Genomic DNA, 56306 nt, shown 5'->3' on the forward strand with positions numbered 1-56306 from the left:
AAACCGCGAGTGGTCACAGCCGGAGTACCGAAGCGCAGGCCGGAGGTGACGAACGGCGAGCGTGGATCGTTAGGCACGGAGTTCTTGTTCACGGTGATGAACGCTTTGCCCAGAGCGGCGTCGGCGTCTTTACCGGAGATGTCCTGCTTGATCAGCGACAGCAGGAACAGGTGGTTTTCAGTACCGCCCGAAACCACGTCGAAACCGCGCGCGATGAACACTTCGGCCATGGCCTTGGCGTTCTTCACCACTTGTTGCTGGTAAGCCTTGAACTCAGGCTGCAGCGCTTCCTTGAAGCAGATCGCCTTGGCCGCGATCACGTGCTCCAGCGGGCCACCCTGGGCGCCCGGGAACACTGCGGAGTTGAGCTTCTTCTCGATCTCGGCGTTCGCTTTGGCCAGGATCAGACCGCCACGTGGACCGCGCAGGGTCTTGTGCGTGGTGGTGGTCACGACGTCGGCGAACGGCACCGGGTTCGGGTAGACACCAGCGGCAACCAGACCGGCGACGTGAGCCATGTCGACGAACAGGTAGGCGCCAACCTTGTCAGCGATCTCGCGGAAGCGCGGGAAGTCGAGGATCTGCGAGTAGGCCGAGAAACCGGCAACGATCATTTTCGGCTTGTGCTCGACCGCCAGGCGCTCGACTTCGTCGTAGTCGATCAGGCCGTTGGCATCGATACCGTATTGAACGGCGTTGTACAGCTTGCCCGAGGAGGAAACGCTGGCGCCGTGGGTCAGGTGACCGCCATGGGCCAGGCTCATGCCCAGAATGGTGTCGCCACCTTGCAGCAGAGCCAGGTAAACAGCGGCGTTGGCTTGGGAACCGGCGTGCGGCTGAACGTTGGCGTAATCAGCACCGAACAGTTCCTTGGCACGGTCGATGGCCAGTTGTTCAACCACGTCCACGTATTCGCAACCACCGTAGTAACGCTTGCCCGGATAGCCTTCGGCGTACTTGTTGGTCAGGACCGAGCCTTGAGCTTCCATCACCGCTGGGCTGGTGTAGTTTTCCGAAGCGATCAGCTCAATGTGTTCTTCCTGACGCTGAGCTTCTTGCTCCATGGCGGCAAAAAGGTCGGCGTCGTACTTGGCAATAGTCAAATCACGGCTGAACATGGCGGTCCTCAAGGATCGGGGGCAGAAAAGGGGGCATTCTAACCCAACCGCTTTTGGATGACATATGAAACGACGTCATGTCGCAGACAAGTGGCGTTCATGACAGATGTGCGGTGCTTTTGCCGGCCCCTTCGCGAGCAGGCTCGCTCCCACATTTGAGATGCATTCCCCTGCTGCAATGCATTCCCCTGTGGGAGCGAGCCTGCTCGCGAAGGGCGCGCCGCAGATGTTCAGTCGAACATGAACAGCGCATCGTTACAGAACTGCGCTTCAAACCGTCCCGCCGGCATCGGCCGGCCGAACAGATAGCCCTGCACCTCATCGCAACCATGCTCACGCAGGAAGTCCAGTTGCTCGTGAGTTTCCACACCCTCGGCAATCACCGCGAGATTCAGGCTGTGGGCCATGGCAATGATCGCCCGGGCGATCTGCGCGTCCTGTTCCCCGGACGGCAGGCCGTCGACGAAAGTACGGTCGATCTTCAGCACGTCGATCGGGAATTGCTTGAGGTAGTTGAGCGATGAATAACCGGTGCCGAAGTCATCGACTGCGATGCTCAGGCCGAGGTTCTTCAGCCCGGCAAGAATCTGCATCGCCTCGCTGACTTCGCGCATCAGGATGCTTTCGGTCAGTTCCAGCTCCAGACACGCCGGTGGCAGGCCGGTTTCGCGCAGGATCGTCGCGATTCGGGTGCCCAACTGGCCGTCGGAGAACTGCCGTGCGGAAATGTTCACCGACACCTTCGGCACCCGCACCCGTTGCTGGTGCCAGGTTTTCAGCTGTCGACAGGCCTCGCTGATAACCCAGTCGCCAACGTCCACCACCAGGCCGAGCTCTTCCAGCACCGGAATGAAATCACCCGGCGGCACCAGCCCGCGACGCGGATGGCGCCAGCGCAGCAGCGCTTCGGCGCCGGTCAGGCGCTTGCCGTCGCCACTGAACTGCGGCTGGTAATACAGGACGAATTCGTTCTGCTCCAGTGCATGGCGCAGATCGCTTTCCAGTTCCAGACGCTCCAGCGCACTGGCGTTCATGTCGGCCTGATAGAACTGGAAGTTGTTCTTGCCGCGTTCCTTGGCGTGGTACATCGCCGTGTCGGCGTTCTTCATCAACTGGCTGAGTTCGTTGCCGTCCTGCGGACTCAGGGCGATGCCGATACTGGCGGTGACGAAGAACTCGCGGCCCTCGAGCACGAACGGCCGCACCAGGCTGGCGAGAATCTGCTCGGCGACATGAATTGCCCGGTTCAGCGCCAGTTCGCGGTTGGAGCGATGCTGCAGCAGCAAGGTGAATTCGTCGCCGCCCATGCGCGCCACGGTGTCATCGTCATCGACGCAGGCCAGCAGGCGCGTGGCCATGTCCTTGAGCATGCGGTCGCCGGCGGCGTGGCCCAAGGAGTCGTTGATCGGTTTGAAACGGTCGAGGTCGAGGAACATCAGCACCACCCACGACTTCTGCCGTTCGGCCGCTTGCAGTGCGGTGTGCAGACGGTCCTGGAACAGCGTGCGGTTCGGCAGGTGGGTGAGGGCGTCGTAATAGGCGAGGCGGTGAATGCGCTGCTCGCTGGCCTTGCGCTCGCTGATGTCGCTGAAGAAACACACGTAACTGGCCAGATCGCCCTCGTCGTCGAGCACGGCAGTGATGCCGACCCACGCCGGGTAATGTTCGCCGTTACGGCGCTTCATCCACACTTCGCCTTCCCAGGTGCTGTGCTCGTGCAACTGCTTGAGCACGTAGCGCAGGTGCGCATCCTGCTGCTCGTCGACGGTGAGCATGTTCGGCAACTGGTCAAGCACTTCGCCGACGCTGTAGCCGCTGACCCGACTGAACGCTTCGTTGGCCTGAACGATATAACCGGCCGGGTCGGTGATCAGGATCGCCGAGGTAGAGTGCTCGAATACCGTGGCGGCCATGCGCAAATCTTTTTCGGCACGGCGCTGCTGGCTGATATCGCGGCCAACGCCGAGCACGCCTTCGAACGCGCCGTGTTCGTCCCACACCAGCACCAGGCGCAGTTCGATCGGAATCTTGCGGCCATCGGCACGCAGGCAATCGAAGAGGAACAGTTGCGTTTGCACCTGACTGCGCAGCAATGCCAGTTGCTCGGGCTTGTCCAGCGCCTTGCTGACGCGGTCCATCAGCACATGAATGCCGTTCAGTTGCCCGGGATTGGCGATGATCGATTGCCAGCCGTTCTGGAAGATCCATTCGGCGTTGTAGCCAAGCACGGCCTGCACCGACGGGCTGACGTAGTTCAGCGAGAGCTTGCTGTCGGTGGAGAAAATCACGTCGCTGATGCTTTCGGCGAGCATGCGGTAGCGCTGCTCGCTGTCACGCAGCGATTCGCTCGCCTCAATCTGTTCGGTGATGTCCTTGGCGACGCCGATGATCCGCGTGACCTGATCATGCTTGTCCCGCGCCAGCGCCTGTTCACGGATGTCGAAGCGCCGCCACTTGCCGTCGCGATGGCGGAAGCGCAATTGGCATTGCAACAACTGGCTGTAACCGGCGTGACGCTGCAACTGCCGCGAGCGATGGTAATAGTCGGCGTCTTCCGGATGCAGAAGGATTTCCCAGAAGTATTCGCCCATCTGATGCAGTTCAGTGCGGTTGTAGCCGAGGGTCTGGCCGAGGTGGTGGTTGCTGAAAATCATCCGCTGGCTGATCACGTCCTGCACATACAGATGATCCGGCACGGTGCGCACCACGTCCGACCAGAAGCCTTCGCGCTCCAGCAACGACAGCTCGATCAGCTTGCGGCTGGTGATGTCGTTGATGCTGAGGATCACCGCTTTATAGTCGTGCTGCTCGCTCGGCAGGCGCAGGACCATCCACAGGTGCTGGTCGCGACCATTGCTGTTGGGCAGTTTGATTTCCAGTTCCAGCTGCTTCTGCTGTTGCAGGACGGCGTCGAGGATCTGCTGACCGATCGCGCACTGCGGATGGCGCTGGCCATCGATCAGCAGTTGCCAGGCATCGTCGCAGGAATGCACATCGAGCAGTTGCAGGGCGACCTGGTTGACTTCGGTGACGCGCATTTCCGCGAGCAACTGCTGGCGCTGCTGGGGTTGGTCGAGCCAGGCCTTGAGCTGGTCGCTGGTCTGGATCTGCGCCTTGTCGAACATCTGCTTGAGGCCGGACAGGTCAAGCACGCACAAGGCCACGCCGGTGCCTTCGAAAATATCCTGATAACGCCGCCGGCCTTCATGCACCTGGCGCTGGCGCCGACGCATGTTCAGCAGTGCAATCACCGGCAACATCGAGAACGCCAGGCCGAGCAGGCATTTGCCGATGAACGCCGGCAGCAATTCTTCGAGTACGCGCTGGCGGTCGAACAGCCCGCGCAGTTGCCAGTCGCTGCTGCTCAGCGGCACGGTCAGCACGGTGTTGGCGACATCGTCAGGCGTCAGCCCGCCAGCCTTGGCCGAGGGCAGCCCTGCTTCGCGGCTGATGATCTGATGATTGAGGCGGTTTTCCACCAGCCACAGCGGGCGCAGAGCGGTGGCGTCCTGTTTGGTCAGCGAGTCGAAGAAGGTTGGCGTCAGGCGCAAGGCCCAGTAACCGCGACTGCTGCCGCTGGCCTGATGCAACAGCAGGTGCACCACCGAGCCGTCATCGGCATTGCTGAAATAATGCGCCTGAGCGCGACTGCGACGCACCAGTTCGGTCAGGTAATCGGCGTCGGAACTGTCGGTGGCGCTGTCGCTGATGATGCGGCCGGAGGGCGAGAGCAGGGCCATGCTGCGCAGATCGGGCAGCGAACGTTGCAACTTGCGCAGGAGCATCTGCTGTTCGTCGGCGGTTTGCGGTTGTTCGACGATCGGTAGCAGATTGAGGGCGATTTGCGCATTCAGCGCCATGTTCAGGCTGACCTGAGCGGCGAGATCGGCGGTGTAGTCGATGGTGTACTGGCGCTGATTCTTCTGGGTTTCACGCAATTGATCGAGCAGTTGCCAGAATAGCAACGCGAGCAATAACAGCACGAGGGTGGCCAGCGCACCCTTCAATGTCCCGCGCAGGGGCGAGCCGGGCGCCGGTGGGGTGCTGCTCACAGAGGCTGGCGGAGTGACATTGGTCAAGCTGTGATCCTGCGATTTGGCTGGACTGGCGCGACGTGCACTATAAGCCGGACGCCCGAAGGGCGGCTAGCATGCCTTGAGTTGTGGCGAAGTGCCAGCCCCTCTCGGCTGGACTGCCTTCCGGCATTAAGGTAGCTTTGCCGGTTAGACCGGGGGCGTTCCAGCCCCTACAATCAGACTTTTTCCAGCGCGCACGCATTGATTGCGATCAAGTGAACGACGCGCACAGTCTGGCCAGGCATCGCCTGCGCTCCAATCATTCATCTGTCACTGACCCAAGGTTCTCCATGGCTCAATACGTCTTCACCATGCATCGGCTGGGCAAAGTTGTTCCGCCGAAGCGGGAAATCCTCAAGAACATTTCGCTGTCCTTCTTCCCCGGCGCCAAGATCGGCGTGCTCGGCCTCAACGGTTCGGGTAAATCCACGCTGCTGAAAATCATGGCCGGCGTCGACACCGAGTTCGAAGGCGAAGCCCGTCCGATGCCGGACCTGAACATCGGTTACCTGCCGCAAGAGCCGCAGCTCGACCCAGCCAAGACCGTACGTGAAGTGGTCGAGGAAGCGGTCAGCGTGATCAAGGATGCGCAAGCGCGTCTGGACGAGGTCTACGCGGCTTACGCTGACCCGGATGCCGACTTCGACAAGCTTGCTGCTGAACAGGCCAAGCTCGAAGCGATCCTGCAGGCCAGCGACGGCCACAACCTCGAGCGCCAGCTGGAAGTTGCTGCCGATGCACTGCGTCTGCCGGCCTGGGACGCGAAAGTCGAACACCTGTCCGGTGGTGAAAAGCGCCGTGTCGCCCTGTGCCGTCTGCTGCTGTCCGCGCCGGACATGCTGCTGCTCGACGAACCGACCAACCACTTGGACGCCGATTCGGTGGCGTGGCTGGAGCATTTCCTCCACGACTTCCCGGGCACCGTGGTCGCGATCACGCACGACCGTTACTTCCTCGACAACGTCGCCGGCTGGATTCTGGAACTCGACCGCGGCGCGGGCATTCCTTACGAGGGCAACTATTCGGGCTGGCTCGAAGCCAAGTCCGATCGTCTGGCCCAGGAATCAAAGCAGCAGTCGGCTCACGAAAAAGCCATGAAAGAAGAACTGGAGTGGGTGCGCAAAGGCGCCAAGGCCCGCCAGTCGAAGTCCAAGGCACGCCTGCAACGCTTCGAAGAAATGCAATCGCAGGAATTCCAGAAGCGCAGCGAGACCAACGAGATCTACATCCCGGCCGGTCCACGCCTGGGCGACAAGGTCATCGAGTTCAAGAACGTCACCAAGGGCTACGGCGATCGCGTGCTGATCGACAACCTGTCGTTCTCCATGCCGAAAGGCGCCATTGTCGGCGTGATCGGTGGTAACGGTGCCGGTAAGTCGACGCTGTTCCGCATGCTGATGGGCAAGGAAACCCCGGATTCGGGCAGCATCGAAATCGGCGAAACCGTGCAATTGGCCTGCGTCGACCAGAGCCGCGAAGACCTCGACGGCAGCAAGACCGTGTTCCAGCAGATTTCCGACGGTTCCGACCAGATCCGCATCGGCAACTACGAGATCCCGTCGCGCACTTACGTCGGCCGCTTCAACTTCAAGGGCGGCGATCAGCAAAAGTTCGTCAAGGATCTGTCCGGCGGTGAGCGCGGTCGTCTGCACCTGGCGCTGACCCTGAAGGAGGGCGGCAACGTCCTGCTGCTCGACGAACCGTCCAACGACCTCGACGTGGAAACCCTGCGTTCGCTGGAAGAAGCCCTGCTGGACTTCCCGGGCGCCGCCATTGTGATCTCCCACGATCGGTGGTTCCTTGACCGTGTCGCCACGCACATCCTGGCGTACGAAGACGACTCGCAAGCGGTGTTCTTCGAAGGCAACTACACCGAATACGAAGCCGACCGCAAAAAACGCCTCGGCGAAGCAGCGGCCCAGCCTCACCGGGTACGTCACAAGAAACTGGCCTGATATCGGAGGGATGCTTGAAACGTGCCTCTGGGGTCTGACCGGTTTACGGTAAACCGGGGTTTGAAATATGTATCGCCGGGTCTTTACGACCCGGGCGATCACTGATGTCGGGATATATCCCGGCTTCGGTGACAGCACTTCTGGCCAGCAATTGGCCGCGTGAAACCTGGACTGGTTCCTTGTCTTCAACAGGTTTTCGCCCATTCCAACACCTGCTCAATGAGCATCTGCGGTCGATCGACGATTCGATGACATACGCCGCGTCCCATAGCGACACTTCCTACATCAATCTCAGTTTTGCCTGACTTCTTTCCCTTTCTCGTCCGTGCAAAGTCTCGCGTTCCGATCTCCTGTCACGCGAGGCTTCGCGAATGTTCGCCAATGAAAAACCTCTGGCCCTTGGCAACTCCCTGCCTGTGGATAATTCATTGGCAACCAAGTTGTTCCTGCCGTCGGTGCTGCCTCTGGGTATTACGGCTTTCTACACGGTGCCAGCCCTGATTTCGCTCCTCAAAGGTAACGATCCTAAAGCCTCCGTTGTTCTCTCGCTTTCGCTGGTATGCACAATCCTTTACTTGTTCTTCTGGGTATCAAGGCTCGATGTGCTGATGCTTGATTTTATTTACTCCTGCAAAAAGAAATACGTCGGAATGCGCAAGTTGGCATTGTGGGTTTCCGGCAGTTATTTCGTACTAATGGCGTACGTGTCATACACGGCATCTTCTATCCCCCTTTTTGACTCAGTCAAGGGCCTTGATATACAGACCGTTGCCGAGGGCAGGGAAACTTTTTTACGCACGAGAGTCGGGTTTGAAGTTGTATTGAATTACTTGTATTCCATGTTTCGCTCGTTCCTGATGCCATTCGCTGTGTGCATTTTGTATCAGGGTAATAGCAGGTTAAGACATGCCGTTCTCCTAATGTTTCTGTTCTCATTGATGCTCACGCTGGAGAAAAGTTTGAGTGTTTTGGCCCTGCTGCCGCTTTTTTATTTTTTTACGCAAAAACGCAATTACAGAATGGCCGCGCTTGTACTCCTGCTGACAATAGCAGCAATTGGGATCACCTCCTTTCTGGCTCGCGGGGGCTTGGCAGATGATCCGTGCACAGCCGGGGGCGCTGCGCAAATCGGTTCGGGGGATAACTCCAGTAAAGATAGAAGACTGAGACAGCCGGCTCTTTCAGTTCCCGAGAAATATAATATGTTCAGAGGGGACAGCCAGGTTGAATACGTCCTCAATAGGATTTTTTACATTCCTTATATAACAGCGCATGAGTGGCTAAGATATCAGCATGAAATCATGAATGGCGAGTTTACGTTCGGGCGTAGTATTTCGGTAGTGGCCGCTATCTTGGGGGAGGAAAAAATAAATCTTGAAAAAGAAGTTTTCAGTTTTCAGTGGGGGCAAAATGAAACGGCGACAGGTTCGGCGAATACAGCGTACTTTATTGATGCCTACCTGAACTTTGGGTTTGTAGGGTGCTTTCTGTACACGCTTGCCATCGTATGTATTCTTAGACTAACGCTAATATCTGATGTCGTCATACTTCAAGCTTGTGTTTTTGTGCCTCTGATATTTCTATTGTTCAACTCGCTTACCGCAATGATATTCAGTGGCGGGCTGTTTTTTCTTGTGTTCCTGGCGCTGTTTGTCTCCGAGAAGAATTATCCGTCCGACCTCGCAACGTCATAAATGCCGGCATCCTGCCTTGCGCTTTGTCGGGAGGTCGGAAAGGTGTTCAAACGGTCGCGCAATTCTGCAGAGCCAGCACTTCGATCAGGCAATCACCAGCAGGTCGCTTCCACAACACTTCATCTCCAACCCTGGCACCAAGCAATGCCTGGCCCAGCGGCGAGCCCCAATTGATCAGGCCCTGCGTTGCATCCGCCTGGTCCTCGCCAACCAATTGCACTCGTTGCTGCTGGTCATGCTCATTGGCAAAGGTAACCCATGTGCCAATCTGCACTTTGTCCGCCGATGCGGACAAAGGCACCACTTGAGCGCTTTGCAGGCGTTGATTGAAATACCGCCAGTCCCGCTCAAGGTCGGCCTGGCGCTGCTTGTCCGCCAGTTCACCTTTGGTGCTCTGTTCATTGAGCTGGCTCTGCAATTCGGTGACCTTCGCCTGCAACTGCGCCAGACCTTGCGGGGTGACGTAGTTGGGCTGCGTGCTGACCTGACGTTCGACCGGCTGATCGGCCTGGGCGGCGGCGTTGTCTTCGTTGACGAATGCGCGACTCATGAAGTCCTCCTGTTAAAGGATTTGGGCCATGGTTGCCGGCATTTGGTTTCAACGGATGTCTGCAAGCGACCTATTGCGAGCGATAAGCCCGCCCGACGTCCTGGTCCTTCTGCTGCTGCCAGGCACGTTCGCGTTCATCCCAATGTTCGTTGCGATATTGCTCGCGATCCCTGTTTTCCAGCATCGCCTGGCATTGGCGGAAGCCGTCGACCCAGCCGTCGGCGTATTGCTGGTCCTTGAGATAGCGCGGCACGTTCTTGCGAAACTCGCCGCTGATCGAGCCGGCAGCCTGACGACCGCTGACGCAACCGTCATCGAAACCGTCGGCGAAGGCCGGTGGATAGCCTTTGGCGATCAAGTCTTCATGGGTGGTCTGGCAACCGCCCAGCGCCAATACAACGCCCAACAATCCCACGCACCGCCACATCGCACTCTCCCGCGCCGATACTCGGCTCATAAGGAAAGTCTAGAAGGGGATTCATGAGGCGGCTGTCGAAGGCCTGTGAAAAATCCATTGCACACCACAAGGCCCCTGTGGGAGCGAGCCTGCTCGCGAAGGCGTCTTGTCAGGCAACACTGCTATTGACTGACCCACCGCTTTCGCGAGCAGGCTCGCTCCCACAGGGAGATTTACACAGGCTCGGGATCAGTAGTGATACCACTTCACTTCAAGCATGACTTCCGTTTCCGGGCTGGCGAGCTGGCTGAATTCACGCTGCGCGCTCAGGCGCAAACCGAGGTTGCGCGACAGCTCCCACTGCTGATTCAGGCTCAGGCTGCGGCGCACTTCTCCATTGAAGAAGTAGTCGCCCTTGGCCTCCAGGCTCAGATTGCCCAGCGGGTTTTTCCACAGCACGCCGGTATTGAAGCCACCAGCCGGGGAAACAAACTCGGCGAAGTCATTGTTGTGTTCCACGCGTACCGTGCCCAGCGCGAAGCCGAGCACGTCTTCGCCCAACTGCCACGTGCCGCCGCCGCCACCGTTGACATGGCTGACCAGCGTCTCGTCATCATGCTTGCCCGGCACCCGCTCAAGGCCACCGGTGACTTGCCACGACAGCGGTTGCAGCAGTTCGTTGCGCGGTGTCAGCGAACGAATGGTGGCCAGATCCAGTTGCTGCAACTGCCAGTCATTGCCTTCGTACTGGCGCAGCTTCAGTTGCAGAATTTCGATCTGCGCGCCGAGGGGGAAGCTTTCGGCGTTGTCATTGAGGTCGTGATAAGCCATGCGCAGGCCATATTCGCCAAAGGCGCGATCGCCTCGCGTACCTAGGCCGGCCTGCCAGGTGCGGGACTCGTGGCCATCTTCGGGCAGACCGGGTTGCGGAATTTCCAACTCCGGCGCCGGGTTCTTGTTGATCGCCCGCAGCAGTTCAAAACTGCGCTGCGCTCGTTGCGGGTCGCGCTCCTGACCGTTGGCGCGGTAGCGCTCCAGACGATAGGCGGCGTCGACGATCAACGCCTGACGTGCGCGCGGCAGGGCTTTGAACGTTGGCTCTTGCAGGACTTTTTGATCGGCGCTGACTTTCAGCACCCATTGCTGTTCTTCATCGCTCAACGGTTCGGCGCGGCTGAGCAGTTCACGTTCGCGGGACGGGCGATATTCGATGTGTTCGACCAGCCCGGCCTCTTTCACCGCTTTGACAGTGTCGGTCGGGATCGCGGTCAGCGGGAATTGTTCGGTCAGGCGCAGGCTCGGTCGCGCCACTTGCAGCAGTTCCAGCAAACGATACGAGCAGTTTTCGTCGAAGAAGAAGTAGTCGAACTGGATCTGCTTGAGCTCCCACACATGTTCGACCATGCGTGCGGTTTCTTCCTGAGTCAGGTTGAGGCGGTATTCCCACAGGTCGCGGTTTTCCAGGCTGCGGTATTCCGAGAGTTTTTCCTGATACGGCACCAGCGCAAACAGCCCCGGGTAGCCGCCCATCAAGCCTTTCCAGGCATACAGAATGCTGTTGTCCGAGCCTTCGATGTAGGCACCGAAGTTGATCGCGTAGCTGAGCAGTGAAGTCTTGTCGGCCTGCACATCCGCCTGATCGATGCGCAGCAGGGTGTGGCCGAACATCGACGAAGGGCTGTTGAGATACGCCGCCGGGAAGATCATCACCGCGCTGTGCGGCGAGACGTCCTTGAACCATTGCTTGTATTCGGCGCATTCGGGCGCTGGCAGGTCGGCGAGATTGAGCTGCGCTTTCAGCCAGCGTGTACGCGCCGGGTAGACGCATTGTGCGTGTTGCTCGCCGAGGCTGGCCGGGGCGTACAGCGCCTGCACGGTGGCGGCCAGTTCGCGGTCCGGATGCTCGTTGCCGTCGGGCGCGAGAAAGAACTTCTTGTCGCTGACATAGCTGCGCCAGCCGCCGAGTTTGGCGGTTTCGTAATGACCGAGGGAAATCCAGAAGCGGTCGTTGGCCAGTTGCTGCAAACGTTGAGGATCGATGTGAGGCGCGGCGGACAGCGGGGCGCAGACACAGAGCGCCAGCCAGGCAAGGCGTTTGAGCATAGTCGGCAACTTGAACAGGAAAAGAAATAAAAGACCCAAAGAGGGGCGGGCCAAAAAACAAAACCCGCTTCCCGAAGGAAGCGGGCGGGGTCGAGCTTAAGCCTGAGTTGCGTACTTGGCCAGACGTGGGTCCGATTTCAGTACCGCCAGGGTGTTGGTATGCACGTCTTCAGCGGTCACGTCAGCTTTGCTGAAGATCTGCTGGAAGTGCTCGTGGGTCACTTGCGCGAAGTGCGCGCGATCTTCCGGTGCTACGCCCAGGACCACGGCATAAGTGGTCAGCGCTTCGCCATTGCCTTTGGCCATGTCTTCGGATAGCTCGTTCATCATGCCATTCATGGCGAACCAGGATTTGCCGCCGTAGGTCAGCGATGCGTTGGTCGAGCAACCGTTGGTGCCGGAAGTCATACCGAACGTGGCGTTACCGGAAGTGCCGTTGGTGGTGGAAGCAAGGAAGTGCGCCGGGGTGCCACGCTGACCTTCGAACAGCATGTTGCCCCAACCGCAATCCGGGCCGCCCGGGGCTTGCGCCATTGCGTTGATGGATACAGCGGTGAAGAGAGTACCGAGAAGAATCCGTTTCATAGCTTTGTTCTCTTTATGTGCATACCAATGGACAGGGTTCTGGCCCTTCGCGCTCTGCCCGAGGACAGAACCGAAAGTGTCAGTGGGCCGGTATTAGTTCCAGCCGCGCAGTTTGGAGTTTAGGCACGTTCCAGCGGTTCCGTGACTTTTTGCAAAATATTTGGAATAAACCTCTGATTTATCGGGATGCGTCGGCCGGCCGCGCGCTTGTCTATGCTTTGTCATGTGGCGCGCCTTGCCAGTGGGGCACGGGCAGCGCCAGAATGCCGCTACCTGCCCCGCCTGATTGTTAAGGAAGCCCGATGCCTGATCCTGTTGCTGCCAGCCTGCGTCTTGCGCCCGAAGCGCTGACTCGTCCGTTTTCCGCTGAACAGTTCAGCTTCACTAGCACCAATGATCTGGAGCCCTTTCGCGGTGTGCTCGGCCAGGAACGCGCGGTCGAAGCCTTGCAGTTCGGTGTGGCGATGCCACGCCCCGGTTACAACGTATTCGTCATGGGCGAGCCCGGCACCGGCCGTTTCTCGTTCGTCAAACGCTACCTGAAAGCCGAAGGCAAGCGCCTGCAGACCCCGGCGGACTGGGTCTACGTCAACAACTTCGATGAACCGCGCGAACCGCGTGCACTGGAGCTGCCATCGGGCACGGCGGCCTCGTTCATCGGCGACATCAACGGCCTGATCGACAACCTGCTGGCGACTTTTCCGGCGGTTTTCGAACACCCGTCCTACCAGCAGAAAAAAGCGCCATCGACCGCGCCTTCAACCAGCGCTACGACAAGGCGCTGGACATCATCGAGCGCCTGGCCCTGGAAAAAGACGTCGCCCTGTACCGCGACAGCAGCAATATCGCCTTCACGCCGATGCTCGACGGGAAGGCCCTGGACGAAGCCGAATTCGCGCAGTTGCCGGAAGCCGAGCGCGAGCGTTTTCACGATGACATTTCCGGCCTCGAAGAGCGCCTGAACGAAGAACTCGCCAGCCTGCCGCAGTGGAAGCGCGAGTCGAACAATCAACTGCGCCACCTCAATGAAGAAACCATCACCCTGGCCTTGCAGCCGTTGCTGGCGCCGCTGTCGGAGAAGTACGCGGAGAACGCCGGGGTCTGCGGTTACCTGCAAGCGATGCAGGTCTACCTGCTGAAAACCGTGGTCGAACAACTGGTCGACGACAGCAAGACCGACGCCGTCGCGCGCAAGTTGCTGGAAGAACAATACGCACCGAGCCTGGTGGTCGGGCATCCGGCCAGCGGCGGTGCACCGGTGGTATTCGAGCCACATCCGACCTACGAAAACCTGTTCGGCCGCATCGAGTACACCACCGATCAGGGTGCGCTCTACACCACTTACCGGCAGTTGCGTCCGGGGGCGCTGCACCGCGCCAACGGCGGTTTCCTGATTCTTGAAGCGGAAAAAATGCTCAGCGAGCCGTTCGTGTGGGATGCGCTCAAACGCGCCCTGCAATCGCGCAAACTGAAAATGGAATCGCCGCTGGGCGAGATGGGCCGCTTCGCCACCATGACCCTGAATCCGCAGCACATTCCGCTGCAGGTCAAAGTCATCATCATTGGTGCGCGGCAACTGTATTACACGCTGCAGGATCTCGATCCGGACTTTCAGGAGATGTTCCGCGTTCTGGTCGACTTCGACGAAGACATCCCGATGGTCGACGAAAGCCTCGAGCAGTTCGCCCAGCTCCTGAAAACCCGCACTTCGGAAGAAGGCATGGCGCCGCTGACCGCCGATGCGGTGGCGCGGCTGGCGACCTACAGCGCGCGGCTGGCCGAGCATCAGGGGCGCTTGTCGGCGCGCATTGGTGATCTGTTCCAACTGGTCAGCGAGGCGGATTTCATTCGCCATCTGGCCGGCGATGAAATGACCGACGCCGGCCATATCGAACGCGCCCTCAAAGCCAAGGCCACCCGCACCGGGCGGGTCTCGGCGCGGATTCTCGACGACATGCTCGCCGGAATCATCCTCATCGACACTGACGGTGCAGCAGTCGGCAAGTGCAACGGGCTGACGGTGCTGGAGGTCGGTGATTCGGCGTTCGGCGTGCCGGCGCGGATTTCCGCCACGGTCTATCCGGGCGGCAGCGGTATCGTCGACATCGAACGTGAGGTCAACCTCGGCCAGCCGATTCACTCCAAAGGCGTGATGATCCTCACCGGTTATCTGGGCAGCCGTTACGCCCAGGAATTCCCGCTGGCGATCTCGGCGAGCATTGCGCTGGAGCAGTCGTATGGTTACGTCGACGGCGACAGTGCCTCGCTGGGCGAGGCGTGCACGCTGATTTCGGCGCTGTCGAAAACCCCGCTCAAGCAATGTTTTGCCATCACCGGTTCGATCAACCAGTTCGGCGAAGTGCAGGCGGTCGGCGGAGTCAACGAGAAGATCGAAGGCTTCTTCCGCCTCTGCGAAGCACGCGGCCTGACCGGCGAGCAGGGCGCGATCATTCCCCAGGCCAACGTCGCCACGCTGATGCTCGATGAGAAGGTCCTCGCCGCCGTGCGCGCCGGCCAGTTCCACGTGTATGCGGTGCGTCAGGCCGATGAGGCGCTGAGCCTGCTGGTGGGCGAGCCGGCCGGTGAACCGAACGCCGATGGCGAATTCCCCGAAGGCAGCATCAATGCGCGAGTGGTCGAGCGCCTGCGCGATATCGCCGAGATGATCAGCGAAGAAGACCTGAAGGAGGCCGAGAAGGAACTGGCGCAGGAGGCTCTCGCCGAAGCCAAACCGGCCTGACAGGCTTGCAATAAACCCTGTGGGAGCGAGCCTGCTCGCGAAAGCGCTGTTTCAGTTGACGAATGAGTTGGCTGATCCATCGTCTTCGCGAGCAGGCTCGCTCCCACAGTGCTTTTCCAGATTGATCTCTGCGGGGATCTTCGGGGAATGTGTCACGAGTCTGGCGCCAATATTCACACAATGACCATTCGGCGCCTTCTGGTTCCATTTGGCTTGCGCTGGACACTTTTCTTCTATTCTCAGGTCAAGGATATCGACAGGATCACTGGATCGAGCCAGTCCTCCCATGGGGGCTGAATACCGGCTTTACCGAGGGTCGCCGCCATGTCGCGCAACCTCTGTCTCACCCGTCAATGCCTGGGTCTGGTGACCCGGATCGAATGCGCCGTCAAGCCGCTGGCCGGCGACAATGGCATGTGGACGCTGCTCTTCGCGGCCGGCATGGCCGGCGAACAACCTTCCGCGATCAAAGCCCAAGGCCCGTTCCATGGCCCGGTGGCGGCCGAGTCGATTCTCGACACCATCGTTGAAAGCCTGACCTTGCATGGTTACGAACTGGCCGATGATCCGCAGATCTGGAGCCTGCATCTGCAAGCGCAGTTGCGGCAGATCAACGGCGGCCGTGGACGCAGCCTCAACGGTTAAGGTGCTGACTGGTCGACCTGCGCCTTGTCGAGCTTGACCTCAAAACCGTATTGCACGGTGGCGAGGTCGGTGCGCTGGTAGGTTTCCACGCGAGTCGGGCGACCGTAAAAATAGTGCACGCCGAGTAGCGCCGGGCCTTCTGCACTGGCATCGTGGCTGACCGAAAGAATCTGCTTGAGGTAGTGGCCACTGTCGTCCTTGACGAAGAAACGCCATTCGTTGGCCGGGAAGGTTTTCAGGTCGACCACCAGCGTGTTGTCCTTGATCGCCAGGCCTTTGGGCAATGACTGCGCGTCGTAGGATTGCTTGGCCACCGTGGCCAGAAATAACGGCATCGAGCCCACGGCAATCGCCGGGGTTTCCGGAAACAGGTTCAGATCATATGTAATCGTCGCTTGCAGCGGATCGACCTGATACGCCTCGGGCGGCAGTTCGATCGGCTCGTCGAGTTTGCCGCCGCGCTTTTCCGTGAAGAAAGTCACCGGGCTGACGCCGGGATTGAGTTGGTCGCCAAGCAATTCGTCATTGAAGGTGCGGCGGTGGGAAAACTCGATACGCGCCGCGCTCGGCTCTTCCACCGATTGATGAATGCGCACGCCAGCCTTCAATTGTTCCTCGGTCAGGTCCGCGCCTTTGAGCCAGTTGGCGGCGAGATCGTCATACACCACAACTGGCAGGTCCAGCGGCTGCACGGCTTTGGCCGTGGTGTGCGGATTGAAGGTGCGCACCGGCAGGTCCAGGGATTTGCGCGTCACTGTTGCCGAGGAGAAGTCGAGCACACTGACTTCCAGTGTGTCGATCGGGCCGTGGAAATAGACTTTGTTGTAGCGGCGCGGGTGGTCTTTCTCGAAGGCTTGCTGGTCGTCGCTGAGCTGTTTTTCCAGGGTGTCGCTCCAGCTCTTCTGCTTCTGTAACTGGGTCAGTTGCTTCTGGTAAAACTCGACCTGCTCCGGGCTTTCGTTGATCGAACCGGCGCGCACCAGGTATTGGCCACTGGCGTCGCGAGCCTGGACGATCAGCGGATTGATCCGGGTTTCGGCGACTTCTGCCGCGAGCGGCAGGCTGTTGCTGACTTCGACCTCGGCGTAGTTTTTTTCCAGCTTGAGCAGTTTGACGCTGAGATTGTCGTTGCTGCGGGTCTGGCCGACGTCTTTCTGCGTCAGGTCGAAACTGTACAAGCGACGCGGCGCGATGACCTCGACCTGGGCTTGCAGGCTGACCGGTTGTGGCAGGTTTTTTTGTCGACGTTGAGGCCATCGATGAACGGGTAGGTCACCGTCAGGTCATCGGGGTTGGTCACGTTGGAGCTGGACGGGCTGAGCTGAATGCCCGGATCGGTTTCCGACCATTCCGGCTGCCAGGCGATCACGCGTTTGTTGCTCAGCGTCACCGAGTGCCATTCGATGCCGTGCGGGAACAGAAAACCGCCGGGAATGTTCAGGTTGAACGGGAATACCGGTTGCAGATCGGTCAGGTAATCCGAGCTGGCGTCCTTGTGCAGCACGAACAGGCCATTGATGAAGGTATCGACCAGCGCCTGCGGGGTAGGGTAGTGCTTGAGCACGGCGAGGGCGTCTGCGCCGTATTCGGTATGCGGGGTGATGTCGTCGAGCTTGAGTCGGGCGCGTTCGAGCAACAGCAGCGAACCGCCGAGTTCGGTGATGGCGTCCTTGAGCTTGGGATCGCTGATCGTGTCCAGGGACTGTTCGAAGGTGGCGGTCTTTTCGTCAAGGTTGGCGACGTGCTTTTCATCGCCGGGCGAGCAACCGCCGATGAGCAAGGCGAGGCAGATTCCGGCAGTCGTCAAGGCTGATCGCACATCCATTTCCACGCGTCCTGTCCACTATCATTGGGCTGTCAATGCTTTGGACACTAGCAGAAAAACTTTGTCACACACACGCAGGTGGCGGATTTTCCGGCGGTTTCTGGCTGTCACAGCGGGCTGTTATACTCGCCGCCATTTCCAGCCCCTTGTGTGAGAGTCAATGGAACGCTTTATCGAAAATGCAATGTACGCCACCCGCTGGCTGCTGGCGCCGATCTACATCGGCCTGTCCCTCGGTCTGCTGGCGCTGGCATTGAAGTTCTTCCAGGAAATCATCCATATCCTGCCCAACGTCTTCGCCATGGCTGAATCGGACCTGATTCTGGTGCTGCTGTCGCTGATCGACATGGCGCTGGTGGGTGGTCTGCTGGTAATGGTGATGATTTCCGGTTACGAGAACTTCGTCTCGCAACTGGACATCGACGAAGGCAAAGAGAAGCTCAGCTGGCTGGGCACCATGGACTCGTCGTCGCTGAAGATGAAAGTCGCGGCGTCGATCGTGGCGATTTCTTCGATCCACCTGCTGCGCATCTTCATGGATGCCAAGAACGTCGATCCTGAGCATCTGATGTGGTACGTGATCATTCACATGACTTTTGTGGTGTCCGCGTTTGCCATGGGTTACCTGGACAAGGTCACCAAGCACTGATCAGCCGATCAAGGCAAAAAAACCGCCCGTCTGTTGCGAAACAGACGGGCGGTTTCGTTTGTGGCTTGTGCTTTCAAGCGCAGCGGCCTATGCCTGTAACGGTGCGATTCGCCATGTGTGAGGTGCTTCCATGAACATGCAAGAGTTGAACGCGTTTGCTGTTGCCAGGAAGGTCGATGAGTTGAACCTGATCTCGATGGAGGGTGGCATTTACCTGTTGGAAGCGAGGATGCATGGAGCGGCGTATCCGTTGAGCGATCTCAAGGGCAATATGCTGACGCTGCGGTCAGTGGAGCACGCGCGGGATCTGCTGCATGCCTTTCCGGTACTGCCCTTCAATCTTGTGCACACCTCGGTCCACGACGAAATGTGTGGCCTGGTCGGTGACCTCGATGAAAGCCTGAAAGTGCCGCTCGCCTGGCGTTCGGCCCTGTAGCCCCGGCCCCAAGTCCGGGGTATCTGTGCTAGTCTGCTCGCCCTTTTGGTTCCGGGCGCGCCGGGACGCGCTGTGCACGCACGGCAAGTCCTGTGGCCGTCCGCACAGCGGAGCAGTGTCATGTCCGAAGTAAATCTGTCCACCGACGAAACCCGCGTCAGCTACGGTATCGGCCGTCAACTCGGCGACCAGCTGCGCGACAACCCGCCACCGGGTGTCAGCCTGGACGCGATCCTGGCCGGTCTGACCGACGCTTTCGCCGGCAAGCCAAGCCGTGTTGGCCAGGAAGAAATGTCCGCCAGCTTCAAGGTGATCCGCGAGATCATGCAAGCCGAAGCAGCGGCCAAGGCTGAAGCCGCGGCTGGCGAAGGCCTGGCCTTCCTCGCCGAAAACGCCAAGCGTGACGGCATCACCACTCTGGCTTCCGGCCTGCAATTCGAAGTACTGACTCAGGGCGACGGCGCCAAGCCGACCCGTGAAGACCAGGTGCGTACGCATTACCACGGCACCCTGATCGACGGCACTGTGTTCGACAGCTCCTACGAGCGCGGCCAGCCTGCAGAATTCCCGGTTGGCGGCGTGATCGCTGGCTGGACCGAAGCCCTGCAACTGATGAATGCCGGCAGCAAATGGCGCCTGTACGTGCCGAGCGAACTGGCTTACGGCGCACAAGGCGTGGGCAGCATCCCGCCGCACAGCGTTCTGGTATTCGACGTCGAGCTGCTGGACGTTCTGTAAAACCGAGCCTGCCTAGATGGCGGGCTAAAAAATGTGGGAGCGAGCTCGCTCGCGAAGGCGGTTTTTCAGTCGACTCATTCGTTGACTGATTTATCGCTTTCGCGAGCAAGCTCGCTCCCACAGGTTTTTTTAATGCTGCTCATATTTCGATCTTGTTGTGCAGCTCATTGGTCGGGCGCAACGCCCGGGCATAGCAGAACAGGAACAGATTGCGCACCAGCTCCTTGAGTACCAGCGGCTCGCTGGAATTGAGGCTGCTGACGTCCAGATCACCTTGATCCTGCAGCTCATGCAAGGCTTCTTCTTCAAGAACCGCACAGACTTCGCCGGTTTCCCGATGGAGGATTCTGAGGTACGGGTGTGGGCGATCCAGCCAGGCGTCGATCAAATAAGTCATGGGTCTCATCTCCTTGAAAGGTTTCAATGAGAATAATTCTTATTCATCAAATAGCAAGTGCCTATTGGCGGATCGTGGATTTTTCCGGGTAAAGGTTGTGTCAGATCAAAATGGCTGGCTGATCGCCATACGCGGCTTCATTGAGCTGAAGCGGGGAGGGCAAAGCTCCATCCCACGGCTGGCGCAGGATGGATGACGCAAGGCTCAGACTTTTCTGACGAACTCGGATTTGAGCTTCATCGGGCCGATGCCGTCGATCTTGCAGTCGATGTCGTGATCGCCATCGCACAGGCGGATGTTCTTGACCTTGGTGCCGACCTTGACCACCAGCGACGTGCCTTTGACCTTGAGGTCCTTGATCACGGTGATGGTGTCGCCGTCCTGCAGGACGTTGCCGACCGAATCTTTCTTCACGGCATCATCGGCCGCCACTTCGGCTTCGCCGCTGGCAGACCACTCGTGGGCGCACTCGGGGCAGACCAGTTGGGTGCCGTCTTCGTAGGTGTATTCGGAATTGCATTTCGGGCAGGGTGGCAACGTGCTCACTAAGGATCCTTGGGTATCAGGAGGGCTAAAGGGCGCACATTGTATAGGGTTTTACGCGGAGGAGGGCATAGCGCAGAAACAACTGTGGGAGCGAGCCTGCTCGCGAAAGCGCTGTGTCAGTCAACATTGAGTCGATTGGCAGATTGCTTTCGCGAGCAGGCTCGCTCCCACAGGGGATGAATCAGTGCGTGCGGGCTACCGCGAACTCGCTCAGTTCCACCAGTGCATCGCGGTATTCGCTGGCCGGCAGCGCCTCGAGGCACTTGATCGCGCGGGCCACGTAATCGCGGGCCAGTTGCGCGGTGTACTCCAGCGAGCCGGACGCTTCGACGGCGATGCGGATGCTTTCCAGGTCTTCGATCCCGCCTTTCTGGATCGCCTGACGCACCAGTGCCGCCTGTTCGGCCGTGCCTTCGCGCATGGTGTAGATCAGCGGCAGGGTCGGTTTGCCTTCGGCCAGATCGTCGCCGACGTTCTTGCCCAGGGTTTCCGCGTCGCCTTTATAGTCGAGCAAGTCATCAACCAGCTGGAACGCCACACCCAGGTGATCGCCGAACGTGCGCAGGGCTTCACTCTGCTCGGCGGTCGCGCCAGCCAGGGCGGCGGCGCTGTGGGTCGAGGCTTCGAAGAGCATCGCGGTCTTGCCGCGGATGACTTCCATGTAGGTTTCTTCGCTGGTGCTGGCGTCTCGCACCTTGGACAGCTGCAACACTTCGCCTTCAGCGATGATCCGCGTGGCTTGAGACAAAATCTTCATCACCGGCATCGAGCCCAGTTCGACCATCATTTCGAACGAGCGCGAATACAGGAAGTCGCCGACCAGCACGCTCGGGGCATTGCCCCACATGGCGTTGGCGGTCGAGCGGCCACGGCGCATGCCGGACATGTCGACGACGTCGTCATGCAGCAGGGTCGCGGTGTGCAGGAATTCGATGGTGGCGGCCAGCAGGCGCATGTCGTCGCCTTCGCGACCCAGGGCCTTGCCACACAGCAACACTAATAAAGGACGCAGGCGTTTGCCGCCGGCCGACGTGATGTAATCGCCGATTTTCGATACCAGCGGCACTCGAGACGTCAGCTGCTTCTTGATGATGCCGTCGACGGCGCTAAAATCGTCCGCCACCGCGCGGTAGAAAGCTTGGGGTTGCATCAGCGAGAGTCGCTCCAGAAGGGTTGCGCGGCATGCTAGGACCCCCGTCCAGACCTGTCAAGGCGCGATGGACGGCCACTTGCGCGAGGCAGATTGCTTGCGTACAATCGCGCACCCTGAACTTCCTGGGCAGCACCTGCCTTACGCAATTGCACTTGGGCCGTTCCAGCCCCATGCAGCCATGCCAGCCAATACCTCTTCTTATAAAGAGCTGGGTGAGCAGGATTATCGGAGAAATACCATGTACGCAGTAATCGTTACCGGCGGTAAGCAATACAAGGTCGCTGAAGGTGAATACCTGAAGATCGAAAAACTGGAAATCGCTACTGGCGAATCCGTGACTTTTGATCGCGTTCTGCTGGTCGCCAATGGCGACGACGTGAACATCGGCGCACCAGTTGTTGCTGGCGCAACCGTCAAGGCTGAAGTGATCTCCCAAGGTCGTCACGATAAAGTCCGCATCATCAAGTTCCGTCGCCGTAAGCACCACATGAAGCGTATGGGCCACCGCCAGTGGTTCACCGAGATCAAAATCACCGGTATTCAGGCTTAATTACAGCCTAATTCCTCACTAGGAGAATTGAACTCATGGCACACAAAAAAGCTGGTGGTAGTACCCGTAACGGTCGCGACTCAGAAGCCAAACGCCTTGGCGTGAAGATGTATGGCGGCCAGGTCATCAAGGCCGGCAACATCATCGTGCGTCAGCGCGGCACCCAATTCCACGCTGGCTACGGCGTTGGCATGGGCAAGGATCACACTCTCTTCGCTAAAATCGAAGGCGTGATCAAGTTCGAAGTAAAGGGCGCCTTCGGTCGTCGTTACGTGAGCGTAATCGCGGCTTAATCGCGAGATCGCTGGAGAAGCCCTGTCTTGCGACGGGGCTTTTTCGTTTGTGGGGTGAGTCTCTTGCAAAGCTGTTTGTATGGGCTGTCGGCGTGCGATGCAGGTCGTGTCTTGGGGTCGCTGCGCTCATTTTTGCAAGAGTCTTATGTCTTGATTGTTTTTCGGCTCGTCCGTACGGCGAGAGGCGTTGGTTATGAAGTTTGTTGATGAAGTATCGATTCGCGTAAAGGCCGGTGACGGTGGCAACGGTGCCATGAGTTTCCGCCGGGAAAAATTCATTGAAAACGGCGGCCCGAACGGCGGTGATGGCGGTGACGGCGGTTCCATCTACATGATGGCCGACGAAAACCTCAATACCCTGGTCGACTACCGTTACACCCGTCACTTCGATGCCGAGCGTGGCTCCAACGGTGGCAGCACCGACTGCACCGGCAAGAAGGGCGAAGACCTGATCCTGCGCGTGCCGGTCGGCACTACCGTGATCGACTCCGCCACCCAGGAAGTCATCGGCGACCTGACCAAGGCTGGTCAGAAACTGATGGTAGTGCAGGGCGGCTGGCACGGTCTGGGTAACACCCGTTTCAAATCCAGTACCAACCGTGCGCCGCGTCAGACTACGCCAGGCAAGCCGGGCGAGCAGCGTGACCTGAAACTGGAAATGAAAGTGCTGGCCGACGTCGGTCTGCTGGGCTTGCCGAACGCCGGTAAAAGTACCTTTATCCGTTCGGTCTCGGCCGCCAAGCCGAAAGTCGCCGACTACCCGTTCACCACACTGGTGCCGAACCTGGGTGTGGTCAGCGTCGATCGCTGGAAAAGCTTCGTCATTGCCGACATTCCGGGTCTGATCGAAGGCGCTTCCGATGGTGCCGGCCTGGGTATTCGCTTCCTCAAGCACCTGGCGCGTACGCGTCTGCTGCTGCACCTCGTCGACATGGCGCCACTGGATGATTCCAGTGCTCCGGACGCGGCTGAAGTGATCGTCAACGAGCTGATCAAGTTCAGCCCGTCGCTGGCCGAGCGTGATCGCTGGCTGGTGCTGAACAAGTGCGACCAGATTCTTGAAGAAGAGCACGATGCTCGCGTCAAGGAAATCGTCGATCGCCTGGAGTGGACCGGTCCGGTGTACGTGATCTCGGCCATCGCCAAGATCGGTACCGAGCGTCTGTGCCACGACATCATGCGCTACATGGAAGATCGTGCCGATCGCCTCGCCGCAGATCCTGCGTACAAGGAAGAGCTGGCCGATCTCGATCAGCGCATCGAAGACGAAGCCCGTGCCCAGTTGCAGGCGCTGGACGACAAGCGTGCCCTGCGTCGCAGTGGCGTGAAGTCGGTCCATGACATCGGCGACGATGACTGGGACGAAGAAGATGTGGATGACGAAGACGGTCCGGAAATCATTTACGTGCGTGACTGATCCGTTGCGATAAACTTGAACGCCGCTCAATCGAGCGGCGTTTTAGTATCCGGAAATCGATCGTTGGTCAGCAATCGCCACGATTAACGTCACGGGCAGTGCCAGGTCGCGCTGCCCTCAAGCTAAGGTTGAAGATGATGCGGAGCAAGGTGACAGGTGCGCAGCGTTGGGTCGTGAAGATCGGCAGCGCTTTGCTGACAGCTGACGGCAAAGGGCTGGATCGCGCGGCAATGAGTGTCTGGGTCGAGCAGATGGTGGCGCTGCATGAGGCGGGCGTCGAGTTGGTGCTGGTGTCCTCCGGGGCGGTGGCGGCCGGCATGAGTCGCTTGGGCTGGACCGCACGACCCAGTGCCATGCACGAGCTCCAGGCGGCCGCTGCAATCGGTCAGATGGGGTTGGTGCAGGCGTGGGAGTCGAGCTTCGCCGAGCATGGCCGGCACACTGCGCAGATTCTCCTGACCCACGACGACCTGTCCGACCGCAAGCGCTACCTCAATGCCCGAAGCACCTTGCGTGCACTGGTCGAGCTGAAAGTCATTCCGGTGATCAACGAAAACGACACCGTGGTCACCGATGAAATCCGTTTCGGCGACAACGACACGCTGGCGGCGCTGGTGGCCAATCTGGTCGAGGCCGATCTGCTGGTGATCCTCACTGATCGCGACGGCATGTTCGACGCCGATCCGCGCAACAACCCCGACGCGCAGCTGATTTATGAAGCGCGCGCCGATGATCCGACTCTGGATGCGGTTGCAGGCGGTACCGGTGGTGCGCTGGGGCGCGGCGGCATGCAGACCAAGTTGCGTGCGGCACGCCTGGCAGCGCGTTCCGGTGCGCACACCATCATCGTCGGCGGGCGGCTTGAGCGTGTGCTCGATCGCCTGAAGGCGGGCGAGCGCATTGGTACGCTGCTATCGCCGGAGCGTGGCATGCTCGCGGCGCGCAAGCAGTGGCTGGCCGGTCATCTGCAAACCCGTGGCACTCTGGTGCTGGATGAGGGGGCGGTGTCGGCGTTGTCCAAGGGCAACAAAAGTCTGCTGCCGGTGGGGGTGAAACTGGTTCAGGGCAGTTTCCGTCGCGGTGAGATGGTCGTCTGTGTGGCGCCGGACGGTCGGGAGATCGCTCGGGGTCTGGCCAATTACAGCGCCCTGGAAGCGCAAAAAATCATCGGTCAGTCGTCGGATGCGATTGTCGGTTTGCTCGGTTACATGGCTGAGCCGGAACTGGTTCACCGTGACAATCTGATTCTGGTCTAAGGAAAATTCGATGCGTGTAGCGAAAGGATTGTTGGGTCTGCTGATGGCCATGCCATTGCTGGTCTCGGCCGAGGAAATCGGTCAGGTGTCGACGGTGTTCAAGTTTGTCGGGCCGAATGACCGGATTGTGGTCGAAGCGTTCGACGATCCGAAAGTCGAAGGTGTGACCTGCTACCTGTCGCGCGCCAAGACTGGCGGAGTGAAGGGTGGTCTGGGTCTGGCAGAGGATCGCGCCGAAGCCTCGATTGCCTGTCGTCAGGTCGGGCCGATCAAGTTCAAGGGTGAGTTGAAGGACGGCGACGAGGTGTTCAAGGAGCGCACCTCGCTGGTGTTCAAGACCATGCAGGTGGTGCGTTTCCTCGACAAGAAGCGCAACACGCTGGTGTATCTGGTCTACAGCGATCGCTTGATCGAGGGTAGTCCGCAGAATGCGGTCACGGCCATCCCGATCCTGCCGTGGGTGCCGGTCCAGCAATAAGCGCCACCAATCCGAACTGTGGGGGCGAGCCTGCTCGCGAAGAGGTCATGTCGGTCGATAGAAATATCAACTGGCAGATCGCATTCGCAAGCGGGCTCGCTCCCACAGTTTTTTTGCCTGTAGCTTGTTAAATCACAGGCAATAAAAAACCGACCCTGAGGTCGGTTTTTTAATGACTACGTCGATTAAGCGGCTTCTTTCAGCGCTTTGACGTGGCCATTCAGACGGCTCTTATGACGAGCAGCCTTGTTCTTGTGGATGATGCCTTTATCGGCCATACGGTCGATAACTGGCACAGCCAGAACGTATGCAGCTTGAGCTTTTTCAGCGTCTTTTGCGTCGATGGCCTTAACTACATTCTTGATGTAGGTACGAACCATGGAACGCAGGCTGGCGTTGTGGCTGCGACGCTTCTCAGCCTGTTTTGCACGTTTTTTGGCGGAAGGTGAGTTGGCCACCGTCGAGCTCCTCGAAAGACTTTTTAGGAAATAGCAAACAAAATAGGCCGCGAATCATGCCGATGAAGACTTGTCTTGTCAAGGGCACTTGAATCGTTCCGCTAAGTGGTAGGTATAAAGAGGCGGGATATTTATTTCCGGCGCTTGACCTGTAAACTCGCGAGCTTTGGCTCTGTGCTGTTGCGGCGCGGAGTATCGCACAAGTAGGCGCATTGTTCGCCTGCTGTTTATCGACAGGCACAAACTCTCTCAATGAATCTGCTCAAATCGTTGGCCGCCGTCAGCTCTATCACGATGCTTTCCCGGATTCTGGGTTTCGTTCGTGACACGCTGATCGCGCGGACATTCGGCGCCGGGATGGCCACGGATGCCTTCTTTATTGCGTTCAAACTGCCCAACCTGCTGCGGCGCATTTTCGCCGAGGGGGCGTTTTCCCAGGCTTTCGTGCCGATTCTGGCCGAATATAAGAGCCAGCAGGGCGAAGAGGCGACGCGTACCTTTATTGCCTATGTATCGGGCCTGTTGACGCTGGTGTTGGCGGTTGTGACTGCACTGGGCATGATCGCCGCCCCTTGGGTGATCTGGGCCACGGCGCCCGGTTTTACCGATACCCCGGAAAAATTCCAGCTCACCTCCGATCTGTTGCGGGTGACCTTTCCTTATATATTGCTGATCTCGCTGTCGTCGCTGGCCGGCGCGATTCTGAATACCTGGAACCGCTTCTCGGTGCCGGCCTTCGTGCCGACTCTGCTCAACGTCAGCATGATCGTGTTTTCGCTGTTCCTCACGCCGTATTTCGATCCACCGGTCATGGCTCTTGGCTGGGCGGTGCTGGTAGGCGGTCTGGCGCAGTTGCTGTATCAGCTGCCGCACCTGAAAAAGATCGGCATGCTCGTGCTGCCACGCCTGAACCTGCGCGACAGCGGCGTGTGGCGGGTGATGAAGCAGATGCTGCCGGCGATTCTCGGCGTGTCGGTGAGTCAGATTTCATTGATCATCAACACCATTTTCGCCTCGTTTCTGGTCGCAGGTTCGGTTTCGTGGATGTATTACGCCGACCGCTTGATGGAATTGCCGTCGGGCGTATTGGGCGTGGCGCTCGGCACGATTCTCCTGCCAACGCTGGCCAAGACCTACGCCAGCAAGGATCGCCACGAATACTCGCGGATCCTCGATTGGGGGCTGCGCCTGTGCTTTGTGCTGGTGTTGCCGTGCGCGCTGGCACTGGGGATTCTTGCCGAGCCGCTGACTGTTTCGTTGTTCCAGTACGGTCAGTTCAGTGGCTTTGATGCCGAGATGACCCAGCGCGCGCTGATTGCCTATTCGGTCGGCCTGCTCGGGATTATCGTGATCAAAGTGCTGGCGCCGGGCTTTTATGCGCAACAGAACATTCGCACCCCGGTGAAAATCGCAATTTTCACGCTGGTCTGCACGCAGTTGTTCAACCTGGCACTGATCGGGCCGCTGGCCCACGCCGGCCTTGCCTTGGCGATCAGTGCCGGTGCTTGCCTGAACGCCGGGCTGCTGTTCTATCAACTGCGCAAGCAAAAGATGTATCAACCGCAACCGGGCTGGGGCAAATTCGGCTTCAAGCTGGTCGTTGCGGTGACCGTGATGTCGGCGGTCTTGCTGGCCGGCATGCATTTCATGCCCGCCTGGGATGAGGGCCATATGCTTGAGCGCTTCTTGCGCCTGGGCGCGCTGGTGGTTGCTGGCGTGGTGGCGTATTTCGGTATGTTGTTGCTGTTGGGTTTCCGCCTGCGCGACTTCAATCGCAAGGCCTTGAGCTGAGGTTTCAGCCTTCATGAGCAGGCATGGGCCGGCGGTTTTGTCGGCTCGTTCACTTTGCGTTACGGTGTTGCCTGTCGTCGGCCGTCGGGTGTGGTTATAATCGACCACTTTATGAGCAAGAAGCGCGTTATGCAGCTGGTTCGAGGCCTCCACAACTTGCGCCCCCAGCATCGGGGCTGCGTCGCCACTATTGGCAACTTTGACGGTGTTCACCGTGGTCACCAGGCTATCCTGGCCCGGCTGCGTGAGCGTGCGCTCGAGTTGGGCGTACCCAGCTGCGTGGTGATTTTCGAGCCGCAGCCGCGGGAGTTCTTTGCTCCCGACACCGCACCGGCACGTCTGGCGCGGTTGCGCGACAAGCTGCAGTTACTGGCCGCTGAAGGCGTCGACCGGGTGTTGTGCCTGGCTTTCAACCAGCGGCTGAGCAAGCTCAGCGCCAGTGAGTTCGTCGATACCATTCTGGTCGATGGCCTTGGCGTGCAGCATCTGGAGGTCGGTGATGATTTCCGTTTCGGTTGCGACCGCCTCGGCGATTTCGATTTCCTCATGCAGGCCGGGCAGGTTCACGGTTTCACCGTCGAAGCGGCGCAAACCGTCGAGCTGGACGGCATTCGCGTCAGCAGCACGCAGGTGCGCAACGCCTTGGCTGCGGCCGATTTTGCCTTGGCCGAACGCTTGCTCGGCCGTCCGTACCGCATCGCCGGTCGCGTGCTGCATGGGCAGAAACTGGCCCGGCAACTGGGCACGCCCACTGCCAACATTCAACTCAAGCGTCGTCGCGTGCCGTTCACCGGGGTCTATCTGGTGAATGTCGATATCGACGGCAAGACCTGGCCCGGCGTCGCCAATATCGGCGTGCGCCCCACGGTGCAAGGAGATGGCAAAGCCCACCTCGAGGTCCATCTGTTAGATTTTGCCGGCGATCTGTATGACCGGCGTTTGACGGTGGTTTTCCACCAAAAGCTGCGTGAAGAGCAGCGCTTCGCCTCTCTGGAGGCATTGAAAACGGCGATCAATGCGGATGTCGCCACCGCCCGTGCACTAGCCGCACCTAGCGCCCATCGCTAATGAAGAGCCTTAAATGACCGACTATAAAGCCACGCTAAACCTTCCGGACACCGCCTTCCCAATGAAGGCCGGCCTGCCACAGCGCGAACCGCAGATCCTGCAGCGCTGGGACAGTATTGGCCTGTACGGAAAGTTGCGCGAGATTGGCAAGGATCGTCCGAAGTTCGTCCTGCACGACGGCCCTCCGTACGCCAACGGCACGATCCACATCGGTCACGCACTGAACAAGATTCTCAAGGACATGATCATCCGCTCGAAAACCCTGTCGGGTTTCGACGCGCCGTATGTCCCGGGCTGGGATTGCCACGGCTTGCCGATCGAGCACAAGGTGGAAGTGACCCACGGCAAGAACCTCGGCGCGGATAAGACCCGCGAGCTGTGCCGCGCCTACGCCACCGAGCAGATCGAAGGGCAGAAGTCCGAGTTCATCCGTCTCGGCGTGCTGGGGGACTTCGCCAACCCGTACAAGACCATGGATTTCAAGAACGAGGCCGGTGAAATCCGCGCCCTCGCCGAAATCGTCAAGGGTGGTTTTGTCTTCAAGGGCCTCAAGCCGGTGAACTGGTGCTTCGATTGCGGTTCGGCTCTGGCTGAAGCGGAAGTCGAGTACGAGAACAAGAAGTCCTCGACCATCGACGTTGCGTTCCCGATCGCCGACGAAGCCAAACTGGCTGCGGCCTTCGGTCTGGCCTCGCTGAGCAAACCTGCTGCGATCGTGATCTGGACCACCACCCCGTGGACCATCCCGGCCAACCAGGCGCTGAACGTGCACCCGGAATTCAACTACGCCCTGGTCGATATCGGCGACAAGCTGCTGGTGCTGGCTGAAGAGCTGGTCGAAGCCTGCCTGGCGCGCTATGGCGTGCAAGGTTCGGTCATCGCCACCACCACCGGTAAAGAGCTGGAGCTGATCAACTTCCGTCACCCGTTCTACGATCGTCTGTCGCCGGTGTACCTGGCTGACTACGTCGAACTGGGCGCAGGCACCGGCGTGGTTCACTCCGCCCCGGCCTATGGCGTGGACGACTTCGTGACCTGCAAGAAATACGGCATGGTCAACGACGACATCCTCAACCCGGTACAGAGCAACGGCGTGTACGTGCCGTCGCTGGAATTCTTCGGCGGCCAGTTCATCTGGAAGGCCAACCCGGCTATCGTCGAAAAACTGACCGAAGTCGGTGCGCTGATGCACACCACCGTCATCGAACACAGCTACATGCACTGCTGGCGCCACAAGACCCCGCTGATCTACCGCGCTACTGCGCAGTGGTTCATCGGCATGGACAAGGAGCCAACCAGCGGCGACACCCTGCGCGTGCGCTCGCTCAAAGCCATCGAAGACACCAAGTTCGTTCCGGCCTGGGGCCAGGCGCGCCTGCACTCGATGATCGCCAATCGTCCGGACTGGTGCATCTCGCGTCAGCGCAACTGGGGCGTGCCGATCCCGTTCTTCCTCAACAAGGAAAGCGGCGAGCTGCATCCACGCACCGTCGAGCTGATGGAAGAAGTCGCCAAACGCGTTGAAGTCGAAGGCATCGAAGCCTGGTTCAAACTCGACGCCGCCGAACTGCTCGGTGATGAAGCGCCGCAATACGACAAGATCAGCGACACCCTCGACGTCTGGTTCGACTCCGGCACCACGCACTGGCACGTCCTGCGCGGTTCGCACCCGATGGGCCACGAGAGCGGCCCGCGTGCCGACCTCTACCTGGAAGGTTCCGACCAGCACCGTGGCTGGTTCCACTCGTCGTTGCTGACCGGTTGCGCCATCGACAACCACGCACCGTATCGCGAACTGCTGACGCATGGCTTCACCGTCGACGAGTCCGGCCGCAAGATGTCCAAGTCGCTGAAAAACGTGATTGAGCCGAAGAAGATCAACGATACGCTGGGCGCCGACATCATGCGTCTTTGGGTCGCGTCGACCGACTACTCTGGCGAAATCGCTGTGTCGGATCAGATCCTGACCCGCAGCGCCGATGCCTATCGTCGTATCCGTAACACCGCGCGCTTCCTGCTTTCCAACCTGACCGGTTTCAACCCGGCCACCGACCTGCTGCCGGCCGAAGACATGCTGGCGCTGGATCGCTGGGCGGTGGATCGTACGCTGTTGCTGCAACGCGAGTTGCAAGAGCACTACGGCGAATACCGTTTCTGGAACGTGTACTCGAAGATCCACAACTTCTGCGTGCAGGAGCTGGGCGGTTTCTACCTCGACATCATCAAGGACCGCCAGTACACCACCGGTGCCGACAGCAAGGCCCGGCGCTCGTGCCAGACCGCGCTGTTCCACATCTCTGAAGCGCTGGTGCGCTGGATCGCGCCGATCCTCGCCTTCACTGCCGACGAGCTGTGGCAATACCTGCCGGGCGAGCGTAACGAGTCGGTCATGCTCAACACCTGGTACGAAGGCCTGACCGAGCTGCCGGAAGGCTTCGAGCTGGGTCGCGCCTACTGGGATCGCATCATGGAAGTGAAAGTCGCGGTCAACAAAGAGATGGAAATCCAGCGTGCGGCGAAAGCCGTCGGTGGCAACCTGCAGGCCGAAGTGACGCTGTTTGCCGAAGAGGCGCTGAGCGCCGATCTGGCCAAGCTGAGCAACGAGCTGCGCTTTGTCCTGATCACCTCGACTGCCAGCGTCGCGCCATTCGTTCAGGCTCCGGCCGATGCAGTGGCCACCGAAGTCAGCGGTCTGAAACTGAAGATCGTCAAATCGGCGTTCCCGAAATGCGCGCGGTGCTGGCATTGCCGCGAAGACGTCGGCGTGAACCCGGAGCATCCGGAAATCTGCGGTCGTTGCGTCGACAACATCAGCGGTGCTGGCGAGGTTCGTCACTATGCCTGATGCCATTGGCCGTTTCGGACGGCTGAACTGGCTGTGGTTGAGCCTGCTGGTCCTGGTCATTGACCAGGCCAGCAAGTTCTACTTCGAAGCCAGGCTCGAAATGTTCCAGCAGATCGTGATCATTCCCGATCTGTTCAGCTGGACGCTGGCCTACAACACTGGCGCTGCTTTCAGCTTCCTCGCCGACAGCTCGGGCTGGCAGCGCTGGCTGTTTGCGCTGATCGCCATTGTCGTCAGTGCCGTGCTGGTGGTCTGGCTCAAGCGTTTGGGTCGCAACGAAACCTGGCTGGCCGTCGCCCTGGCGTTGGTGCTGGGTGGGGCGCTGGGCAACCTGTATGACCGCATCGCCTTGGGCCATGTGATCGACTTCATTCTGGTGCACTGGCAGAACCGCTGGTATTTCCCGGCGTTCAACATTGCCGACAGCGCGATCACCGTAGGCGCGATCATGCTGGCACTGGACATGTTCAAATCGAAGAAAACCGAAGAGGCCGCTCATGACTGAACCGCTATCGACTGAGCAACGCATCGGCCAGAACACCGAAGTCACCCTGCACTTTGCCTTGCGCCTGGAAAACGGTGACACCGTCGACAGTACCTTCGACAAGGCCCCGGCGACGTTCAAGGTCGGCGATGGCAACCTGCTGCCGGGCTTCGAAGCCGCACTGTTCGGCTTCAAGGCCGGCGACAAGCGCACCCTGACCGTCGAGCCGGAAAACGCTTTCGGTCAGCCGAACCCGCAGAACGTGCAGACCATCCCGCGTTCGCAGTTCAACGACATGGAGTTGTCACCGGGTCTGCTGGTGATCTTCAACGATGCGGCCAATACTGAATTGCCAGGTGTGGTGAAGGAATTCGATGACACGCAAGTGACCGTCGACTTCAACCACCCGCTGGCCGGCAAGACGCTGACCTTTGACGTGGAAATCATTTCCGTCAAAGCGATCTAAAAATGCAGGAGTGAGCTTCTGTGGCGAGGGGATTCATCCCCGCTGGGGTGCGAAGCGCCCCCAGACCAGTCAACGGATTCTGAGATAAGTCCGTTGAAGGTCTGCGACTGCTACGCAGCCGAGCGGGGATGATTCCCCTCGCCACAACAAGCAGGTCTCCACAGTCTGTTTTCCATTGTTTTCGCGCGCAAGACACGAGGCACAGCATGCAAATCAAACTCGCCAACCCCCGTGGCTTCTGCGCCGGTGTGGACCGGGCGATCGAAATCGTCAACCGCGCCCTGGAGGTCTTCGGGCCGCCGATCTATGTGCGTCATGAAGTGGTGCACAACAAGTTCGTCGTCGAAGACCTGCGCAGCCGTGGCGCGATTTTCGTCGAAGAGCTCGATCAGGTGCCCGATGACGTGATCGTCATCTTCAGCGCCCACGGTGTTTCCCAAGCCGTGCGCAACGAAGCTGCAGGTCGTGGCCTGAAAGTCTTCGATGCAACCTGCCCGCTGGTGACCAAGGTGCACATCGAGGTCGCCAAATACAGCCGCGACGGTCGCGAGTGCATCCTGATCGGCCACGCCGGTCACCCGGAAGTTGAAGGCACCATGGGCCAGTACGATGCCAGCAACGGCGGCGCTATCTACCTCGTCGAAGACGAAAAGGACGTGGCCGCATTGCAGGTGCGCGATCCGGAAAGACTCGCCTTCGTCACCCAGACAACCTTGTCGATGGACGATACCAGCCGTGTGATCGATGCCCTGCGCACGCGCTTCCCGGCCATCGGTGGTCCGCGCAAGGACGACATCTGCTACGCCACACAAAACCGCCAGGACGCCGTCAAGCAACTGGCCGACGAGTGCGACGTGGTACTGGTGGTCGGCAGCCCGAACAGCTCCAACTCCAATCGCCTGCGCGAATTGGCTGAGCGCATGGCGACTCCGGCGTACCTGATCGACGGTGCCGAGGACCTGCAACAGAGCTGGTTCGACGGCGTCGAGCGTATTGGCATTACCGCTGGCGCGTCCGCACCGGAAGTGCTGGTCCGGGGCGTGATCCAGCAATTGCAGGCCTGGGGCGCGACCGGTGCCGACGAGCTGGCTGGCCGTGAGGAGAACATCACGTTCTCGATGCCGAAAGAGCTGCGCGTCCGTTCGATCTGACGCTTCTGCCTTTGTCGCACAGCGCCTGTTCGGTCTCCTGACTGCCCAGGCGCACGCGACCGGTCGCCGCCAGCACGATCTGCCGCTGGCTGACCGGCTCGCGCGGCGAGCAGACGTGTATTGTCCCCGCCTGAAATCGCCGTCCCGGCATCAGTGGCTGCCCCAGATGACTGAACCGCACGTAGCGGCTCACCCACCAGTTGCCGACAATCGCCACCTTCGCCTCACTGGCGCGTTCAACCAGCAGCGGATTGCTGCTGTCCTCCGGCCCCTTGCCGCTAAGATCCAGAATGATTCGCCAACCCTGACTCCAGTCGCCGTCAATGCCATGGATCACCACACTTTGATTGTGGGTCATAGCCAGGGTGCGAGCGTGGCGGATGCCCTCGAGCAGCGACTGCGTTGCGTGGTCGCGCTGAGTCGCTTGCTTGAGCGCGGCGAACACCGGGCTGACCAGCAGCAGAACAATTGCGCCAATCGCCAGTCCCATAAGCAGTTCAATCAGGCTGAAACCGTGTTGCGGCATGAAAAATCCCTCCGTGGAATGGTATGAGCAGCGCAATCCGTGCGCCGCGCAGGGCAAATCAGTCGGCGCGTGCCGAGCGAATGTTCTAGCGTGTAAAAGCAGGTATAGCCGACGGCAACGGAGGGCACCGATGGATCTTCGTACAAAAGGTTTCACGCTGGTCGAGTTGCTGGTCGCCATTGCGGTGTTCCTGATACTGATCACGCTGGCGGTGCCGGCCTTTACCCGTACGATCCAGAGCAGCAAGGCGGATACCGAAGTCGGCGACTTGCAGCGGGCAATCAATTTCGCTCGCCTCGAGGCAATCAATCGCGGCGTGACCACGCGTCTGCGTCCGACCGCTGGCGGCAGTGTCTGGACCGGTGAACTGGCGGTCTACGACAGTACTGGCAATCCGGCCAATGTGTTGCGGGTTGTTCCAGCAATGAGCAGTGGCGCGACTCTGACGCTACCCTCAGGAGTGACCGCACTGGATTTCAACAACCTCGGCGGTCTGGCGGCACCGTCGACGGCGGTGGTCATCGGTTACACGCTGGGCACGCAAAGCAGGACGCTGAACGTGTGTTTGAACGGACGCATTCAACTGGGTGGAAATTGCGGATGAGGGCAGGGAGCAAAAACGCACAGGAGGGCATGACGCTGATCGAAGTGCTGGTCGCGTTGCTGATTCTGACCGTCGGGCTGTTGGGCGCAGCGGCGGTGCAGCTCAATGCGCTGAAGTACACCGACAGTTCGCGGATGACCAGTCAGGCCAGTTTCATCGCCTATGACATGATGGATCGCATCCGCGCCAATTCCGGCGCCAACTACACCGTCACGCCACCGACCTCGGGCAATCTCAGTAATGCGCGGGACCAGGATCTCTACGATTTCACCACCAACATCGCCAACTTCGGCGGCCCGACCGCGACGGGCAGCATCACCCTCAACCAGCGGGTCTACACCATCACCATTACCTGGAGCGATGCGCGCGCGGCGAACGCTGCCAGTGCCCAGCGCAGTTTCGTGCTGAGCAGCCGGGCGGCGGTCGATCCGGTGGCCACACCATGACGCGTTCCAACCGTGGTTTCGGTCTGATCGAGTTGCTGATTGCTCTGGCTTTGGGGCTGATCGTCGTGCTTGGTGTGGTACAGATTTTCATCGCCGCAAAAAACACTTACGTCAGTCAGAACAGCGCCGCAGCGATGCAGGAAGATGCGCGCTTCGTTCTCAGCAAAATGATTCAGGAAATCCGTATGGTCGGCATGTTCGGCTGCCTCGGCACCATCGTCGACTCCAGTTCTGCAGGGGATTTCAACACCGCGCAACTCATCCCGATCAACTGGGATAACGCCAGTCTCAAGCTGACCATGGTCACCGCCGATGTCGGCAGCGGCGGGGGAACGCCGACCTGGACGGTGATTTCCGATTGTCGCAACAGCGCGGTCGCCTACAGCGGATTGCGCAGCCCGACCACGGGGCAGATCGCGTTCCCGATCCGGCGCCTGATCTACAGCTTCAGCAATAACCAGATCCTCATGGGCACCGGCAGCGGCAATCCGGCGCAGCAAGTGCTGGTGAACAACGTCAGCGCCTTCAACGTCACATTCGGTCTGGCCAGCTCCGCGACCGACGTCGCAGCTTCAACGTACAGCAGCAACCCCGGCGATCCGGCGCGCATCCGCAGCGTGCGCCTGAGCCTGACCCTCACCGACCCGAACAATCGGGTGCGCAATCAAACCTTCAACGTGGTTGCGGCATTGCGCAACCGCTTGCCATGAGGGGGCGGCGATGAGGATTTCCTTGCAACAACGTCAGGCCCAGCGCGGCATGGTCCTGTTGGTGAGCCTGGTGTTTCTGCTGTTGCTCACATTGATCGGTTTGTCCTCGATGCAGAGCGCCAACCTGCAAGAGAAAATGGCCGGCAGCGTAAGCCTGCGCAATCAATCGTTTCAGGCTGCGGAAGCGGCGTTGCGTATCGGCGAAAGTGCGGTGCAGCTGGACAGTTACTCGTTGGCGGTGTGCAGCGGCACGACCCAATGTCTGCCGCCGGCGGAGTCGTCAGTGGTCAGCTCGGCCGGCTTCAATTCGACCTCCGGGGTGACCTGGATCGCCGCCGGTAATGGCTTTTATGGCGTGCAGAACATCGGCACGACCCTGACGGCGGTGAACGTACCAAGTAACACTTCGGCGACGTTGTATCGAGTCACTGCGGTCGGCATCGCCGGCAATTCGCGTAGCGTGGTGGAGAGTGTCTATGCGAAGTATTGAGCGCGGCCTGTCGCTGCTGATCGGCATGCTGCTGAGTTGCTACCTGGCGGCACCGGCCTGGGCTTTCACGCCTTCCGATTCGCCATTGCTGAGCGCGGCTGCGGTGGCGCCAAACGTGATGCTGCTGATCGACGACTCCGGCAGTATGAACAGCATCATCTACGCCGCCGGATTCGACCCGAACGTCAACCGCACTCCCGCCCGGCAGTGCAATGCCTTCCTCGGCTTGTGCTCTGCACTCAACGCGCCGCAGATTACCGGCGACACGGTGTTTCTATCGAGCCTGCCGACTTCCGGGTGCTCGGGAGGCGCCTATGCGTTCTACAACAACAGCGTGGCGCCGTTGTGCCTCAAGCTCCCAGACCCGGTAGGCAACGAGAACACTCGGTATTCCGCCGATTACATTTCCTACATAGTCAGCCTCGCCAACAGCACCGGCACCCGCGACTTCACTACGGGGGCGATTCCCAACGATTACCGGATGAACGTGGCGCGCAACGTTTCCACCGCACTGGTGAGCAGCAACCGCACTTTGCGCATGGGCCTGTCGACATTCAATCCGGCGACCAGCAGCAACCCGGGCAACGGCGGTTTCATCGCTCGCTCAATCACCGATTTGTCACCCGTCGCGGGCAGCGTCACCCAGGCCCAGGCAGACACCAACTACAACGCGCTGATCTCATCGATCAACGGCTTGAACGCCGTGGCCAACACGCCATTGGCCGAGAGCTATTACGAAGTCACGCGCTACATGCGTGGGTTGGCGCCTTACTACAACGGCACGCCGGCGAGCTATACCAGTCCGATTCAATACCGCTGCCAGAAAAACTACGGCGTGGTGATTACCGATGGCTTGCCAACCTATGACCGTACCTTCCCGACCAACGATCCGCTGGGAGGCAGCCGGCTACCGAACTGGGATGGCGTGAATAACGATGGCGACAACCTCAACGGTGACGGTGAAGGCGACACGCTTTATCTGGATGACATCGCCAAATTCGCCTTCGACATCGACATGCGTTCGACCGGTACTGACGCAGCAGGCAAGAGCTGGAACGCGGTGGATTTTCCCAGGCAGAACATGAACACCTACACCGTGGGTTTCGCGGCGGATAACGACATGTTGTCCGACGCCGCCAGTTATGGGCAGGGCAGGTATTACCAGGCGACCGACAGCTCCGGGCTCAATGCGGCGTTATCGTCGGCATTGAGCGATATCACTTCCAAGGCCGGCTCCGGTGGTGCCGGTGTTGCCAGCAGCAGTACGTTGACCAGTGGCAGCAGTTTTTACCAGACAACCTACGATCCCAAGGATTGGCGCGGCACGATCAGGTCGTTCGGCTTTACCTCGACCGGCACGGTAAATACCTCGGCGGCGCAATGGTCGACCGACACCACCATCGTGCCCTCTGCCACAGCGCCGAATTTCCAGTCATGGAACACCTTGAGCAACACGCCCATTGCCTTGGCACTCCTCAACTTTTCCCCGGCGCAGCAGACTACGCTAAATCAGGGGTTGCCCGCCGGAATCAACGGCAATGATCTGGTGGAGTGGAGCAAGGGGACCAACAAGGCCGGGCTCAAAGTGCGCACTGCGCTGCTGGGCGACATCATCAATTCGCCGCTGGTGCTCGCGTCGCCTTCAGACAAGACCGCATCCGATCTGACGGGTGACAGCAGTTACACCAACTACCTGACGACCAAGGCTGCGAACATGAACACCAGTCTGGTAGTGAACGCCAACGACGGTTTCGTCAATGTGATCAATTCGACGAACGGCACCCGCCGTTATGCCTACATGCCCTCCAGCGTGCTGCCTTCGTTGCGGCTGATTGCGGATACCAATTACGTCAACGGCGTCAGCCACAAGTTTCTCGTGGACGGTCAGGTCGGCGTGTTCGATGCGCAGGCCGGCACCACCTGGAGAACGCTGGCCATTGGCGGAACGGGGGCCGGTGGTAAAACCTTCTACGGACTGCAACTGTTCGATGCCTCGGCAGGCAACGTGATCAAGGCACTGTGGGAAGTCAGTGCGCCGGCTACGGCCAACACGGCGAATGCTTTCAATGATCTGGGTTACGCCTACGCCCGTCCGGAAGTCGCACGCTTGGCCAATGGTCGCTGGGCGACATTCATCGCCAATGGTTACGGCAGCAATTCGGGGGTTGCAGCGTTGTATGTGCTTGATGCGCTGGATGGTTCGCTGATCAGGAAAATCGTCATCGACAGCACGGAAACCAGCAACGGTCTATCTTCGGTAAAACTCAGGGTCAATTCTTCGAACGTGGTGCAGGCTGCCTACGCTGGTGACCTGAAGGGGCGTATGTGGAAATTCGACTTGAGCGCACCCGGGGCAGAAAACTGGGGCGTGGCGTTTGCCGGCAAGCCTTTGTTTACAGCCCCGGGTGGGGCAACGCAGCCGATCACTGCGCAACCGCTGCTGGCGGACAACCCACAGGGCGGCAAGCAAGTGTTCTTTGGCACCGGCAAGTTCAACGAGACTGCCGACAAGACCAACAAGGATCTGCAGGCGTTCTATTCAATCTGGGATGCAGAGGGTGGGGCCGGCCAAATCACCGTTAGCAGTTTGCAAGCGCAGGCGATTACCGGCTCGTTCTCCGGCAGTTCCGGGCAGTTTCTGACCACCAGCCAGAATGAAACGACGTATCCGGCAGAGAAAGGCTGGTATCTGCCGCTGGTGTACAACAACGTGCTGACCGGCGAGCGCGTGATCAATCAGGCCAGTATTGTGTTGGGACGAGTTGTTTTCACCACTGCCAGCGTCGATACCACCGACCCTTGTTCGAGTTTTGGTACGGGCCGACTGGTCGAACTCGATGCGTTCAACGGTAAGATGCTCAACTACGCCGTGATCGACACCACCGGTGACCGTTTGGTCGATGGCGCTGACACGATATCAAGTGGCGTGGTATTCACCGGTGGCATTCCGACCCTTAACGTTATTTCCGCCGGTGGTACGGGAAAGGTCGTGACCGAGACCAGTGGCGTCATCACCACCGTTGTGGAAAAAGGTGGCGGCGGCAGCCGTCGTATCATGTGGCGACAAATCCAGTAAGCGAGAATTTGAGGCATGCGCAGATCCAGCCGAGGTTTTACCCTGATCGAGATCATGATCGTCATCGCGATTATCGGGATCATCCTCACCATCAGCATTCCCAGCTACAACGAATACGTGAAGAAGGGCCGTCGCGCCGAAGTGGTCTCGCTGCTCTCGGAGCAGGCGCAGACCCTCGAACGCTTCTACACCCGCAACAATGTCTACACCGGCGTCACCGGACTGAGCACGGGCAATGATTTCTATACCATCACCCCGACGCTGACCGACCAGACCTTTGTGCTCACCGCGATTCGTAAAACCGGCTCGGCCATGGCCACCGACAAATGCGGGGATTTCACCCTGACCAACACCGGCGTGCGAAGCATGAACAACGCGACCACCGGAGTGACCGCCAAGGATTGCTGGGGCCGCTGACGCATTCTTTTTCGGGCGCCTTTTGCGCCCACTGTCTTTTTTACGGTTGGATCAAACATGACCAGGCAACAGCAAGTGGTGATTGTCGGCGGCGGGGTGATTGGCCTGCTCACTGCCTACAATCTCGCCTCCGAAGTGCGCAGCGTGGTGCTGCTGGATCGCTCGAATGTCGGCCAGGAATCGTCCTGGGCTGGCGGCGGCATCGTCTCGCCGTTATACCCGTGGCGCTACAGTCCGGCAGTCACCGCGCTGGCGCATTGGTCGCAGGATTTTTATCCACAGCTCGGCGAGCGCTTGTTTGCTGACACTGGGGTTGATCCTGAAGTGCACACCACTGGTCTGTATTGGCTGGATCTGGACGATGAAGCCGCAGCCCTGGCCTGGGCCGCGCGGGAAAATCGGCCGCTGCGGGCAGTGGATATCTCGGCGGCACATGACGCGGTGCCGGTGCTCGGCAGCGGTTTCAGCCGAGCGATCTACATGGCCGATGTCGCCAACGTGCGCAATCCACGGCTGGTCAAATCGCTGAAAGCCGCGCTGCTGGCGCTGCCGAACGTGACGATTCACGAGCAATGCGAAGTCAGTGGTTTCGTCCGCGAGGGCGAGCGCGTGGTTGGCGTGCAAACCTCCACTGGGGTGATGAGCGGCGACGAGTTTGTGCTGACGGCGGGGGCGTGGAGCGGTGATCTGCTCAAGACGCTGAACCTGACGCTGCCGGTCGAACCGGTCAAAGGCCAGATGATTCTCTACAAGTGCGCGGCTGATTTCCTGCCGAGCATGGTGCTGGCCAAGGGGCGTTATGCGATCCCGCGTCGCGATGGTCACATTCTGATCGGCAGCACGCTGGAGCACGAAGGTTACGACAAGACCCCGACCGATGTAGCGCTGCAAAGCCTCAAGGCCTCGGCAATCGAATTGCTGCCGGCGTTGGCGGATGCCGAGGTGGTCGGGCACTGGGCCGGGCTGCGGCCGGGGTCGCCGGAAGGGCTTCCCTTTATTGGCCGGGTGCCGGGGTTCGAGGGGTTGTGGCTGAACTGCGGGCATTACCGCAACGGGCTGGTGCTGGCGCCGGCATCGTGTCAGTTGTTTGCCGATGTGATGTTGGGGCGGGCGCCGATTATTGATCCGGCGCCGTATGCGCCTGAGGGCCGGATCTAGTCAGAGGCTGGTAGACCGCCTTCGCGAGCAGGCTCGCTCCCACAGGAATACTCATTCCAAATGTGGGAGCGAGCCTGCTCGCGAAGGGGCCTTCAATCCAGTCCCAATTTCTTCAGCCGATAACGCATCGACCTGAACGACAGACTCAACCGCTGCGCCGCTGCCGTGCGGTTCCAGCGGGTTTCCTCCAGCGCCTGCAAAATCAGCTTCCTCTCGACGCTCTCCAGATAATCCTCAAGATTGTCGACCTGCGTCAGATCGGCCATCGCCCCGTCCGCCGTGCAATTGCCTTCGCTCAAACGCAGATCCTGCGCTTCGATCGTGCGGTTTTCACACAGGGTGTGCGCGCGTTCGAGAACATTCTCCAGTTCGCGCACGTTGCCGGGAAAGCGATAGTTCTTCAGCGCCTCCAGCGCTTGCGGGTGCAGGCGCGCTTCGGGTTGTCCGGTGTCTTTGGCCAGGCGCTTGAGCACGTGCATGGCAAGCGCCTCGATGTCGTCGCGGCGTTCGCGCAGGGACGGCACGCGCAGTTCGATGACGTTGAGCCGGTAATACAGATCCTGGCGGAAGCGTTCGGCCGAAACTTCGGCTTCAAGGTCTTTGTGCGTGGCGCAAAGGATACGCACGTCGACCACCGTTTCCTGCTGGCCGCCGACGCTGCGCACGGCTTTTTCCTGAATCGCCCGCAGCAGCTTCACTTGCATCGACAGTGGCAGGTCGGCGACTTCATCGAGAAACAGAGTGCCGCCATGGGCCGCCTGGAATAGCCCCGGCTTGTCTTCGACGGCACCGGTGAAGCTGCCTTTGCGGTGGCCGAAAAATTCGCTTTCCATCAGTTCCGACGGAATTGCCCCGCAGTTCACCGGCACAAACGGCTGGCTGGCGCGCGGGCCTTGTTCGTGAATCAGACGCGCGACCAGTTCTTTGCCGCTGCCGGATTCGCCGCTGATGTATACCGGCGCCTGGCTGCGCGCGAGCTTGTCGATCTGCTTGCGCAGATTGGCCATCGGCTGCGAGTCACCCAGCAACCGTCGCTCGATTGCCGTGCTCAGGCCGCCCGCTGTCGGCAGGCGCAGCGCCGAGCTGACCAGTTCGCGCAATCGCGGCAGCTCCACCGGTTTGGTGAGGAAATCGAACGCCCCGGCCTTCAATGCATTGATGGCCGTTTCCAGGCTTCCGTACGCAGTGATCATCGCCACCGGCAGGTGTGGATCGCGTTGCTGAATGTGTTGCACCAGCTCCAGCCCGGTGCCGTCGGGCAGGCGCATGTCGGTCAGGCACAGGTCAAAGTGCTCGCGCTGCAACAGCGCCTGAGCCTCGCCCAGATTGCGTGCGCTGAAGGTCTCGAGTTTCATCCGTCCCAGGGTGATTTCCAGGAGCTCGCGGATATCCGGTTCGTCGTCGACGATTAGAATTTTTGCCGTGGGCTTGTATTCAACTTTGTTTCCGTCCGTGAGCAAAAGTGATGCAAAAGCAGCCGCCGCCTTGGCGTGATTTGAAGTCTAGGCGTGCCTGGTTGCTTTCGCACAGCTCACGGGACAGATAAAGGCCAAGACCGGTGCCCTGGCTGCTCGTAGTGAAGAACGGCTCAAACAGATGCGCCTGTTCATCGGCCGACACGCCGGGGCCGTTGTCCTGCACTTCGAGCACTGCCAATTGGCTGTCGGGGTCGACGAACAGTGCCAGCCATACTTCGGCCTGCTCGTGCAGTTGGGCACTGTGACGCCAGGCGTTGCGGATCAGATTGTCGAGAATCTGCCGCAGCTGGTTGGGGTCCATCAGCGTGGTGAAATCGCCGGAATTGATTCGCAGATGAATGTGCTGGCGTTCGTTGGCCTGCTCGCGGGTTTCGCCGACGAAGTCTTCCAGCCACGGCTTGAGGTCCAGCCGTTGCGGCGCGCTTTGCTGGCGGCGGGACAGTTGCAGGACGTTTTCGATGACTCGGTTCATGCGCTGGGAGTGGTCTTGAATAATCTGCGTCAGACGTCGATCTGCGCTATCGAGTTCCTCGGACTCGGCCAACAGCTGCGCGGCATGACTGATCGCGCCCAGTGGATTGCGAATTTCATGGGAGATGCCGGCGGTCAAACGCCCGAGCGCAGCGAGCTTGAGTTGCTGGGCTTGTTGGGTGATTTGCGCCAGGTCTTCGAGAAACACCAGTGTCTGCTGGTTCGGACTCTGCTCGAGAGCGATGAAGCTGGGTTGCAGCTCAAGGCCATTGCCGGGGATTTTCAGGCTCTGCGGGCGCAAGGTCGGGTTGTTGCGCCACAGTTGCAGGCGCTCGACGAGTGCTGGCGAATATTCGTCGATCAAATGACCTTGCAGGTGACTATGGCCGAGCAGACTCTGCGCACTGTGATTGGCCAGTTGCACCCGGCGTTGTTCGTCGAGCACCAGAATCCCCGTGCGCATGCGTTGTAGGATCAACGCGTTCAGCGCCTCTAGGCTGACCACTTCGCTGGCGCGCTGTTCGGCCAGGGTCTCGCTGACTTCGAGGCGGCGGATCAGCCCTTGCACCAGCAGTGAGGCGGCGAAGCACAGCGCGCCGAGGGTGCCGGCTTGCAGGTACGCGTTGGCGCTCAAGGGGCGGCTGAGCCCCAGCAGAAAACTCAGGCCGACAATGCCGATCGCCGCGATGGCGGCAATCAGCAGGCCGATGCGTCGGCGCAGCAGGGTGTTGCTGATTGCCACCGAGACCACCAGCAGATTGCCCAGCGCACTGGCCACGCCGCCGGCCGCGTAGAACAGGCCGCACAACAGCAGCACGTCGACGAGGGCCAGGGTGAACAACTGCGCCGGGCGCCGGGTGTTTTCGAGGAACACCACCAACAGCATATTGATGATCAGGTACAGCCAGCTGCCACCGCGCAGCAGATCGTCGTTGGCCGACGTCAGCAGGCGGTTGTCCATGTTGCTGGAGATCAGCAACACCAGAGTGATGCCGACACTTAAACGGTACAGGTGATAAAGGCGCAGCAGGCGCTGCGCCTGTTTCTGGTCGGCGTTGACGGCCTCAGCGACCACTGGCGCCCGGGCCTTGCTCGAGATGAGCCTGGCTGCAATACCACAGTTGCTGGTTGCCCAGCGCGCGGTCGCGCGGCAGGTGCACGCCGCAGTGGGCGCAACGCACCATCGGCGGCGGGTCCTGTTCGCGCGGCGATCGGGTGGACGAGGCGGGGGCCTTGAATTTGCGCCAGAGCCAGATGGCGGCGAAGATCAGGGCAATCCAGAACAATAAACGAAGCATGATGAGCGGCTTTTCGACTGATGATCCGGCAGTTTAGCCAAGGACCCGATCAGCGCACAGCCTATTAAAGCGCGGCAATAAAAAAGGGAGATCCGCAGATCTCCCTTTTTCGTACAGCCGGTGTGGTCAGTCGAACACGCCGAAGGTCATGTAGCTGAACCACGAGCGATCGGTGTCGCTGGATTCCGGCTCTGGCTCTTCGATCACGTCGCCGTTTTCGTCTTTAGGCTTGAGCTCGTTCGGGATCGCATCTTTCGCGTCCTGGAACTGCTTCTGCACGTCCTGGTTGGCGCGGGTTTCGCCCGGCGGCAGCGGTGGACGCGATTCGATCAGGCCCAAAGTCGCTTTGCTCAGGAACGAACGGTTGTCAGCTTCGGCTACGCGTGGCACGAACTGGCCATCTTCCAGGCTCGGGTGATCCGGGTAGTTGAGCTTCAGGGTTTCCAGGCTGGTGGCCGCCAGATCGTCGAGGTGCAGACGCTGGTAGGCTTCGGTCATCACCGCCAGGCCGTCGCCGACCGATGGGGTTTCCTGGAAGTTTTCCACGACGTACTTGCCACGGTTGGCAGCGGCTACATAAGCCTGACGGGTCAGGTAGTAGTCAGCGACGTGGATTTCGTAGGCGGCCAACAGGTTGCGCAGATAGATCATGCGCTGCTTGGCGTCCGGCGCGTAGCGGCTGTTCGGGTAGCGGCTGGTCAGCTGCGCGAACTCGTTGTACGAGTCGCGGGCGGCGCCCGGGTCACGCTTGGTCATGTCCAGCGGCAGGAAGCGCGCCAGCAGGCCGACGTCCTGGTCGAACGAAGTCAGACCCTTGAGGTAGTACGCGTAATCCACGTTCGGATGCTGCGGATGCAAACGAATGAATCGCTCGGCGGCAGACTTTGCAGCTTCCGGCTCGGCGTTCTTGTAGTTGGCGTAGATCAACTCCAGCTGAGCCTGATCGGCGTAGCGACCGAACGGATAACGCGACTCCAGAGCCTTCAGCTTGGCTGTGGCGCTGGTGTAGCTGTTGTTGTCCAGGTCAGTCTGAGCCTGCTGATACAGCTCGGCTTCGCTGAGGTTTTCGTCTACGACTTCCTTCGATGAGCAAGCAGCGGTCAATGCGAGGATGGCGATCAGCAGCAGGTGTTTCACTTGCATGGCGGCTTGCGTCCCTATGACGGCCGCTGTCTTGGGCGGGGCCGTCCTGTTATGATGAGCGCCCCGTTGAAAAGCCTCGGGGCAAAAGACGCCGTATTTAACCACAAGCGCGCAGCCGAAACCAAAGGCTGTGCCGACGCCCAGTCCGAGCATGTCCGATAAAATTGAACTTCGCGCAGAGGTGCCGTCCGAATTGGGCGGCCAACGCCTCGATCAAGTCGCCGCCCAACTCTTCGCTGAGCACTCACGCTCGCGCCTTTCCGCCTGGATCAAAGAAGGTCGCCTGACTGTGGACGGGGCGGTGATCCGCCCGCGCGACATTGTGCATGGCGGTGCCGTCCTTGAGCTGACTGCCGAGCAGGAAGCCCAGGGCGAGTGGATCGCCCAGGACATCGAGCTCGACATCGTCTATGAAGACGACGACATCCTGGTGATCAACAAGCCTGCGGGCCTGGTGGTGCACCCGGCCGCCGGTCACGCCGATGGCACCCTGCTCAACGCTTTGTTGCACCATGTGCCGGACATCATCAATGTCCCGCGCGCCGGTATCGTGCATCGTCTGGACAAGGACACCACCGGTCTGATGGTGGTGGCCAAGACCATTCAGGCGCAGACCAAGCTGGTCGCACAATTGCAGAGCCGCAGCGTCAGCCGTATCTACGAGTGCATCGTGATCGGCGTCGTCACCGCCGGCGGCAAGATCAATGCGCCGATCGGTCGTCACGGCCAGCAACGCCAGCGCATGGCAGTGATGGAAGGCGGCAAGCCTGCCGTCAGCCATTACCGCGTGCTCGAGCGTTTCCGTTCGCACACCCACGTGCGGGTGAAACTGGAAACCGGTCGGACCCACCAGATCCGCGTGCACATGGCGCACATCAACTTCCCATTGGTCGGCGATCCTGCGTATGGCGGGCGTTTCCGCATTCCGCCTGCGGCCAACCCGACCATGGTGGAATCGCTCAAGCACTTCCCGCGTCAGGCGCTGCACGCGCGTTTCCTTGAACTCGATCACCCGACGAGCGGTGAGCGCATGAGCTGGGAATCGCCGCTGCCGGAAGATTTCGTCTGGCTGCTGACCCTGCTCAAGCAGGATCGCGAGGCCTTCGTCGGATGAACTGGCTGACGCCGGACTGGCCTGCGCCGGCCAGCGTCAGGGCCTGTGTCACCACCCGCGAGGGTGGTGTCAGCGAGGCGCCGTTCGACAGCCTGAATCTGGGCGATCATGTCGATGATCGTCCGCAGGACGTTGCCGAGAACCGTCGGCGTCTGACCGAACACTTCTCCATACAGCCTGCCTGGTTGCAGCAAGTGCACGGGATCACCGTTGCGCATGCTGATCCGGGCATCGTTGCGACTGCAGATGCCAGTTGGACGGCAACGCCGGGTATTGCCTGCGCGGCGATGACGGCAGACTGTTTGCCGGCATTGTTCTGCGATCGTGCCGGCACGCGTGTCGCGGCCGCTCATGCCGGTTGGCGTGGTCTGGCGGCGGGCGTGCTTGAGGCAACTCTCGACAGCCTCGATGTTCCTGCTGACGAGGTACTGGTCTGGCTCGGCCCGGCCATTGGCCCCAAAGCCTTTGAAGTCGGTCCGGAAGTACGGGAAGTCTTCATCAATCAACTGCCTGAAGCAGCAGAAGCGTTCGTACCGAGCAACAATGCCGGCAAGTTCATGGCTGATATCTATCTGCTGGCGCGCCTGCGTCTGGCTGAACGGGGTGTCACGGCTGTTTATGGTGGCGGTTTCTGCACCGTGACCGATCCGCGCTTCTTCTCCTATCGCCGTGCGTCGCGCACCGGTCGTTTCGCCTCCCTTGTTTGGCTCACCCGCTAAACTCTCTGATCTGCATCAACTCTCCGACGCTTGAATCTCCCAGAATCGACCGCATCTACAGTGGTATCTGGCAGGTTTCTTTATTCAGGATGGTTTCTTAGGTCCGGCCTGCTCAAAAGGAAGGTGACCCATGCGTATTGACCGTTTAACCAGCAAATTACAGTTGGCCCTGTCCGACGCCCAGTCGTTGGCGGTTGGCCACGATCATCCGGCCATCGAGCCGGCGCACTTGATGCAGGCCATGCTTGAACAGCAGGGCGGTTCGATCAAGCCGTTGCTGATGCAAGTAGGCTTCGACGTCAACAGCTTGCGTAAAGAGCTGACCAAAGAGCTCGATCAACTACCGAAAATCCAGAACCCGACCGGCGACGTCAACATGTCGCAGGATCTGGCGCGTCTGCTCAATCAGGCTGACCGTCTCGCTCAGCAGAAGGGCGACCAGTTCATTTCCAGCGAACTGGTGCTGCTCGCCGCGATGGACGAGAACAGCAAGCTCGGCAAGTTGCTGCTCGGCCAAGGCGTGAGCAAGAAAGCCCTGGAAAACGCGATCAACAACCTGCGTGGTGGCGAAGCGGTAAATGACGCCAACCACGAAGAGTCGCGGCAGGCGCTGGACAAGTACACAGTCGACCTGACCAAACGCGCCGAAGAAGGCAAGCTTGATCCGGTGATCGGCCGCGACGACGAAATCCGTCGCACCATTCAGGTTCTGCAACGCCGCACCAAGAACAACCCGGTGCTGATCGGTGAACCTGGCGTGGGTAAAACCGCGATCGCCGAGGGGCTGGCGCAGCGCATCATCAACGGCGAAGTGCCGGACGGCCTCAAAGGCAAACGCCTGCTGTCGCTGGACATGGGCGCGTTGATTGCCGGTGCCAAGTATCGCGGCGAGTTCGAAGAGCGCCTGAAATCGTTGCTCAACGAACTGTCGAAGCAGGAAGGGCAGATCATTCTGTTCATCGACGAACTGCACACCATGGTCGGCGCTGGTAAGGGCGAAGGCTCGATGGACGCCGGCAACATGCTCAAGCCTGCGCTGGCTCGCGGCGAGTTGCACTGCGTCGGCGCGACCACGCTCAACGAGTACCGCCAATATATAGAGAAGGATGCGGCGCTCGAGCGGCGTTTCCAGAAAGTCCTGGTGGACGAGCCGAGCGAAGAAGACACCATTGCCATTCTGCGTGGCCTCAAGGAGCGTTACGAGGTCCACCACAAAGTGGCGATCACCGACGGCGCGATCATCGCTGCGGCCAAGCTCAGCCATCGCTACATCACGGATCGACAGCTGCCGGACAAGGCCATCGACCTGATCGACGAGGCAGCCAGCCGTATCCGCATGGAGATCGACTCCAAACCGGAAGTACTCGATCGTCTGGAGCGGCGCCTGATTCAGCTGAAGGTGGAATCCCAGGCGCTGAAGAAAGAAAGCGACGACGCGGCGAAGAAACGCCTGGAAAAACTCCAGGAAGAAATCGAGCGTCATGAACGTGAGTATTCCGATCTGGAGGAAATCTGGAACTCGGAGAAAGCCGAGGTGCAGGGTTCTGCGCAGATTCAGCAGAAGATCGAACAGTCGCGCCAGGAACTGGAAGCCGCGCGCCGTAAAGGCGACCTGAATCGCATGGCCGAGTTGCAATACGGGGTGATCCCCGATCTGGAACGCAGCCTGCAAATGGTCGACCAGCACGGCAAGAGCGAGAACCAGTTGCTGCGCAGCAAGGTGACTGAAGAAGAGATTGCCGAAGTCGTGTCGAAGTGGACAGGCATCCCGGTGTCGAAAATGCTCGAAGGCGAGCGCGACAAGCTGATGAAAATGGAGAGCCTGTTGCACAAACGGGTAATCGGTCAGGAAGAAGCGGTTGTGGCTGTGGCCAACGCCGTACGGCGTTCCCGCGCCGGACTGTCCGACCCGAATCGTCCGAGCGGCTCGTTCATGTTCCTCGGCCCGACCGGTGTCGGTAAAACCGAGCTGTGCAAGGCTTTGGCCGAATTCCTTTTCGATACCGAAGAGGCGATGGTGCGGATCGACATGTCCGAGTTCATGGAGAAACACTCCGTGGCTCGTCTGATTGGTGCGCCACCGGGCTACGTCGGCTATGAAGAGGGCGGCTACCTGACCGAAGCGGTGCGTCGCAAGCCGTATTCGGTGATCCTGATGGACGAAGTCGAGAAGGCGCACCCGGATGTGTTCAACATCCTCCTTCAAGTGCTTGAGGATGGCCGTCTGACCGACAGTCACGGGCGTACGGTGGACTTCCGCAACACGGTGATCGTGATGACCTCCAACCTCGGGTCGATGCAGATCCAGGAGCTGGTCGGTGATCGCGAGGCGCAGCGCGCTGCGGTGATGGACGCGCTGACCTCGCACTTCCGTCCTGAGTTCATCAACCGGGTTGACGAAGTGGTGATCTTCGAGCCGCTGGCGCGGGATCAGATCGCCGGCATCACCGAGATCCAGTTGGGCCGCCTGCGCAGCCGCCTGGCCGAGCGCGAGCTGAAGCTGGAGCTGAGCCCGGAAGCGATGGACAAGCTGATCGCCGTCGGTTACGACCCGGTGTATGGCGCACGTCCTTTGAAACGGGCGATCCAGCGCTGGATCGAAAACCCGCTGGCGCAGTTGATCCTGTCGGGTCATTTCATGCCGGGCGACACCGCCACCGGCAAGGTCGAGAACGACGAAATCGTTTTCGGCTAAGCCTCAGCGGCAATGAAACCGGGAAGGCCTCGCATTGCGAGGCCTTTTTTCGCCAGGCTGTTGAACTCAAAGGAAAAGGCTTGTAAAGTGCGCCCCGCAGTCAGTCACCGGCAGCGTTTCAACCCACCGGGTTGGAATCTGAAATAAGTTGCAAATCATTAACTTGAAAGCAATTTAGGGGGTTGACAGAGGTGTTCTAGGTTGTAGAATAGCGCGCCTCAGACACACGAACGCAGCGATGCGAACGGGTGGCGAGATGCAACAAAGCTTCACCGTTGTAAATTGAAATGTGTAGTTCCGTGATAGCTCAGTCGGTAGAGCAAATGACTGTTAATCATTGGGTCCCAGGTTCGAGTCCTGGTCACGGAGCCAATTTCAAACCGGGGTATAGCGCAGTCCGGTAGCGCGCCTGCTTTGGGAGCAGGATGTCAGGAGTTCGAATCCCCTTACCCCGACCATATTTGGGTCGTTAGCTCAGTTGGTAGAGCAGTTGGCTTTTAACCAATTGGTCGTAGGTTCGAATCCCACACGACCCACCATTTTTGAAACCAGTTTGCGCTGGGATCGAATCTTAAGATCAGAGGCCAAAAGCGCTGATCGAAGAAGGCGATCTTTGAAAGGTCGCCTTTTTTTACCGGGGTATAGCGCAGTCCGGTAGCGCGCCTGCTTTGGGAGCAGGATGTCAGGAGTTCGAATCCCCTTACCCCGACCATATTGAAAATCCTCGTATCGAAAGATGCGGGGATTTTTTTGCCTGCCGAAAGGCGAATCCCTTCAAGTCGTCATACAACCTGCCGATAGCCCGCTAACACGAGGGGACTGCCAACGCTTCGCCCCTTGAACCTGGCCACTACAAGAATAAGGGCGTTTGTCATGTTGCTTCGTCAGTTGAATATTGCTCCCCGGGCTGCCCTGGGATTTGCCCTGATCGCGGTGTTGGTGGCCTTGCTCGGCGTGTTTGCGCTGGGGCAGATGTCGAGCATTCGCGACAGCGAGGTGGCGGTGGAGAACCGCTGGTTGCCGAGCATCCGTGGCGGCGACGAGATCCGCGAACTGATGTTGCGCATCCGTACCATCTCCCTGCGCATGGCGCTCGATCAGGATCCGGCCAATATCGCCACCTATCGCGGCCAGATGGACACCCGCGACAAGGAACTGAGCGAGAAGATCGCCGCCTACGACAAACTGGTCGACACTGCCGAAGGTCAGCAGCTGTATGACCAGTTCAAGAAAACCTTCGCCGCCTATCGCACCGGCATCGCCCAGTCATTCACCCTCGCCGAGCAAGGCAAGCGTGACGAGTTGACCAAATTGTTGCTGGTTGACATGAAGACCGTGGTCGACGGCTCCGGCAAGCAACTCAACGATCTCGCCGATCTGTTCGCCCGCCAGGTCGCCGCCGAAAGCGAGAAGTCCGCCGCGCATTATGAAACCTCGCGGACCATCGTCAGCCTGTTCATTGGTCTGGCAGCGCTGGCCACGGTGGCGCTGGCGATGTTGCTTACGCGCAGTATCGTGCGCCCGCTGAGCAGCGCCGTGGATGCCGCAGAAAGTGTCGCCAAGGGCGATCTCACGCGGCCGATCGAAACCCATGGCAACGACGAAGTCAGCCGCTTGCTCAAGGCCTTGGCGACGATGCAACAGAACCTGCGCGAGACGCTGCAAGGTATCAGCGGCTCAGCCACACAACTGGCCACCGCCGCTGACGAACTGAGCGCCGTCACCGTCGACAGCACCCAAGGCCTGCAAGAGCAGAACAACGAAATCGAACAAGCTGCCACTGCGGTCAACGAGATGACCGCTGCGGTGGAGGAGGTCGCGCGCAACGCGGTGTCGACGTCCGATGCCACGCGCCAGTCCAGTCAATCGGCGCAATTGGGCCAGGAGCGCGTCAGCGAAACCGCCAGTGCGATCAACGCCCTGGCCAGTGATGTACAGAACACCGGCGAACTGGTGCAGTCGCTGGCCAATCAATCGCAAGACATCGGCAAGGTTCTGGACGTGATTCGCGCAATCGCTGAGCAGACCAATCTGCTGGCGCTCAACGCTGCCATCGAGGCAGCACGTGCGGGCGAAAGCGGTCGAGGTTTTGCGGTGGTAGCCGATGAGGTGCGCGCGCTGGCGTATCGCACCCAGCAATCGACGCAGGAAATCGAACAGATGGTGCAAGGCATGCGCAGCGGTTCGAGCCAGGCGCTGGAGTCAATGCAGGCCAGCGCATCTCGTGCGGCGAGTACGCTGGTTCTCGCAGAGCGGGCAGGTGAGGCGTTGGTGACGATCACGGCGTCGGTGCACGAGATTCACGAGCGCAACCTCGTGATCGCCAGCGCCGCCGAGGAGCAGGCGCAAGTGGCGCGGGAAGTGGATCGCAATCTGGTGAACATTCGCGACCTGTCGGTGCGTTCGGCTGCGGGTGCTGATCAGACAAGCGCGTCGAGCCATGAGCTGTCGCAACTGGCCAATGCGCTACAGGGCATGGTGCGACGCTTTCAGCTCTGATCGACAGCCAATAAAAAGCCCCGCGCGATGCGGGGCTTGGAATAAAGATCAAAGGTGGGAGCGAGGCTGCTCGCGAATGCGCCGGATCTTCGAGCAGCACGAAAACCTGTGGGAGCCGGGCTTGCCCGCGATAGCGGTGGGTCAGGCGACAGAAATATCAACTGACCCGGCGCCATCGCTGGCAAGCCAGCTCCCACAGATGTTGGCCCTAGTGCAGTTTCAGACGCGGTTCGGTGCCACGACCAATCTTGCTGCCCAGCATCAGCATCGCCGTGCGGAACGGCCCGTACAGCGCCATCTGGTGCATACGGTACAGCGACACATAGAACATCCGCGCCAGCCAGCCTTCGAGCATCACGCTGCCGGTCAGGTTACCCATCAAGTTACCCACAGCTGAAAAACGCGACAGCGAAATCAGCGAGCCGTAGTCGGTGTATTTGTACTCCGGCAGGGACTTGCCTTCGATGCGCAGTTTCAGCGACTTGGCCAGCAGCGACGCCTGTTGATGCGCCGCTTGTGCCCGTGGCGGCACGTTGCGATCGGTGCCCGGTTGCGGACAGGCCGCGCAGTCACCGAAGGCAAAAATGTTTTCGTCGCGAGTGGTTTGCAGAGTCGGCAGCACTTGCAGCTGATTGATGCGATTGGTTTCCAGACCGTCAATGTCCTTGAGGAAACCCGGTGCGCGGATGCCGGCAGCCCAGACTTTCAGGCTGGCCTTGATCTCGTTGCCATCGGCGGTGATCAGGCTGTCGGCAGTCACTTCGCTGACTGCTGCGTTGGTCATCACATTGACCCCGAGCTTTTCCAGCGTCTTGTGCACCGGCCCGCTGATGCGCTCCGGCAGGGCAGGCAGCACCCGTGGGCCGGCTTCGATCAGCGTGATGTGCATGTTTTCCGGTTTGATCCGGTCCAGACCGTACGCGGCCAATTCATGGGCGGCGTTGTGCAGTTCTGCCGCCAATTCGACGCCGGTGGCGCCAGCGCCGACGATGGCCACGCTGATTTGCTCGACCACATCGGTCTGCCCGGCGTGGGCGCGCAGATAATGGTTGAGCAATTGCTGATGGAAGCGCTCGGCCTGTTTGCGCGTATCAAGAAACAGGCAATGCTGCGCCGCGCCCTGGGTGCCGAAATCGTTGGTGGTGCTGCCGACGCTGATCACCAGCGAGTCATAAGCCACTTCACGCGCCGGCACCAGTTCGACGCCGTTTTCGTCATAGGTTGCCGCCAGCTGGATTTTCTTCTGTGCGCGATCGAGACCGCTCATGCGCCCGAGCTGGAACTCGAAGTGGTTCCATTTCGCCTGGGCGACATAATTGAGTTCGTCTTCGGAGGAGTTCAGGGAACCGGCGGCCACTTCGTGCAGCAGCGGTTTCCAGATGTGGGTCAGGTTCGCGTCGACCAGCATCACGCTGGCCGTGCCGCGCTTGCCCAGAGTCTTACCCAGACGGGTAGCCAACTCCAGACCGCCGGCGCCGCCGCCGACAATGACAATACGATGGGACATAGGGATAACTCGCAAGGTTTTTAAAGGAAATCGGTGCGGTTACCCGAGGGAGCGCAAGGCAGCTCATAACGTCAGGTAACTGATAAATCGGCTCAACAGGCCCAGACCAATGGTCACTGCCAGCACCAGCACCAGGAGCATCCACGGCCGGAAAGGCCGGCGCTCGACACGGTGTTGGGACAATTGCAGGTACTCTTCGACATGCTTTTGGTCTTCGGGGTTCAGGCGGCTGGTCATATTTGCCTCGTCAGGTAGACGTTACTGAATGAGCACAGGCTACAGCGGTTTTCAGCCCGGATTGAACGCAGCGTAGCCGCTGTCCGGGACCGGTTCGACGCACACGCTATCGTCGAGGCGAATGATGCCGCTTTGTAACACCCGCGCGGTGATCCCGCCATGCCCGCGCACGGCCTGGAAAGTGCCCGGGCCGAGATTGTTCTGCAAACGTGCGCAGGGCTGACACCAGCCAGTGGTTTCGAGTATCGCTTGCCCGATGCGAAAGCGCCGCCCCTTCAGGCTAAACAAATTGATTCCGCTTATAACGAGATTGCGCCGCAGATCTTCAGGCCGGACCGGCTCGTCATCGGGACGGCCCATCAATGCATTGATCACCGCCAAGTGCTCCCACTGAATCAGCGTCACCTGTCGCGCATTGCGAACGCCCGGGCGGGCGTGGTCGCCGGTGAGCCCGGCTTCCAGCCGCGCCTCGACCGCGTCCAGCTCAAGCATCGGCCCACGGGATTCTGGACGCACACCGATCCAGCGCACACGACCGGTTTGCGGAACCTCAGCGATCAACTGCTGCAGCGGCGTCACAGGCTGATACCCACGTCGAACACAATGCTGCGGCCGAGGTTGCTGCGCAGAAAGTCCGGCGCGTCGGGATGAGCAAACAGCACCCTGGCGAATGTCGGGCCGACCAGCGACAGCGAGCGCCAGCCCTGACGCAGATATTCGGTCGGTGGCGGGAAATGACTGTTGAGGTCGAGCACTTCGCGCTTGAGGCTGGCGAAGGCGATGATGTCCAGTTCACCCAGATCCATGCCGCGTTCCTTGTAGTTGTGCGCCTTCTTGCGCAGGGTTGGCGCCAGGCGCAGGAGAAATTCATTGGCCGGGATGCGTTTGGGCTTGGCTTCGCGGCGCACCAGTTGGCTCAGGGAAAACGCACTGCGCCGACGCTGCAACTCGTCGCGCCATTCATCATTGAGACGGCGGCCTTCATCGAGGACGAAAAAAACTTCGAAATTGGCATCGCGGAACAACACGTCCGGCGGCTCACCGGCCGGGGCGAACTCGTCGGCGCGGTAGGGGATGTTCAGACCTTGCAGCAGGCGCTGGCAGACCCAACGCTCACGCTCCCATTTGCGGGCATTGGACAGGAACGCGTTGGCTTGCTCGGCCGCGATGGTCAGCAGGCGTAAATAATCTGAATCATCCATAAGCCCAAGCTTAGCGTCCAAATGCGACAAGCAGATAGCTTTGCATCGGCTCAGACATAAACGTCGCGCGATTGCGCCCTTGTAGGAGCTGCCGAAGGCTGCGATCTTTTGCTTTTATAAACAAGATCAAAAGATCGCAGCCTTCGGCAGCTCCTACAAAAAGCGTGTCGAGTAGCAGGTGAGGGAATCATGATCGGTGCCGAACTGCTTTCAACGGCAAGCCTGACACTCGGCTGGCTGATTTATCTGCCGGCGCTGCTCTGGGCGATCATGCGTGCGCCATGGGTCGAGCTGTTCAGCGACAGTCGTCGGCAGCACTTGCTGTTCGGCACGGTGTTCGCGCTGTTTCTGCTGTGGCTGGTGCGCAGGGATTTCGACACCGGCGTGTCGTATCACTTCATCGGCATGACCGCGGTCACGCTGCTGCTCGATTGGCCGCTGGCGATTGTCGGCGGGCTGGTTGCGCAGATTGGCCTGGTGTTGTTGGGGCGACAGGATCTCGCAGCGGTCGGCGTCAATGGCGCGTTGCTGATTCTGCTGCCAGTGCTGATCACCGAATGCGTGGCGATTCTGGTCGAGCGTGCGCAGCCACGAAATCCGTTCGTTTACATCTTCTGTTCCGGTTTCTTCGCCGCCGCGTTGTCCGGCCTGT

48 protein-coding genes, 4 tRNA genes and 2 pseudogenes (2 of these 54 cut by a window edge) are annotated in these 56306 nt (G+C 59.9%); 34 read left to right on the forward strand and 20 right to left on the reverse strand.

The window, feature by feature from the left end:
• Positions 1-1118, reverse strand: partial view of a serine hydroxymethyltransferase gene (glyA, locus tag ACZZ0K_RS01170; protein ID WP_041477786.1) — the 5' portion only. It extends 136 nt beyond the left edge of the window; the window shows 1118 of its 1254 coding nt (coding positions 1-1118); it begins with the start codon at positions 1116-1118; its stop codon lies off the left edge, out of view.
• A gap of 230 nt (positions 1119-1348) precedes the next feature.
• A complete protein-coding gene (gene morA, locus ACZZ0K_RS01175) occupies positions 1349-5197 on the reverse strand; it encodes a cyclic di-GMP receptor MorA (RefSeq protein ID WP_041477787.1) in 3849 nt (1282 codons plus the stop codon).
• A gap of 287 nt (positions 5198-5484) precedes the next feature.
• Between morA and ettA the strand changes: the two genes are divergently transcribed.
• Positions 5485-7149 (forward strand): energy-dependent translational throttle protein EttA, encoded by a 1665-nt coding sequence (gene ettA, locus ACZZ0K_RS01180; protein ID WP_016773108.1) that lies wholly within the window; start codon positions 5485-5487, stop codon positions 7147-7149.
• A 371-nt stretch (positions 7150-7520) separates the two neighbouring features.
• Entirely contained in the window at positions 7521-8843 is a 1323-nt protein-coding gene (locus ACZZ0K_RS01185; RefSeq protein WP_463558935.1) for a hypothetical protein, read from the forward strand.
• A 46-nt stretch (positions 8844-8889) separates the two neighbouring features.
• Here the strand turns inward: ACZZ0K_RS01185 and ACZZ0K_RS01190 are convergent, their stop codons facing one another.
• From ACZZ0K_RS01190 to ACZZ0K_RS01205, 4 genes are all read right to left on the reverse strand, one after another.
• Positions 8890-9393 carry a GreA/GreB family elongation factor gene (locus tag ACZZ0K_RS01190; RefSeq protein ID WP_150742261.1) on the reverse strand — a complete coding sequence of 168 codons (504 nt, stop codon included), beginning with the start codon at positions 9391-9393 and terminating at the stop codon, positions 8890-8892.
• Between the two features lie 70 nt (positions 9394-9463).
• Complete coding sequence (locus tag ACZZ0K_RS01195) at positions 9464-9820, reverse strand: hypothetical protein (RefSeq protein ID WP_095181853.1); 357 nt, start codon at positions 9818-9820, stop codon at positions 9464-9466.
• Positions 9821-10039: 219 nt separating this feature from the next.
• Entirely contained in the window at positions 10040-11893 is a 1854-nt protein-coding gene (locus ACZZ0K_RS01200; RefSeq protein ID WP_252876927.1) for an Lnb N-terminal periplasmic domain-containing protein, read from the reverse strand.
• A gap of 96 nt (positions 11894-11989) precedes the next feature.
• Positions 11990-12478: a DUF3015 domain-containing protein gene (locus ACZZ0K_RS01205; protein ID WP_016773112.1), complete on the reverse strand. Its 489-nt coding sequence runs from the start codon at positions 12476-12478 to the stop codon at positions 11990-11992.
• A 302-nt stretch (positions 12479-12780) separates the two neighbouring features.
• Here ACZZ0K_RS01205 and ACZZ0K_RS01210 point away from each other — a divergent pair.
• Both ACZZ0K_RS01210 and ACZZ0K_RS01215 read left to right on the forward strand, forming a co-directional pair.
• Positions 12781-15218: pseudogene (locus ACZZ0K_RS01210) on the forward strand (Lon protease family protein).
• A gap of 324 nt (positions 15219-15542) precedes the next feature.
• Positions 15543-15863, forward strand: a complete 321-nt coding sequence (locus ACZZ0K_RS01215) for a PA4575 family protein (protein WP_016773114.1) — start codon at positions 15543-15545, stop codon at positions 15861-15863.
• Here the strand turns inward: ACZZ0K_RS01215 and ACZZ0K_RS01220 are convergent.
• Positions 15860-17688 (reverse strand): annotated as a pseudogene (locus ACZZ0K_RS01220) (hypothetical protein). The gene ACZZ0K_RS01215 and the pseudogene ACZZ0K_RS01220 sit on opposite strands and share 4 nt — an antisense overlap.
• A gap of 160 nt (positions 17689-17848) precedes the next feature.
• Between ACZZ0K_RS01220 and ACZZ0K_RS01225 the strand changes: the two are divergent.
• The 3 genes from ACZZ0K_RS01225 to ACZZ0K_RS01235 all read left to right on the forward strand — a co-directional run bounded on the left by ACZZ0K_RS01225 (position 17849) and on the right by ACZZ0K_RS01235 (position 19511).
• Positions 17849-18337 carry a TIGR00645 family protein gene (locus ACZZ0K_RS01225; RefSeq protein ID WP_016773116.1) on the forward strand — a complete coding sequence of 163 codons (489 nt, stop codon included), beginning with the start codon at positions 17849-17851 and terminating at the stop codon, positions 18335-18337.
• A 130-nt stretch (positions 18338-18467) separates the two neighbouring features.
• A complete protein-coding gene (locus tag ACZZ0K_RS01230) occupies positions 18468-18773 on the forward strand; it encodes a DUF6482 family protein (protein WP_258707216.1) in 306 nt (101 codons plus the stop codon).
• Between the two features lie 120 nt (positions 18774-18893).
• Positions 18894-19511 carry an FKBP-type peptidyl-prolyl cis-trans isomerase gene (locus tag ACZZ0K_RS01235; RefSeq protein ID WP_016773117.1) on the forward strand — a complete coding sequence of 206 codons (618 nt, stop codon included), beginning with the start codon at positions 18894-18896 and terminating at the stop codon, positions 19509-19511.
• 139 nt (positions 19512-19650) lie between these two features.
• Here the strand turns inward: ACZZ0K_RS01235 and ACZZ0K_RS01240 are convergent, their stop codons facing one another.
• From ACZZ0K_RS01240 to ACZZ0K_RS01250, 3 genes are all read right to left on the reverse strand, one after another.
• Positions 19651-19908: a PA4570 family protein gene (locus tag ACZZ0K_RS01240; protein ID WP_016773118.1), complete on the reverse strand. Its 258-nt coding sequence runs from the start codon at positions 19906-19908 to the stop codon at positions 19651-19653.
• Positions 19909-20112: 204 nt separating this feature from the next.
• A complete protein-coding gene (locus tag ACZZ0K_RS01245; protein WP_016773119.1) occupies positions 20113-20454 on the reverse strand; it encodes a zinc ribbon domain-containing protein YjdM in 342 nt (113 codons plus the stop codon).
• 181 nt (positions 20455-20635) lie between these two features.
• Entirely contained in the window at positions 20636-21604 is a 969-nt protein-coding gene (locus tag ACZZ0K_RS01250) for a polyprenyl synthetase family protein (protein WP_016773120.1), read from the reverse strand.
• A gap of 241 nt (positions 21605-21845) precedes the next feature.
• Here ACZZ0K_RS01250 and rplU point away from each other — a divergent pair, with 241 nt between their 5' ends.
• The 5 genes from rplU (at position 21846) to ACZZ0K_RS01275 (ending at position 25601) form a co-directional block, all read left to right on the forward strand.
• On the forward strand, positions 21846-22157 hold the full coding sequence (gene rplU, locus ACZZ0K_RS01255; RefSeq protein ID WP_007924746.1) for a 50S ribosomal protein L21: 312 nt from the start codon (positions 21846-21848) through the stop codon (positions 22155-22157).
• Positions 22158-22192: 35 nt separating this feature from the next.
• Positions 22193-22450, forward strand: coding sequence for a 50S ribosomal protein L27 (gene rpmA / locus ACZZ0K_RS01260; RefSeq protein ID WP_016773121.1), 258 nt, complete (start codon positions 22193-22195; stop codon positions 22448-22450).
• Between the two features lie 193 nt (positions 22451-22643).
• Positions 22644-23867, forward strand: coding sequence for an Obg family GTPase CgtA (cgtA, locus tag ACZZ0K_RS01265; RefSeq protein WP_016773122.1), 1224 nt, complete (start codon positions 22644-22646; stop codon positions 23865-23867).
• 137 nt (positions 23868-24004) lie between these two features.
• The gene (gene proB / locus ACZZ0K_RS01270) at positions 24005-25123 is read left to right on the forward strand and encodes a glutamate 5-kinase (protein WP_039761700.1); all 1119 of its coding nucleotides are present in this window, start codon (positions 24005-24007) and stop codon (positions 25121-25123) included.
• A gap of 10 nt (positions 25124-25133) precedes the next feature.
• Positions 25134-25601: a CreA family protein gene (locus ACZZ0K_RS01275; protein ID WP_041477794.1), complete on the forward strand. Its 468-nt coding sequence runs from the start codon at positions 25134-25136 to the stop codon at positions 25599-25601.
• A gap of 185 nt (positions 25602-25786) precedes the next feature.
• On the opposite strand, the gene rpsT is transcribed toward ACZZ0K_RS01275, so the two are convergent.
• Positions 25787-26059: a 30S ribosomal protein S20 gene (gene rpsT, locus ACZZ0K_RS01280; RefSeq protein WP_003228351.1), complete on the reverse strand. Its 273-nt coding sequence runs from the start codon at positions 26057-26059 to the stop codon at positions 25787-25789.
• 252 nt (positions 26060-26311) lie between these two features.
• On the opposite strand from rpsT, the gene murJ reads away from it, so the two are divergent.
• The 6 genes from murJ to ispH all read left to right on the forward strand — a co-directional run bounded on the left by murJ (position 26312) and on the right by ispH (position 33864).
• Positions 26312-27850, forward strand: a complete 1539-nt coding sequence (gene murJ / locus ACZZ0K_RS01285) for a murein biosynthesis integral membrane protein MurJ (RefSeq protein ID WP_016773124.1) — start codon at positions 26312-26314, stop codon at positions 27848-27850.
• A 129-nt stretch (positions 27851-27979) separates the two neighbouring features.
• Entirely contained in the window at positions 27980-28918 is a 939-nt protein-coding gene (ribF, locus tag ACZZ0K_RS01290; protein WP_016773125.1) for a bifunctional riboflavin kinase/FAD synthetase, read from the forward strand.
• Between the two features lie 13 nt (positions 28919-28931).
• Positions 28932-31763, forward strand: a complete 2832-nt coding sequence (ileS, locus tag ACZZ0K_RS01295; protein ID WP_122693089.1) for an isoleucine--tRNA ligase — start codon at positions 28932-28934, stop codon at positions 31761-31763.
• Positions 31756-32268, forward strand: a complete 513-nt coding sequence (gene lspA / locus ACZZ0K_RS01300) for a signal peptidase II (protein ID WP_252882706.1) — start codon at positions 31756-31758, stop codon at positions 32266-32268. The genes ileS and lspA overlap by 8 nt, the downstream gene beginning before the upstream one ends.
• A complete protein-coding gene (fkpB, locus tag ACZZ0K_RS01305; RefSeq protein WP_122698534.1) occupies positions 32261-32713 on the forward strand; it encodes an FKBP-type peptidyl-prolyl cis-trans isomerase in 453 nt (150 codons plus the stop codon). The genes lspA and fkpB overlap by 8 nt, the downstream gene beginning before the upstream one ends.
• Positions 32714-32919: 206 nt before the next feature.
• Positions 32920-33864 carry a 4-hydroxy-3-methylbut-2-enyl diphosphate reductase gene (gene ispH, locus ACZZ0K_RS01310; protein WP_016773129.1) on the forward strand — a complete coding sequence of 315 codons (945 nt, stop codon included), beginning with the start codon at positions 32920-32922 and terminating at the stop codon, positions 33862-33864.
• Here ispH and ACZZ0K_RS01315 read toward each other — a convergent pair.
• Entirely contained in the window at positions 33821-34390 is a 570-nt protein-coding gene (locus ACZZ0K_RS01315; protein ID WP_252882705.1) for a GspH/FimT family pseudopilin, read from the reverse strand. The two genes, ispH and ACZZ0K_RS01315, sit on opposite strands and share 44 nt — an antisense overlap.
• Positions 34391-34520: 130 nt before the next feature.
• On the opposite strand from ACZZ0K_RS01315, the gene ACZZ0K_RS01320 reads away from it, so the two are divergent.
• From ACZZ0K_RS01320 to thiO, 7 genes are read left to right on the forward strand one after another with little or no spacing between them, the layout of a single operon-like run.
• Positions 34521-34994, forward strand: coding sequence for a GspH/FimT family pseudopilin (locus ACZZ0K_RS01320; protein WP_041477800.1), 474 nt, complete (start codon positions 34521-34523; stop codon positions 34992-34994).
• Positions 34991-35440, forward strand: a complete 450-nt coding sequence (gene pilV / locus ACZZ0K_RS01325; RefSeq protein ID WP_071173641.1) for a type IV pilus modification protein PilV — start codon at positions 34991-34993, stop codon at positions 35438-35440. The genes ACZZ0K_RS01320 and pilV overlap by 4 nt, the downstream gene beginning before the upstream one ends.
• Positions 35437-36150, forward strand: a complete 714-nt coding sequence (locus ACZZ0K_RS01330; protein ID WP_041477801.1) for a PilW family protein — start codon at positions 35437-35439, stop codon at positions 36148-36150. Before pilV ends, ACZZ0K_RS01330 begins: the two co-directional genes overlap by 4 nt.
• 10 nt (positions 36151-36160) lie before the next feature.
• Positions 36161-36640, forward strand: a complete 480-nt coding sequence (locus tag ACZZ0K_RS01335) for a pilus assembly PilX family protein (RefSeq protein ID WP_095181844.1) — start codon at positions 36161-36163, stop codon at positions 36638-36640.
• Complete coding sequence (locus tag ACZZ0K_RS01340; protein ID WP_258707214.1) at positions 36627-39716, forward strand: pilus assembly protein; 3090 nt, start codon at positions 36627-36629, stop codon at positions 39714-39716. Before ACZZ0K_RS01335 ends, ACZZ0K_RS01340 begins: the two co-directional genes overlap by 14 nt.
• Positions 39717-39731: 15 nt before the next feature.
• Complete coding sequence (locus ACZZ0K_RS01345; protein WP_252868305.1) at positions 39732-40133, forward strand: type IV pilin protein; 402 nt, start codon at positions 39732-39734, stop codon at positions 40131-40133.
• Positions 40134-40190: 57 nt separating this feature from the next.
• The gene (gene thiO / locus ACZZ0K_RS01350) at positions 40191-41291 is read left to right on the forward strand and encodes a glycine oxidase ThiO (RefSeq protein ID WP_252882702.1); all 1101 of its coding nucleotides are present in this window, start codon (positions 40191-40193) and stop codon (positions 41289-41291) included.
• Positions 41292-41383: 92 nt separating this feature from the next.
• On the opposite strand, the gene ACZZ0K_RS01355 is transcribed toward thiO, so the two are convergent.
• From ACZZ0K_RS01355 to ACZZ0K_RS01370, 4 genes are all read right to left on the reverse strand, one after another.
• Positions 41384-42751: a sigma-54-dependent transcriptional regulator gene (locus ACZZ0K_RS01355; protein ID WP_463558936.1), complete on the reverse strand. Its 1368-nt coding sequence runs from the start codon at positions 42749-42751 to the stop codon at positions 41384-41386.
• Positions 42726-44315: a sensor histidine kinase gene (locus ACZZ0K_RS01360; RefSeq protein ID WP_150742245.1), complete on the reverse strand. Its 1590-nt coding sequence runs from the start codon at positions 44313-44315 to the stop codon at positions 42726-42728. The genes ACZZ0K_RS01355 and ACZZ0K_RS01360 overlap by 26 nt, the downstream gene beginning before the upstream one ends.
• Positions 44305-44538 carry a PP0621 family protein gene (locus ACZZ0K_RS01365; RefSeq protein WP_258707213.1) on the reverse strand — a complete coding sequence of 78 codons (234 nt, stop codon included), beginning with the start codon at positions 44536-44538 and terminating at the stop codon, positions 44305-44307. The genes ACZZ0K_RS01360 and ACZZ0K_RS01365 overlap by 11 nt, the downstream gene beginning before the upstream one ends.
• 126 nt (positions 44539-44664) lie before the next feature.
• Positions 44665-45681, reverse strand: a complete 1017-nt coding sequence (locus tag ACZZ0K_RS01370) for an outer membrane protein assembly factor BamD (RefSeq protein WP_056790462.1) — start codon at positions 45679-45681, stop codon at positions 44665-44667.
• 151 nt (positions 45682-45832) lie between these two features.
• On the opposite strand from ACZZ0K_RS01370, the gene rluD reads away from it, so the two are divergent.
• The 8 genes from rluD (at position 45833) to ACZZ0K_RS01410 (ending at position 52708) form a co-directional block, all read left to right on the forward strand.
• Positions 45833-46795, forward strand: coding sequence for a 23S rRNA pseudouridine(1911/1915/1917) synthase RluD (gene rluD, locus ACZZ0K_RS01375; protein WP_016773140.1), 963 nt, complete (start codon positions 45833-45835; stop codon positions 46793-46795).
• Positions 46792-47514, forward strand: coding sequence for a peptidoglycan editing factor PgeF (pgeF, locus tag ACZZ0K_RS01380; RefSeq protein WP_150638502.1), 723 nt, complete (start codon positions 46792-46794; stop codon positions 47512-47514). The genes rluD and pgeF overlap by 4 nt, the downstream gene beginning before the upstream one ends.
• Before the next feature lie 130 nt (positions 47515-47644).
• A complete protein-coding gene (clpB, locus tag ACZZ0K_RS01385; protein ID WP_056790458.1) occupies positions 47645-50209 on the forward strand; it encodes an ATP-dependent chaperone ClpB in 2565 nt (854 codons plus the stop codon).
• Positions 50210-50505: 296 nt separating this feature from the next.
• Positions 50506-50581, forward strand: a tRNA-Asn gene (locus ACZZ0K_RS01390).
• A 9-nt stretch (positions 50582-50590) separates the two neighbouring features.
• Positions 50591-50667: transfer RNA gene (locus tag ACZZ0K_RS01395), tRNA-Pro, on the forward strand.
• A gap of 5 nt (positions 50668-50672) precedes the next feature.
• Positions 50673-50748 (forward strand) — tRNA-Lys (locus tag ACZZ0K_RS01400).
• Positions 50749-50844: 96 nt separating this feature from the next.
• Positions 50845-50921: transfer RNA gene (locus tag ACZZ0K_RS01405), tRNA-Pro, on the forward strand.
• Between the two features lie 161 nt (positions 50922-51082).
• Positions 51083-52708, forward strand: a complete 1626-nt coding sequence (locus ACZZ0K_RS01410) for a methyl-accepting chemotaxis protein (protein WP_041477812.1) — start codon at positions 51083-51085, stop codon at positions 52706-52708.
• Positions 52709-52916: 208 nt separating this feature from the next.
• On the opposite strand, the gene ACZZ0K_RS01415 is transcribed toward ACZZ0K_RS01410, so the two are convergent.
• The 4 genes from ACZZ0K_RS01415 to ACZZ0K_RS01430 form a co-directional block, all read right to left on the reverse strand.
• Positions 52917-54215, reverse strand: coding sequence for an NAD(P)/FAD-dependent oxidoreductase (locus ACZZ0K_RS01415; protein ID WP_252873381.1), 1299 nt, complete (start codon positions 54213-54215; stop codon positions 52917-52919).
• Between the two features lie 63 nt (positions 54216-54278).
• Positions 54279-54452 (reverse strand): DUF3094 domain-containing protein, encoded by a 174-nt coding sequence (locus tag ACZZ0K_RS01420; protein WP_007909875.1) that lies wholly within the window; start codon positions 54450-54452, stop codon positions 54279-54281.
• A gap of 51 nt (positions 54453-54503) precedes the next feature.
• The gene (locus ACZZ0K_RS01425; RefSeq protein WP_160768590.1) at positions 54504-55031 is read right to left on the reverse strand and encodes an MOSC domain-containing protein; all 528 of its coding nucleotides are present in this window, start codon (positions 55029-55031) and stop codon (positions 54504-54506) included.
• Positions 55028-55654, reverse strand: coding sequence for a DUF1780 domain-containing protein (locus ACZZ0K_RS01430; RefSeq protein WP_007909887.1), 627 nt, complete (start codon positions 55652-55654; stop codon positions 55028-55030). Before ACZZ0K_RS01430 ends, ACZZ0K_RS01425 begins: the two co-directional genes overlap by 4 nt.
• A 189-nt stretch (positions 55655-55843) precedes the next feature.
• Between ACZZ0K_RS01430 and ACZZ0K_RS01435 the strand changes: the two genes are divergently transcribed.
• A protein-coding gene (locus tag ACZZ0K_RS01435; RefSeq protein ID WP_041477814.1) for an energy-coupling factor ABC transporter permease crosses the window boundary here: on the forward strand, positions 55844-56306 show its 5' portion. 227 nt of this gene lie beyond the right edge of the window; the window shows 463 of its 690 coding nt (coding positions 1-463); it begins with the start codon at positions 55844-55846; its stop codon lies off the right edge, out of view.

The organism is Pseudomonas sp. AC255, assembly GCF_979258175.1.

What these genes read in the sequence shown, in the direction of transcription:
- ettA (WP_016773108.1), top strand. Translation starts at nt 5,485, where the DNA reads ATGGCTCAATACGTCTTCACCATGCATCGGCTGGGCAAAGTTGTTCCG.
- ACZZ0K_RS01185 (WP_463558935.1), top strand. Translation starts at nt 7,521, where the DNA reads ATGTTCGCCAATGAAAAACCTCTGGCCCTTGGCAACTCCCTGCCTGTG.
- ACZZ0K_RS01190 (WP_150742261.1), bottom strand. Translation starts at nt 9,393, where the DNA reads ATGAGTCGCGCATTCGTCAACGAAGACAACGCCGCCGCCCAGGCCGAT.
- ACZZ0K_RS01195 (WP_095181853.1), bottom strand. Translation starts at nt 9,820, where the DNA reads ATGTGGCGGTGCGTGGGATTGTTGGGCGTTGTATTGGCGCTGGGCGGT.
- ACZZ0K_RS01200 (WP_252876927.1), bottom strand. Translation starts at nt 11,893, where the DNA reads ATGCTCAAACGCCTTGCCTGGCTGGCGCTCTGTGTCTGCGCCCCGCTG.
- ACZZ0K_RS01205 (WP_016773112.1), bottom strand. Translation starts at nt 12,478, where the DNA reads ATGAAACGGATTCTTCTCGGTACTCTCTTCACCGCTGTATCCATCAAC.
- ACZZ0K_RS01215 (WP_016773114.1), top strand. Translation starts at nt 15,543, where the DNA reads ATGTCGCGCAACCTCTGTCTCACCCGTCAATGCCTGGGTCTGGTGACC.
- ACZZ0K_RS01225 (WP_016773116.1), top strand. Translation starts at nt 17,849, where the DNA reads ATGGAACGCTTTATCGAAAATGCAATGTACGCCACCCGCTGGCTGCTG.
- ACZZ0K_RS01230 (WP_258707216.1), top strand. Translation starts at nt 18,468, where the DNA reads ATGAACATGCAAGAGTTGAACGCGTTTGCTGTTGCCAGGAAGGTCGAT.
- ACZZ0K_RS01235 (WP_016773117.1), top strand. Translation starts at nt 18,894, where the DNA reads ATGTCCGAAGTAAATCTGTCCACCGACGAAACCCGCGTCAGCTACGGT.
- ACZZ0K_RS01240 (WP_016773118.1), bottom strand. Translation starts at nt 19,908, where the DNA reads ATGACTTATTTGATCGACGCCTGGCTGGATCGCCCACACCCGTACCTC.
- ACZZ0K_RS01250 (WP_016773120.1), bottom strand. Translation starts at nt 21,604, where the DNA reads ATGCAACCCCAAGCTTTCTACCGCGCGGTGGCGGACGATTTTAGCGCC.
- rplU (WP_007924746.1), top strand. Translation starts at nt 21,846, where the DNA reads ATGTACGCAGTAATCGTTACCGGCGGTAAGCAATACAAGGTCGCTGAA.
- rpmA (WP_016773121.1), top strand. Translation starts at nt 22,193, where the DNA reads ATGGCACACAAAAAAGCTGGTGGTAGTACCCGTAACGGTCGCGACTCA.
- cgtA (WP_016773122.1), top strand. Translation starts at nt 22,644, where the DNA reads ATGAAGTTTGTTGATGAAGTATCGATTCGCGTAAAGGCCGGTGACGGT.
- proB (WP_039761700.1), top strand. Translation starts at nt 24,005, where the DNA reads ATGCGGAGCAAGGTGACAGGTGCGCAGCGTTGGGTCGTGAAGATCGGC.
- ACZZ0K_RS01275 (WP_041477794.1), top strand. Translation starts at nt 25,134, where the DNA reads ATGCGTGTAGCGAAAGGATTGTTGGGTCTGCTGATGGCCATGCCATTG.
- murJ (WP_016773124.1), top strand. Translation starts at nt 26,312, where the DNA reads ATGAATCTGCTCAAATCGTTGGCCGCCGTCAGCTCTATCACGATGCTT.
- ribF (WP_016773125.1), top strand. Translation starts at nt 27,980, where the DNA reads ATGCAGCTGGTTCGAGGCCTCCACAACTTGCGCCCCCAGCATCGGGGC.
- ileS (WP_122693089.1), top strand. Translation starts at nt 28,932, where the DNA reads ATGACCGACTATAAAGCCACGCTAAACCTTCCGGACACCGCCTTCCCA.
- lspA (WP_252882706.1), top strand. Translation starts at nt 31,756, where the DNA reads ATGCCTGATGCCATTGGCCGTTTCGGACGGCTGAACTGGCTGTGGTTG.
- fkpB (WP_122698534.1), top strand. Translation starts at nt 32,261, where the DNA reads ATGACTGAACCGCTATCGACTGAGCAACGCATCGGCCAGAACACCGAA.
- ispH (WP_016773129.1), top strand. Translation starts at nt 32,920, where the DNA reads ATGCAAATCAAACTCGCCAACCCCCGTGGCTTCTGCGCCGGTGTGGAC.
- ACZZ0K_RS01315 (WP_252882705.1), bottom strand. Translation starts at nt 34,390, where the DNA reads ATGCCGCAACACGGTTTCAGCCTGATTGAACTGCTTATGGGACTGGCG.
- ACZZ0K_RS01320 (WP_041477800.1), top strand. Translation starts at nt 34,521, where the DNA reads ATGGATCTTCGTACAAAAGGTTTCACGCTGGTCGAGTTGCTGGTCGCC.
- pilV (WP_071173641.1), top strand. Translation starts at nt 34,991, where the DNA reads ATGAGGGCAGGGAGCAAAAACGCACAGGAGGGCATGACGCTGATCGAA.
- ACZZ0K_RS01330 (WP_041477801.1), top strand. Translation starts at nt 35,437, where the DNA reads ATGACGCGTTCCAACCGTGGTTTCGGTCTGATCGAGTTGCTGATTGCT.
- ACZZ0K_RS01335 (WP_095181844.1), top strand. Translation starts at nt 36,161, where the DNA reads ATGAGGATTTCCTTGCAACAACGTCAGGCCCAGCGCGGCATGGTCCTG.
- ACZZ0K_RS01340 (WP_258707214.1), top strand. Translation starts at nt 36,627, where the DNA reads ATGCGAAGTATTGAGCGCGGCCTGTCGCTGCTGATCGGCATGCTGCTG.
- ACZZ0K_RS01345 (WP_252868305.1), top strand. Translation starts at nt 39,732, where the DNA reads ATGCGCAGATCCAGCCGAGGTTTTACCCTGATCGAGATCATGATCGTC.
- thiO (WP_252882702.1), top strand. Translation starts at nt 40,191, where the DNA reads ATGACCAGGCAACAGCAAGTGGTGATTGTCGGCGGCGGGGTGATTGGC.
- ACZZ0K_RS01365 (WP_258707213.1), bottom strand. Translation starts at nt 44,538, where the DNA reads ATGCTTCGTTTATTGTTCTGGATTGCCCTGATCTTCGCCGCCATCTGG.
- ACZZ0K_RS01370 (WP_056790462.1), bottom strand. Translation starts at nt 45,681, where the DNA reads ATGCAAGTGAAACACCTGCTGCTGATCGCCATCCTCGCATTGACCGCT.
- rluD (WP_016773140.1), top strand. Translation starts at nt 45,833, where the DNA reads ATGTCCGATAAAATTGAACTTCGCGCAGAGGTGCCGTCCGAATTGGGC.
- pgeF (WP_150638502.1), top strand. Translation starts at nt 46,792, where the DNA reads ATGAACTGGCTGACGCCGGACTGGCCTGCGCCGGCCAGCGTCAGGGCC.
- clpB (WP_056790458.1), top strand. Translation starts at nt 47,645, where the DNA reads ATGCGTATTGACCGTTTAACCAGCAAATTACAGTTGGCCCTGTCCGAC.
- ACZZ0K_RS01410 (WP_041477812.1), top strand. Translation starts at nt 51,083, where the DNA reads ATGTTGCTTCGTCAGTTGAATATTGCTCCCCGGGCTGCCCTGGGATTT.
- ACZZ0K_RS01415 (WP_252873381.1), bottom strand. Translation starts at nt 54,215, where the DNA reads ATGTCCCATCGTATTGTCATTGTCGGCGGCGGCGCCGGCGGTCTGGAG.
- ACZZ0K_RS01420 (WP_007909875.1), bottom strand. Translation starts at nt 54,452, where the DNA reads ATGACCAGCCGCCTGAACCCCGAAGACCAAAAGCATGTCGAAGAGTAC.
- ACZZ0K_RS01430 (WP_007909887.1), bottom strand. Translation starts at nt 55,654, where the DNA reads ATGGATGATTCAGATTATTTACGCCTGCTGACCATCGCGGCCGAGCAA.